We start from the raw sequence: 57493 nt of genomic DNA, 5'->3' as shown, positions 1-57493 counted from the left end.
ATGACGTCGAGAATCTCGGGCTTGGGTGCATGGCAGAAGTGACCCGACAGGTGGAGCCGCACGAGGTCGTCCGGTGCCTCGTCGCGTACGACAATTCTATCGAGCAGTTCGAGCAAGACCGCTGTGTGCTCATGGATGTCCATCACCATGCTCGACTTGACGAGTAGCTGCATCTCGCTGGCGGTGATGCGTGCTCGTCCGGACCGGCGTAAGTCGTAGAAATGGCGAAGCAGACGGCGGTTCTCATTGAAGGCTTTGATGCTTCGGGCCAGATCGGCGTCGGTGAGGCGGGCGCGCACGACGGTCTCGATCTCGGTCTTCAGATCACTGATCCGCCCGTCGACGCGAGGTTTGGTCCAAGCGTCGTCCATCGCGCTGGTGAATTGCGCGAAGTGCACCGGTTTTTCCGGACGGGAGTAGCGGATGGCGTCCACAGCTCCCAGGAGCTGAACGCAATGGTCGGCAACAACGAAACCATCGAAGACATCGAGTTCCCCTATGGATGCCTGATCGGCGACGCTCCGGGTGTATCCGCAGTAGAACTCGGCGAGCATGCTGCGGCCCTCGGTGATCGGGGTCTTGCTCTCTTGGATGATCACCGGGAGTGCGCCAACGGCGTGGACGATCTCCGACGGAAAATTCATGGGGAAGGATCCGATGACGGGGCGGCTATGTGCAGCTTTCCAATTCAGTGCATACGAGACCGGGTCGTCGGCGACAGTTCGTAGCGTCGCCATCGAGGATGCGTGGAGTTCGCTCACTTTTGTCCTTCGACTTCATTGGTGGAACGCACCGCATTGGCGCTTCACTCAATGATACGTTTCAGTACACGTTGTGTCCAAGAATGTATAACTATGTGGGTAAGGCTGTGCTAGAGACGGTCGGTATCGGAGAAAGTCAGTCGAGACGCGCGATGGATAGCCAGTGCGCATGGGCTGCTGGCGTCCATTCGGCACGCAAATTCTGCAGACGCTTGACCACGTCGAGGCCGGTCCAGTTGGGAAGAAGCGCGGCGGGCAGTTGCGGATCCATGTACGGAGTGTGGCGAAGGGCATCGGCAAGCTCTAGGTGAGCAAAAAGAGCTTCCTCGCCGGACAGGGGTCTTTTTCCGTCGAACCGAGCCAACAGTTCGTCGTAGCTGCTGGCGACCATTTCGAGATCCCACGAGCGATGGACCAACTCGTTCTCCGGAATCCCCACGTCAACGGGAGACCCGATGAAGGAAATGGTGTTCGATGACAACCCCAGGGAATCGATCGCCGTCTTTGCTTCGGGCAAGCGGTCGACGTGCGGAGTGACCCAGACGCCTGGGCTCGGGTTGCCGAAGCCCGCCCACCGAAACGCCGCGTACAACTTTTTCCGCATCGCGCGGTGTGATTCCGGAATCGGGGCGATGACGACGAGCCACCTGCCGTCCCATCGGCTCGACCCGGACATGTCGGGGAACACCCGCGTCACACCTTCGACGAAGAGCTGATGAGCCTGCTCGGTGAGACTCCACTTCGTTTGCCGACCGTCGCGCTCCGCGGTGATCAGCCCGGACGCACCCGCCCTCGCGATCGCCTGCCTACTCGCCGGCTCGCCGAATCCGAGGCCGGTGAGGACGTAGAGTAGTGCAGCTGTTCGCACCGGCCGACGATATGGGGCGACGAACTCACCGAGAATCGAGATGAGCGCGGAACGAGCGCTGCCGATCGAACTCGATTTCGTCTCCGCCGGCTTCGGCATGGGGTCGGTCACGGGCGTCATGGTATCTGCGCCGCGTCGATCATTATCGTCAGGAGCGCAGAGTCATGAGAACGCATGCTCTGTATCCGGCAGCGCCGATGCGAGTCCGCGCAGGATTTCGGCTGCTCCGGCGGCCATGTTCGGCACGAAGTGGGCAATGTCGATGATGTCGTCGATCGCAGCGGCGACCTGACCCGTCAGAACCAAACCGTCAGTGACGTCGCCCGTAGTCTGGGCACGCTGCATCGATTCGATTTTCCATCGGGTCAACTCCACGGCGTCGATGACTTCACCCGTCCCGTCTTCCTGGTGATTCAGGAGCTTCAGCGACGCAGCATTCTTCAGCCCTCGACATGGTCCGTAGACGCCGTCGAATGCGACGTCGTCGCCTTCCTTGGCGTCGAGGATGGCTTGGATGTAGGTCGGATGCCAGTCGGAGTTCGCACTGCTGGCTATGAATCGTGTTCCCATCGCGACCCCATCGGCGCCCATTGCCAGCGCCGAAGCCAAGCCTCGCGCATCGCGAACCCCGCCAGTGAGCAGAACCGGAACATCGACCGCTTCGGTCACGTTGGGCAGCAGTACGTACGAGTGCACGGCTTTACTCGGGGCATGTCCGCCCATCTCGAATCCCGCGGCAATTATCACGTCGACGCCGGCTTCGGCGGCTTTGACGGCATGTCGCGTCGATCCCACCTTGTGCTGATGGATGAGGCCGGCGTCCTTGATCATCCCGATGTAGTCACCGGGGAAGCCTGCCGAGGTGGTGAGCACTGTCAGCTGGGCGGCGAGGGACTGATCGACCCGTCGGGCGTCGAGCACCGTGCGAATGTAAATGTCGGTGAAGGGAAGCACGACGCCGTTGTTGTCGACGCCGACCGGGATATTGACTGCGAAGGGTCGGTCCGTCAGTGCAGCACATTCTTCGATGTGTTCGCGGAACGTTCGCGCCCCCGCATCGAGATCGGTGGGCATGCCGGGCATCGAGACAGTACCTAGCCCCCCGGCGTTGGATACGGCGGCCGCAAGCTTGGGAGTGCGGAACGGCCCAAGACCCTCCTGAACGATCGGGTGGTCGATCCCGACGAGCTCGGTGTAGCGGTTTGCGATGGGATTCATGTGTCCTTCCGAGACCGAGTGTGACTGGTGTTGTGACATTCTTGGCGATATCATCGCCGCATTAGTAGATGGTTATCGAAACCAGCGCGCGACGTGCTATTCCGTCCTGACCATTCCGACGCCGGTGTTCGGCGGCTCCTTCACTGGAAACGGACGTTCAACGCGACTGGGCGGGGGAAACCACGGTTTCGACTGCCGACCTCAGCTCGCCCGCGCTGATCTGTTCAGACACTTTGAACTTCTGGATCTTACCGGTCGGCGTCATCGGAAACTGGTCGGTGAAAAACCACAGGGATGGAGCCTTGTGGGCAGAGATGCGCTCACGACACCAGGTTTTCATTTCATCGGGCGCCGGACGCTCGCGGCCTTCGTGGAGTCGGATGACGGCGCCGACTTGCTCGCCCCACTTCTCGTCCGGGATGCCCACTACGATCACGTCGGCGACGTCCGGGTGCTGGAACAGTAGTTCTTCGATCTCCCGTGGGTAGATGTTCACTCCGCCGCGAATGATGACGTCAGTGAGGCGACCGGTAATCCTGATGAATCCGCGTGCGTCCATGGTGCCGAGATCTCCCATGTGCAACCAGCCGTCAGCGTCAATCGTCCTGGCGGTAGCGTCCGGCATATTGAAGTAGCCAAGCATGTTCTGATAACCGCGGCAGCAGATTTCGCCTTGTACCCCGATCGGCACGACTTCACCTGATACGGGGTCAGCGATCTTGACCTCGAGTTCGGGAAGGGGCTGGCCCACCGTGGTTGCTTGATCGACAGGGTCGTCGGTTACGCGCGTCTGGCTGATCACGCCGTGCATTTCGGTCTGTCCGAACAAGATCGTGAACTGACAATCGAGTTGTTCGATGACCTGCTTGATCAGACTTTCGGGTACGGTCGCGGCCCCGGACAGCACCGTGCGTAAGCTGGAAATATCCCGTGTCGCAAGATCGGGGTGTTCGAGCAACGCGATCAGCATCGTCGGAACCATCAACGAGTGTGTACCGCCGTAGGTTTCGATCATCTCGAGCGTCTGCCCCGCGTCGAATCCGGGTAGAACGACGTATGTACCCAGCGACGAGAACGTTCCCAGTTCAGTCACTGCCCCACCGCCGATGTGGTACATCGGCATCGCGTTGATGCAGACTCCGCCCTCCTCCATCCCCGCGCGTTCGAAGACGAACTTCGCCTCGTTGATGATGCCCTTGTGATGCAGCAAAGCTCCCTTCGGGAAGCCTGTTGTTCCAGAGGTGTATTGGATCTGGACGGGGTCGGTCGGAACAACCGCGGGTAGCTCCATGGTCTGGTCGGCGGCGGCGGCGACAAAGAATCGCCAGGTGCTTGTGCTGATGGTCATGCGCAAGGCTGGGACGCGGGGCCGGATCTCGTCGACGATCGAACCGAGATCGGTTCCGCGGTAGGAGTCGCGATAGAACAGTGCTACTGCTCCGGACTGTCGCAGTATGTACTCGAGTTCGTGGGCACGATATGCGGGGTTGGCGGCAACGACGACCATTCCCGCCATCGCGACGGCCTGTTGGAGAATGACCCACTCCGCACTGTTGGGTGACCAGATCCCGATCCGGTCCCCGGGCTCGAACTCGGCAAGCAGGGCACGGGCCACAGCTTCCGTCTCCGACAGCAGCTGGCTGTACGTCCACTCGGTGCGTCGGTCGGCTTCGGGAACGCCGTCGACGAGTGCAACTCGATCCGGCACTGTGCTCGCAGCTTCCCTGAGGAGATCGCCGAGGGTGATGTCGCGTACTCCCGAACTGGGGGAGGACAGCCAGAGAGACATTTCTGGGTGCATGATGCGTGTTCCTGTCTGGACGGGCGAGGACTGCTAGGTGTCATGGCAAGTCGACATACCCCACAGGTGATGGGGAAGTGACCTTGTTGCGTCGATCACACCCATACAAAGTAATACATCGTGAGCGACTCGGTGTCTAGTTCTGTATCAAACGTCGGCGTTCACTGGCGGGTACCCGCGCTTCGCGTGCCGACGTGTCGCAAGGCCGCCTTCGGATAGGCGGGCGATCGACGTAGATAGACCCTTCGGACGGCTAAGCATTGATCCGATGTGGGAGCGGTCGATCGTGTGCGTGAATATACGGCCGCATGACAGCGAGAGGCAATATCTATACATATGCAGTGTGCAAGTATCATCATCTGTAGAACAATCTCGACCGGGAGGTCACTGTGAACTCTTCTCCACTCGTCCGAGCCTATGGCGACTCCGGCGTTCTGCTGGCCGGCGGAACATCGGGTGTCGGTCTCGCGACCGCATGCGCCTTCGTCGACGCGGGAGTTCGTCGGTTGGTGTTGCTCGGCAGGAACGAGGCGCGAGGTCGCGATGCATGCCAGGTGGTCCTCGACAGGTGCGCGGACGTCGAGGTGACCTTCATTGCAACCGACGCGTCGGATGTCGACTGGGTGGAGCGATCGGTCGCCGCTGCTCACCGCGCATTGGGGACCGTGGACGTGCTCGTCAATTCGACTACGACGGCGTACCGGCCCGAGCTGTTGCATCGCACTCCGCCATCTGACATCGCAGGCATTCTCATGGGGCAGGCGCTACCGCCGATGCTGTTGACTCGCACAGTGCTGCCGCTGATGCAAGAGCAGGGAGGGGGCAGCATTATCAACATCGCGTCGGACGCCGCGAAGGTGCCCACCCCTGGCGAGAGCGCTCTCGGCGCGGCGATGGCGGCGATCGTGATGTTCTCGCGAGTCGCTGCGATCGAGGGCAAGCGAAACGGTGTACGGGTGAACGCGGTGACCCCGTCGCTCATCAACGGAACGCCCACCGCGGCTAATGTGCTCAGCGATGGGTTCAGCAAGTCGTTGTTCGAGAAAGCTGCGGCGCAAGCGCATCTGGGGGTTGCCGTGCCAGAAGATCTGGCGTCATTGATCGTATTTCTCGGCGGCCCGGATTCGGCTCGGTTGACGGGCCAAACGATCAGTGTGAACGGTGGGATTTCTGCCATGTGAGCGAATCTGCCAGGGTTCACTCCACGTCCCGGTGGATTCGAATCTCACGCCGCGGGCGAACCGTCGCCTCTGCAACCACTCTCGCCCAAGTCTGCGTCGTGATCTCAGCAATCAACTCCGCTGCACACTCGAGTGTTCGAACTCATGGTGACGATCCCGATCCATAAGCGAGTGCGCCCTGGAGTTTGCGCACGACGGCGTCGAGGGTCAATCGGCTGCCTCAGCCGACACTGATTTGCCTCGAGAAAGCGGCAAGAACATCAGTGAGTCGTCTTGCCACCTTTCTGAGGCGCCCCAGGTCAGCGCTTGAGTCGATCCGTGTGTGTTGGGACTCCGCTTCATTTGGCAGCAGAAGTCCTGGACGGGCCCGTGCCGCGTCAAGCCGATGTTCTCATGTCGAAATCGTTGGTTTTGTCGCTTGGTTGTAGTTGTCGCTCTCACTTATAGCGTTTAAGGTCAGTCCAAAGAGGCTCTCGTGAGGGCACCGGCCCTACCCGCGAGATCCCCTCGCGGCCCGTGCACGCTGGGCGGTGATGCTTGCGGACGCCGACCTAGGTGAGGACTCATGACTGCGCAACTGCCTACGACGCCTCTGTATCTGCGCGTGCTCGAGGGCCTGCTCGCCCACACGGCCGCACAGGCTGGATTTGCGGACGCCTGCGTACTAGTGGAGGACGGTGCTCGTGGCATGTTCGTCCCTCTTTCGCATAGCGGATCGCGGCCCTCCGGACTCCGAGTGCTGCCGGATGACGCGCTCATTCGTCGAGCATTGGCGTCGACCGAGCCGATTCATGCGGCCGGTTGGACCCTGTCAGGCAGCTGTTTGCGGGAACGCGATTCCGGGCGGGTAGTTCTGCTGCGCCTGTCCGCCTCCTCGTCAGCTCCCATCCGGCTTCTTTTCCTCAGCGACCCGCGACGAGAAGGTGACTTCACCCTTCGACATTCCGCCGCGTTGACTTCGTTCCGCTCGCTTGTCGATTCCGCTGCCGCCGCGGTTCTCGATGCCGAGGAGCAGCGCCGTCGAAGGCGGGACCTCGAACATGGCAAACTGCTCGCCGACGAGCGTGGGGCGGTGGTCGAGCGACTCGATGATGCTGTCGCGACTGCCGACACCATGTCTGCGATCGTTCGGGTTTGTGCGGAGTTGACGGGTAAAGCTGTGGTCCTGTTCGACCGGCGGCAGCGAAGAATCGCCGCCGCAGGTCCCAACTTCGCAGGACGAATTTCGATGCCTTCGCTCGAAACAATTCTCCGCTCGTACCCGCCGGACGCGACCGCGGGACCGCGACCAGTCGTTCTCGCTGCTGGACCGACGACCGACCTGGCCCGCCGCAAGATCGTCACCCCAATCGTCGAGCGGGGTGAGCACTTCGGCTGGCTGGTGATCGATGAACATCCCACGCCGCTGCGCCCCACCGATGAATACACCGCCGCTCGTAGTGCCCGCCGTATCGGCGCTCAGTTCCTGATCCAACGGCGCATCGCTCGTGTCGCGTGGAATGCAAAATCTGCACTGACTCGACAACTCGTCCGCGGAACGGGTGCTCAGGAGGACCTCGCGGCGAGCGGTGAGTATCTGGGTGTCAACACCGAGGCTCGTCGGGTACTGGTATTCGTACAGGTGCCGGACGGGGAGACCGAGGATCTCGACCATGCCCTGGTCGAACACCTGGAGCGCTCCCTCGGTGTCGAGGTGCTGTCGACCCGCGGGTCGGAGGGGCTGCTCCTGCTGGTCGAGGCCTCTGACGATGTCGGGTCGGTGGTGGCGGTGTCGCGGGTCAAGACCGCGATCACTCAGGCTGCTGCCGCGGTGTCCCAGCCAACTGGACTGATCGCCGGCGTGTCGTCGGTGTGCGAACCTGCCGCGTTCTCCCGCGCGTACCGTGAGGCCCGCGAAGTCGTCCGGTGTGTAGACCGTTTTACCGAGCCGACGGCGCACCGAATCCTCGCCGTAGACGATTTGGGGCCGGTTCGGGTGTTCCTGGCGAACGGTGACGTTGCGGCGCTGCGACGGTTCGTCGGTGACGTTCTCGGCCCCATTCTTGGAGACGCTCCCGGTTCGGCAGATCTACTGCGTACTCTGCAGTGCTGGTTCGATGCCGGGCGCAGTCCACGTGGTGCGGCAACACATCTCGGTGTGCACGAGAACACCGTGCGACTACGCCTCTCGCGCGTTCACGCCATGACCGGGCTCGACGTCGTCGGCAACGCCGCGGACCAATTGAGCATCCAGACCGCGCTTCTCGTACTTCGCTTTCAAGGCCACCCCGCACTCGTCGTCCCCGGCCGAATGGCGGCTGGCGAGGTGGACCTTCACGCTTCGGCGCGCGGGCTCACCACAGATTCGCAACCCCACACCCGGTCAGACTCTGTAGGGGCGACTGGCGCGGCAATGCCGGCGTAGACGGTTCGGCGCCGACAAGGACGAGTATCGAACTCGTCTCGCAACGCTCGTCTCACCACCAAGGTGCGACGGCGTTCGGTCGGGAGCGAACCGGCCGCACCTGCGATAAGTCGTCCACATCCCGGTTTACCTCTCTTCGTCGCAGGATCAACAGGTACGCCGCCGCGACCATCGACAAGGTGATGTGGCGGTACCACGCCTGGTACCGGCGGACCTGGTAGTTCCCGAGATCGGCCTGGTTCCGGGCGGATTGGAGACACTCCTCGATTGCCTGCCGTCCGTCCGCGACGCGGGCGAGTTCGGAGAGGATGCTGCCGACCGGACCGAAGCACAAGTGGTAGGTGACGTCGGACGGGTTGGTGATCGATCGCCCGGCGAGCAACCAGTTTCCGTATTGTCGTCCCGCCCGGTGTAGATCTACGGCTGCCCAGTCGCGCACACGGGATCCGATGACATCGTCGACGTGACTGAGGCGGTGCCATACCGTGTCCGATAGTGCGTCGATCACCTCGCTGGCGGGTCGGACTTCCAGGTTTGCGGTGCTGACCCGACAGTTGCCCGGGACCTCGACTACGTGGGGGACACCTCGCTCCTCCAGCCAGCTCCGCAGATGCCCCGACCGCCCATAAGGCTCACCGGCCGTGACCCACGCGAAGGGCACGTCAGCATCGAGAGCCCGCCCAATCATCGCCCGCGCTAGATCCGGCGGGCTCTGGTAGCGCACCGAGTCGTTGATGCCGACCGCGCGGCACCGGTCCCGGCGGTCTGTCCATTCACGCGGCAGGTGCAGCTCGCGGTCGATCAGGCCCCCACCCGCTTCGGACGCGTACGCCAAGAAGATCCCGGTTTGTGCGTTCTCGGGCCTCCCGGTGTCCGCCGAGACCCCTGTGGTCACCCCGGCAGAACGGTCTCCTCGCTTCAGGAACCGAGTGTCCCCGACTATCAGCCGTCCCTGCCACACGTCACCGACTGCCCGGACCACCATGTCTCGCACGTCGTCGCGCAGCCCATCCTCGTCCCACGATGCCGCGTTCAGCAATCGCTGCATGCCCTCGGGGCCGGTCTCGCCCGCCGCCTCCGCCAGGGTCCACCCATTCGTGCGTTCCAAGCCGCCCAAGAGTCCGTGGACGTAGGCAGACATCCTGCGGCGAGGCTCGACGCGGGGGAATCGATGTGCGAACTGGGCACAGAAAACGGCGAGTCCCCGCGGGAGGTCTCGCCGAGGTGTTTCGTCGCGGCCGTCAGGCAAGTACGCGAGATCCGGTTCGTTGGTCACGATGTGTCGTTGTAGTGCATTTAGCATAGTTCAGGAACCCCGGTATGCCACAGGTGGTGTGGATCACTCCACGACGGTGAAAGTGGTCTCAGTCTCCGAATAGAACCCTTTTCGCGCTCGGATCTGCGTACTGGCGCACATTTCCGAGTGATTCCCGGAAAATGGCTATATCCCATCAGTCAATGAATGGCAATAGTAGGGCGAAGTGTCAGTGTCGGCTACGACAGGCGGCGTGCGTGCGCTATTCCTGCGGAAGCCGGACACAACGTTGTTCTGCTGTTGTGGACCTTCTTATGGTTCGCGGTGACGTCGTCACTACCGCTGGGGCTCACCTCCCCTCCGCGATCTCACCTCAGAAGGTTCAGATGACCATGGACAACCACCGCCGGCGAAACACGGCCGCGCAGACATCCGATTCCGCTCCCCACAGTCCGGAATCCACCATTTCGCGGAAGATCACGTTCCGGATCGTTCCAATGTTGTTTCTCGGTGCACTACTCAGCTACGTGGACCGCACCAATATCGGCGTTGCCAAGCTCGAGATGCAGGCAGACCTCGGTCTTACTGAAGCGGCCTTCGGTCTCGGTGCCGGTATCTTCTTCATCGCATACGTACTCTTCGAGGTTCCGAGCAACATCGCGCTCCACCGACTCGGCGCCCGGATCTGGATTGCCCGCATCATGGTGACGTGGGGCCTGATCACCGCCTTGATGTCGCTGGTCGACAACCTCTGGATGTTCTACGGAATGCGCTTTCTGCTCGGCGCCGCGGAAGCAGGCCTACTCCCGGGCGTGGTCTACTACCTCACACGATGGGTACCGTCGGCGAACCGTGGACGAATCCTCGGACTGTTCTTCCTTGCCATTCCCGTCGCCTCGGCCATCGGCTCACCCCTCACAAGCACCCTCATGTCACTCCAGCCCTGGGGTCTCACCGGATGGCAGTTCATGTTCATCGCCGAAGGACTGCCCTGCCTGCTCCTCGCTGTCGTCATCCTCAAGTTCCTCCCGAACGAGCCGAGCGATGCACGATGGCTTGATGCCTCTGAGGTGCAGTGGATTACGAACAAAATTCGTCAGGAGAACCCCGACACCACCGGGAACGGAATCGGCCACTCCTCATGGACGGACGGACTGAAGAACTACCGGGTCCTCATGCTCTCGGTCGTGTACTTCTCCATGGTCGTGCCCATCTACCTCATGGGCTTCTTCCTCCCGTCGATCATCAAGGAGATGACCGGTGGCACCATCGGCACGATCGGCATCGGCTACATCGCGGCAGTACCGTACATCTTCACCGGAATCGCCATGGTCCTGATCTCCCGAAGCTCGGACCGAACCCAGGAACGCATGTGGCACTTTGCCGTTCCCACTCTGATCGGCGCGAGCGGATGGGTCGTCGCCGCCGCCACCGTCTCCTCGAATCCGTTCGTCGCCGCTATCGCGATCTGCGTCGGCACCGTCGGCGCGATGGCCACCATTCCGACGTTCTGGACCACCGCGCCGAAGGTCGTCTCCGGCGCGGCCGCCGCTTCCGGAATCGCATTGATCAGCAGCATCGGCAATATCGGCGGATTCGTCTCGCCGTACATGTTCGGAATCATCCGCGATGCGTTCCCCGGCGATGCCGGCAACCGACTCTCCTTCCTCGTCGGCGCGATCGTCCTGGGCGTCGGAGGCATCCTCATGATCACCATCTCGAAAACTCTGCCCTCCACCACGAACACTCTGCCCTCGACCACGTCGAAAGACGCGAAATTCGCACAGCTGCAACATGACTGACATCACTGACCCAGAAAATTCACCGACTCGACCACGCAAGGAAACACTGTGATCAATTACACCGACACCGAGTTCCACCCCCGCGACCTCACCGACCGGACCTGGACTGAAACCACTGTTCTGATTATCTCCGTACCCGAAGCGGGGATTTTCGGCAACGCCTATGTGCTGGCCCGTCCGAACCTGGGCGTCACCCTGTCCTCGGTGATCTTGGGCCAAGGATTCTGCCGGCAACCCTATGAGGTCGACTTCACCGACCCCCAAATGCACCTTCCCTGCCCCGAATCGTTCAGCAACTACTCCCTGGATAACGGCTTGACCGTCTCCTCGGATGGTCCCCGCAACTACCGCATGCAGTACAAGAATGCCCTCGGCGCAGCGAGTTTCGATCTCACCTTCGAAGGATTACACGACCCGTTCGATCCGCACGACCCCGATCAGAATCCACTCTTCGAGCGTGACCTCACCACTTCGGACGACTCCCGCAAGGGCGACGAATGGGAAAACGGTCACTTCGAGGTCAAGGGCCGGATCCGCGGCGAACTGGAACTGCGGGGCAAGAGCTACCAGGTCGAATCGTATGAGGGGATGGACCACAGTTGGGGTCCACGCACCGAAATCGGCACCCGCTCGGTCTCCTGGGTCTCGATCAACTTCGGTGAGGACTTCGCGATGCACATGGCGGTGCCGATGCGGATCGAACGAGGCCAGGTCTTCTACGACAAGATCCGCTTCGGTTACGTCGTCGACCACGGTGAGGTCCACGGCCTGATCGACGGAACGATCCAGGCCGAGCGCGTCGACATGCTCGCCTTCAGCAACCACGTCACAGCCACAGACGTGCGCGGCAAGAAGTACGAGTTCTTCGGTAGCGCGATCGCGGGCCACCCGTGGTACACGTTCAACCCGTCCCACGTCTGTTACCAGTCGTTGTTCCGCTACGAGCGCGGCTCCGCCGTCGGTTACGGCGAGATGGGCGACATCTTCGGCCTGGACTACCTGGCCGAGCGGATGTCCCGCCACGGCCGGTTGAAGTAGGAGCGAACCTCAATGACCAACGCAACCCTTGCCTTGCCCGACCGGGACTGGGCCGACGACCCCACCGACACACAGATCGAACATCTGCGTGCGCTGTACCCGACCGAACCCGAAGTGGATCGGACGCTGACCCGCAAGATGAAGCGGCGGGCACTCGGCCCGTACCGGCGGATGGACCTCGACGAGTTCGTCCGGTGCGTCGAGTCGTTCCTCTCCACTCGCATCGACGGCTCCTTCCGAGTCTCGGACGCGAGATGGTTCACCGGTGGTGTGTCCAAGATCCAGATGGGCTTCACCCTGCACCGCAACGAATCCGGTGAGTGGACGAGTGAGCAGATGGTGGTCCGAATGGACCCCGCCGAAGGGTCGAATGCCACCAGTCGGCTACGCGAGTTCGAACTCGTCGCCGCAGTGCAGGACACAATTCCCGTCCCACAACCGCACTTCATCGACACCGATGGCCAGTACTTTCCCGAACCCGCACTGATTTACTCTTACGTCTGCGGGGTCACCAAACCGTCGGCGACCACCACCGGGAAGATCAGCGGACTGGGGACGAACTTCGGTCCCGGCACCCGCGAATCTCTCGCCGACCAGTTCCTGTCCTACCTGGCGGCACTTCACACCTTCGATCTGTCCGCAGCGACGTTCACCAGCCTGGCCCAACCCCGGGTCGGGACCGACGACGCGGCACGGTGGCTACTCAACCAGGCCAGGCGCACCTGGGAAGAGGACCGGGCGGCCGACCTGCCGCTGATGGACGTGGCCGAGCAATGGATGCGCCACAACCTGCCCGTCCTCGATCACGCCGGCATCGTCCACGGCGACTACCGCAGCGGAAACTTCCTCTACGACGAATCCACCCTCGAGATCACGGCCTGGCTCGACTGGGAACGTGGTCATCTCGGCGACCGGCACCGAGACCTTGCCTGGACCACACAGTCCACCTTCGGCCACCACGACGAGCACGGCCGCTACCTTGTCTGCGGACTGATCCCCGAAGATGACTTCTACCGACGCTACGAACAAGCCACTGGACTTCCGGTGGACCCGGACAGGATCAGATTCTACAAAATTCTCAACGCCTACCAAATCGTCGTATCCACCATGGCCTCGGCACACCGCGTCGCCAAGCTGGGAAAATCTCATCAAGATGTCGTCCTGTGCCGGGTCAAGGGCATGGCCGCGGTCGCCGCGGACGAACTGAACACCCTACTGAGCGAGGTGCTCTGATGGACCACACGCGCAACACTCTCGGAGCCCTGCGCAAATCACTCCTCGACTCGGTCGCACCGGCCGTGGACCCGGCCGATCCGCTTGCCTCCGAGCAACTACCCCTCGTCGCCGACTACCTCGAATTCTTGGGTACGCGGATCTACCGGATCCACGAACGGTCCCGATTCGAACTGGCGGAATATCTTCGAATGGCCGAGGGAGTGCTGACGCACCTCTCCGCAACAGCCACCCCTACCGGCGACCTGGCCAAGCGCCTCGATGTCGCCCGGGCCGCACACGGTGCCGCGTCCACCGGCACCACCGAACTCATCGAGCAGGGCGCCGCACTCGCCGCCGCCGTCAGCACCGTCGCACAGGACGAGACGCTGCCGGACGAGGTTCGCCAGACACTGGGCCGGTGGGTGGTCGAATCCTCACGCGGGCTCCTCGCGTTCCAGCGATCCTGGTACGCACCGTTCGGGTTCGAATCCGACCGGGATCGGCTCCGGAGCATCGATGACTTCCTGGCAGGAAGATCCTGCGCGGACGCGTAATAGGTGACGAACTGAGCCTTCATCCACCGAATGCGGGGCACAGGTACCGCCGTCTGTGGGGAGGCGGTACCTCCTCGCCTGTGGCCCGCCAGGGTAATGCAGGCCCGACCGTCAGTACGTTTACCTCCCGCGGTGGGATACATGTGCAGAACACTCTTGCCGAGAGCCAACGACGGACTTAATATTGGACCAAAGGAGAGAATGGGATGGGTCGACACTCCCTGGCTATGTCTGCAACGGCGCGCGCAAACCGGCGTGGGTGAGAGGGCTTATTCCTTCTGGGTGATCTTCACCCAGAACAAACGAAAATTATTGAACCAAACTCTGCCGTCCAGCAAGGTTGCACCAGATGTCCCTCTCCATGAGGGTCTCCCCGCCGTACCGGCGGTTTCGCCAGAGGAGGACTATGAGCACGATTGATTACTCCAGCCTGTACATCGGCGGAGGATGGTCAGCCCCAAGCTCCGGTGAGACGATCACCGTGCGCTCCCCAGCCGACGGCGCCACCGTCGGGTCCGTCCCGCTGGCCGTCGAAACCGACATCGATGCCGCCGTCGCGGCTGCTCGCTCCGCCTTCGACGATCCGACCGGCTGGGCCGCGTGGGATCGGGTGGACCGCAGCAAGGTCCTGGAACGGTTCGCGGAGGAGCTCGAGTCCCGCAGCCCGGAAACAGCGCGGCGGGTGTCGCTGCAGAACGGCATGCCGATCTGGCTCGCCGAACAGTTCGAGGGCGGGTTCCCGCCCGTACTTTTGCGCTACTACGCCGGCCTGACCACCGCCGAGCCCGCCGAAGAGATGCGCCCCGGAATGTTGGGTGGGTCTGCGATCGTGACCCGCGAACCGGTCGGTGTCGTCGCGGCGATCGTGCCGTGGAACGTTCCCCAAGCCATCTCGTTCCTCAAAATTGCCCCCGCCCTCGCCGCCGGATGCACCGTCGTGCTCAAGCCGGCTGAAGAGACGGTGCTCGACGCGTTCCTCGTCGCGGAGGCCGCGCACGCCGCTGGGTTGCCTGCCGGTGTGCTCAACATCGTTCCGGGCGGACGGGATCTCGGCGCCTACCTTGTCGCGCATCCGGGCGTCGACAAGGTCTCGTTCACCGGTTCGACCGGCGCCGGCCGCGCCATCGCCGAAACGTGCGGCCGCTTGCTGCGCCCGGTCACGCTCGAACTCGGCGGAAAGTCCGCGGCCGTAGTCCTCGACGACGCCGACCTGGCTTCGTCGATCGACAACTTCTTCGGCGTCACATTCCTCAACAACGGCCAGATCTGCTGGCTCAACACCCGTGTCCTCGCACCACGCTCCCGATACGGCGAGATCGTCGACACCATCACCGACCTCGCGCGATCGCTGCCGATCGGGGATCCCCTCGACCCGAAAACCAAGATCGGCCCGCTCGTGTCCGAAAAACAGCGTGACCGAGTCGAGGGCTACATCGCGAAAGGACGCGCAGAGGGAGCCCGACTGACGACCGGCGGGGGGCGGATCGCAGGCCTCGAGCAGGGGTGGTTCGTCGAGCCCACCGTCTTCGCCGACGTCACCAACTCGGCAACGATCGCCCGCGAGGAAATCTTCGGCCCAGTGCTGACGGTCATACCCTATGAGGACGAGGCCGAGGCGATCGAGATCGCCAACGACAGCGACTACGGACTCGGCGGCTCGGTCTGGTCCGCCGACGTCGAACGAGCAACCGCCGTCGCCCGCCGAATCCGCTCGGGCACGATCGGCATCAATCACTACTCGAACGATCCGCACGCCCCATTCGGCGGTGTCAAGGCCAGCGGCCTGGGTCGTGAACTCGGCCCCGAGGGTCTGGACGCGTTCCGCACGTACAAGACCGTCTACCTTCCCCCGGCCAGCTTCTGACTGCACCGCAATCGCCCGCTCGATCGCGCGGCCCGCCCGGTCGCACGTAACACGGGAGCTGAGAGAATTCGATGACACACTCACACGATCACCGGCTCGCCCCTCTGTTCGACCTCGCGGTCCGGAGCGGGAATAGCCAAGCCGCAACCCGCCTGGCAGAGCAGGCCGCCGAGGATTTGCTCACCCTCGAATGGACCCGTCAGGCACTGCTTTCGCGCCTGCGTTCTGGAGGGGACGGTCACGAACTGCGCAGTGCTGCAGAGCTTCTCACCGAAATCGAGGCAATCCGGCGTCGGCAACAGGCGCGACGAATTGCCGACCGTCGGTCCCAATTCGCCGGACTCCGGTCACTGCTCACCCACCTGCGTGGGGCGTCGCGGGCCGAGCGCCCCTACATCGTGACCACTCGGTTGTGCCAGGACCTAGGCTTCCGGAAATCTGTGTACTCCCCAGCCACGAACTCCGGGTGGTCTCCCACCACGATCGCGATTCACCCCGATTTCGGGGACTCGTTCCTCCCCCTACGCCGGGCGGTCGAGTCCCTCACCCTTCCGCCGGGAGCCGCACCACGTGAGGAGGAGGTCATGCGGAGCGGCCGCGAAATTGCCGTCGATTCGGTCGACATCTACCGGGACACCTACCGCCCACTCGTCGAGCTGTCCCGGCCACGCGGTTATCTGGCAGTTCCGGTCGTTTCCGCAGGCCGGGTAACCGCCCTGCTCCACGCGGACCACCACGATGTCGACGTCGACGAGACCGACATGACAACGTTGCGGGCCGCGGCGGCGGTATGCGCGCTGACCGAGGAATATCAGACACTCAGATCAGCAATCGCCACCCGCAACCACCGGGTTGCCGAGGAAATCACGGCGATGCGGATCGCGCTCGCCGAACTCGAGCAGACCCAACTGAGCCTCGCTGAAGCACTCGGCTCCGCACCCGATCGGCCCGACAGCGCGGACGGGCCCGCCCGAGCCCCGCACTGCACTGCCCTGACCACAAGGGAACACGAGATCTTCGAGTTCGTGGCCCACGGCACCCCGTCCGCCGACATCGCCCGAGCACTGTTCGTCTCCGAGGGCACCGTGAAGTCCCATATTCAACGGATCTACCGCAAACTCGCCGTGTCCACCCGTGCCGAGGCGGCAGCGCTCTACAGGAATCTGCACCGCCACGGGCGGGGCGGGTGCTGAGGAAATCCCAATGGCTCCCGATGAGGCTTTGAACGTCGAGATCGACCGAATACTGGCCGAGCTTGCCTCCGGTTCGACGACCGATCCTTGCGCGGCGGGCATCCGACTCGCCGACCTGATCGAACGACGCGACCGGACCCAGTCCGTCGAACTCAGCCAACTGGACACTGCGGCGCGGGGGTTGCACTCGGCCACATCCATCCTGCAGCGCGCCACCACCGTCGACGATGTTGTTCGGGCGGTCTGCCCTGGTGCCGCCGATATCGCCGAGTGCAACAACGTACTGTTCTCCGAACTCGACGGACTACACGCGACACCACTAGGCGCCGCCCCGGGCCCCTCCCTCCCTTCGCCGTTCCAACTCCCCTCGTCGATCATCGGCCGGGGGAATTCCGGTATCCCGGCGGCATTCCCCCATGCGGGATACACGGTGTTCCGGGTCGACATCGACGGCAGTCCGGCCGCCGTGATTCACATCGGGGCAACGCCCGACGAACCGGTCGTCGATGCCCTGATCTCCTACGCGGGACTGGTCGGCACCGCCCTCGAGTGCGCTGCCCTGGACCGGCGGCGGCACCGCCAGCGCGACCTCCTCCATACGCGCTGGGGCCGTGACTATTCACCCCATGAGCCCGCCGCCGCGCCGACTCGGGTTTCGCCCATGCCCGAGGTTGCCCATGCTCTGACCATCCGCGAGGGCGAAATCCTTGCATTGATGCTGACCGGTTCCTCGAACGCCGCGATTGCCACCGATCTGGTCATTTCCGTAGAGACGGTGCGGTCCCATGTGAAGAAGGTGCTGCGTAAGTGCGGCGTCGCCAACCGGGCCGAACTCATCGCTCGCTTCGATACCGACTCGCCGGCTCAGGAAACGGACAACAAATAGCCACCACAAACACCGATAACCGGGTGGGCATTCTGTGCGACATCGTGCCGCAGATGCCATAACCCCGGAGTTCGCCGCTTCCCGGTACGACCAACACGTGGGGTTTCTTACCCGAGTTGCTGCACCGCACGGGAAGGCGGCGGGTCCGGCTGACCACGCCGCCTTGCGCCCCTTTCGTCACTCTCTTGCGCCATGCCACCCGACTCGATGGCTGTCTCAACGGTGACGCCCGTCGAGTTAGAGGGGGCTAGCGCAATCTGCCACCATCGATGTCCCTAGGACGCGAGTATCTCGGTGATATTCGGCACCTCGCCTCGAGGGAATCCCGTCATCCGGCACCACGAGAGCTCTCGCGCAACCTGCCGCGCGGCGGCATCAGTGACCGTGCGGCGCGCCGCAGCCGCGTCGGGTGACCCCGCAGCAGCGAGCACCTGGTAGCTGTGCGCGACAGCCTCTTTCAGGCGGCGTACCTGCGCTCGTATCTGTTCTAGGTCAGCTGGGGGAGTGGCAGTTTCGGCAAGTAGTGTCTGAGATTCGTTACAAACCCCTGGATCCAGATCGGCCAGGACCTCGAGCGTGCACCGGTTGTCTGTATGCTCTGCGAGCTCGTACGGGTACTCGGACGCGTGCACGTCCAGCACCCAGTCCAGGCAGGCAAGCACCAGCCCGGCCTGCTCCGCCGCGAACGAATCGTTCGGATCGAGCGCCGGAAGCACCGTCTTGGCGATTGTGTTTCGGACTGCGCCGATCTGTTGGGCCACAGTGGGAATCATGGGGACCTCCTAGTCTTTGCCGACGATGGTCAGCAATTGGTCGAGATAGAAGGCGCCGAGCCCGCCGAGGAATGTCTGCATCGCATCCAGGTGGGTGAGGCGCTCGGCCGCGTTTCTCGGTCCGGTGCCGATCAGGGCGACCGCGGCCCAGTACATGTTGACGACTGTGTAGTACTCGAGTCGTTCTGCATCCACAGGCAGGCCCGACAGTTTCTCGTATTCCGCGATCATCTCCTCGCGGGTCACCAACGCCGAACAATAAAACTGTCCCGTTTCCGGGTCGTGCTCACCCCACCCCTCCATCATCGCGTAAGCCAAATCATGGTGGCGGTCACCGAGATAGGTGAGTTCCCAGTCCAGCAGAGCGGTGATTTCCCCGGAGTCCTCGTCGAAGAGGAAATTGCCGTTTCGGTAATCTCCGTGCACCACCGAGACGTGATCGACCGCTGGCCGGCGGTCCCACAACCACTGCTGGGTCAGGGCGATCACCGGATGCGCCTCGAAGGCGTCCTCTCGCCATGCGCGGTCGGTGGCTGCCAGGCGCCAATCGATTGCGTCGGTCGTCGCGGGGCGTGGACGCTCGAAGGACGGGAGATCATGGGTGCTCCAGTCGAACCGGTGGAGCTGGGCCAGATGGCTGACGAACTGGGGTCCCAAGATCGGGCGCAACGCCGGACCGTATACGGTGCCAAGTCCAGACGCCGTCTTCAGCGCCGCTTTCGCGCTCGCCGATCCCGGAACATAGCCGCAGATCATCGCCGGGGCGCCGAGCTCCGCCGGGTCGTCAGTCGCCCAGTACGCCTGCGGCACTGGGACGACACCGCCGAGCATCTGCAAGACCTCGAACTCTCGCAACCGTGGGGTCTCGACCATCGACCCGGGTGGATCCATGCGCAACACCATTCGGTCCTGTCTCCGCCGCCCGTTCTGTTCCCAGTCCAGGCCGAAGACGAACTGCTCCTTCGAAGCGCCGCCCGCGAGTCGGGCGATGCCATCGATCCGGAAGTCTCCGTCGATTCGCCGGGAGAGGAACTCGTGCAATCGTACCGACACCGTGTCGACGACGGGCTGTTCGTGGATTACCGTTCCCCGCCGTTCCAGCTTTCGGCGTAGTACGGCGTCGATCGTGGGTTCCACCTGGCCGGTGGAACGGGAAGTATTCGTTGTCGCCACCATGGGTCATGCTCCTGTAGCGTACGTCGACGGCGCGGTAACTGCGCTGGGCTGTAGCAGGACCACCTTCGCCACCTCACCGCGCAGCTGTGCCTGGACTGCGGACTCGATGTCGGCGAATGGGAACGTCCCGATAAGTCGATCGAATGGGAACTCGCCTGCCCGATAGAGATCGAGCAGGTAAGGGATAAAGGTGCGCGGGTCGCTGTCACCCTCAGTGATGCCCCGCACGGTCAATCCGGCCACCATGGCCGGCACGATGGGCAGCGGCAGGGTAGCCGCCATGTCGTGGGGCACCCCTACCAAGCCGATGGTGCCCAGCGGTGCGAGAACGCCGAGCGACTCCTCCACGACGGCCGAGACCCCCGTCGTGTCGAACGCATAGTCCACGCCTGCGCCCTCGACGGCACGGACCTGCTCCACGAGCGGTCCGTCCGTGGGATCGAGCGTGGCGGTGGCACCGAGGTCGGTGGCGAGCGAACGGCGGCGCGGATCGGGATCCGAGACAATGATCGCTGCGCAACCGCGTACCCTCGCCGCCATCACCGCGGCCAGGCCAACCGGTCCGGCACCGAGCACGAGCAGGGACTCGCCCTCCTTGCAATCCAGGCTGTTGAACACGGCGCCGGCACCTGTCTGGATACCGCACCCGAGCGGACCGACGAGCTCCACGGGCACATCCGCGCTCACCTTGACGACATTGCGTTCGGACGCGAGCGCATGTGTCGCGAACGACGATTGGCCGAAAAACGCTGCGGTGAAGGGAGTACCGTCCCGATGAATCGAGCTGGTGCCGTCCGCACGTAGCCCGTCGCCGTAGTTGCGGGCACCGAATTCAAGGCAATAGGCAGGTTGATTATCGCCGCACGGGCTGCACGTTCCGCACGATGCGAACGACAGGGCCACATGGTCACCGGGCACCACCGAGGTCACGTCCGCGCCGACCTCGACAACGACACCGCTGCCCTCATGCCCGAGGACCATCGGATATGCCAGCCCGAAGAAACCGTCACGTGCCGCGAGATCGGTATGACACACACCGATCCCACGAATCTCGACAACAACCTCGCCAGGCCCGGGGTCGGCGAGCTCAACCTGTTGAGAAGTGAACGGGCCGCCGGGTTCGGTGACCACCGCGGCAGTAATGGAACGTGACATGGACAGGGACCTTTCGTGACCTTCAGCAGCGCAGCGCGCCGAAATAGGACGGAGGAGTTGAGCCGGCTCGATCGTCGGGAAGACTCGACTTTTCAGGGACGAGCCCCGGCACGCAGTCGACCGTGCCGAGACATCCGTTCGCCCAGGAATTCCAAACCGAGGACGTCCGTCGCCTCGGCGTAACCGACCCGATTGCCGACCTGGTAGCGAAACAAGCTCTGGCAACTGACATAGGCGGGGCTGAAGCTGTACCACGGAGCGCCACCCACAGCGGTTCCGAAGAACTCGTGTTTCTTGCCCCGGACGTCGACTGCGGTGATGTGGTTGGTGACGGCGATCAGATCGACCCGGGCCGCCTCGACGGTCGCGTGGGTGATTCCGTAAAGTTCGCCGTCCTCGACGATGTAGCCGAACCGCAGCCCCTCGTAGACCACCTCGCCGTTTCGAATGCCTAGGGCCATCCCCAGGTGTAGGCCGAAGTCGGGGCCGAGCGTCACATGGATCCAAGCAGCACCGCTGTGGCCGAGCTCGGCGCGGGGGCCCCAACTGCGATCCATCCCGTCGAAGCAATCGACCTGGTACTCCTTGCCGCGAAGTTCCAGAGTTCCGGTTACGTGCCCGATCATGTCGTAATGGCCGTTCGCCCATACGTCACCGAGTCCGGTGTCGATCGGGCCGTCGGTACCGGCCACAAGAGGGTTTTGCGTGGCATCGTGAACGTCGAAGGGTTCGTGCAGCCCCCGGAACTCGAGGTCGAAGCGGCAGGCGCCGAGTGCGTGCTCGTACGACACTCGGAAATCGCGGGGCGCGTTCGTTGCCTCGAGACTCAGCCCACTCTCGAGGGTGAACTTCGAGAACGTCTTCGGCGCTGGCACATGCATCTGAGGGTCGGTGAAGTCGATCTCATAGGGATGGGTGCAGAATCCGGAGTGAACGACCACCGACGAAATGGTGGCGCCGACATTCGGCCGAGACAACACGTAGGCGTTGCCCAGGATTCCGGCTTCCGGAACAGAGAAGACCAAGACGATGGTCTCAGCCCAGGTATGGGCCGATGGCTCGCTTGTGTGGTAGTCCACGTCCGCAGCGGTGATCACAGCAGCTCCTCGGTTGTTCGGAATGAATTCCTGATGACCGTAGGCAGCGCAGTGTGATCCACGCTACGTGTGCTCCCCGAAATGACCCAGAAGAGCACGCGATTTCTTCCTTGCGGGGGAGTGGGACGAGACGGTTATTCGAGCTCTTGGAACCGTCGGCCGTTCACCGCAGCCGAATACCGCGCATGGTGCCGTGTTAGAGGCCGTCGTTGATTCCAGCTGCTCGTCACCGATGAGGGCGACGTTCACCCGCCACGCAGCAAGGACCTTTACCGTAGTGGGGAACGTAGGCTCTCGAGGAACCTGAGGGTGATAGTCGGGACAGAAATGCCGACACTGCGCCTCGACGACGTGGACTGACCTGTGTGAATTCGGTGCCAACGCGCACGTTCACAGATGTGCGCAGTCCTCGAGAGCAAGAACTTTCGCGCGTACTGCGAACCCGCGATTCCAAGTCCGCGGTGGTGCAACCTTTTCAAGTTACTCACACCGAAAAGATCTATTCGTCCTGCGAAGTCGACCATGGCGAGCTCTTCTTCGGTGACGGCGTCTCCGGTGCTCATTGTCTGAATAAGCCAGTGCGGCCGTGCGTGTGTCGCACGGCTGCACCGACCCGGGGGTTAGCGGACGTCGAGGTAGATGCTTTTGAGTTGTTGGTAGCTGGCGAGGCCTTCGGGTCCGAGTTCGCGGCCGAGGCCGCTGTTTTTGATGCCGCCGAAGGGGGCGGTGGGGTCGTTGGTGTAGCCGTTGATGCCGACGGTTCCGGTGGCGATGTGGCGGGCGAATTGGGCGCCGCGTTCGGGGTCGGCGGTCCAGACGGAGCCGCCGAGTCCGTAGTCGGAGTGGTTGGCGATGGTGATGGCTTCGGATTCGTCGGTGTAGGGGATGACGGAAAGGACGGGTCCGAAGATTTCTTCCTGGGCGATGGTGTGGCCGGTGTCGACGTCGGCGAAGACGGTGGGTTCGACGAACCAGCCGTGGTCGAGTTTGTCGGGTCGGCGGCCGCCGGTGGTGACGCGTCCGCCGTCGGCGCGGCCCTTGTCGATGTAGCTTTCAACGCGGTGGCGTTGTCGGGCGGAGACGAGTGGTCCCATCTGGGTGGTGTCGGAGAGAGGGTCGCCGACCGAGATGACTCTGGCGAGGTCGGTGATGGTGTCGACGATTTCGGTGTAGCGGGAGCGGGGTGCGAGGACGCGGGTGCCGAGCCAGCAGATCTGCCCGTTGTTGAGCAGTGTTGCCGCGTAGAAGGATTCGAGGTTGGCGGCGAGGTCGGCGTCGTCGAGGATGACGGCGGCGGATTTGCCGCCGAGTTCGAGGGTGACCGGGCGGAGCAGTTCGCCGCAGGTGCGGCCGATGGCGCGGCCGGCGGCGGTGGAGCCGGTGAAGGACACCTTGTCGATGCCGGGGTGGGCGACGAGGTAGGCGCCGAGTTCTCGGCCGCCGGGCACGATGTTGAGTACGCCGGCGGGAAGGCCGGCGGCGATGGCGGCCTCGGCCATCAGGAACGCGTCGAGGACGGTCTCGGGGGAGGGTTTGAGGACGACGGTGCATCCGGCGGCGAGGGCGGGGGCGAGTTTGAGAAACGTGATGGCCTGGGGCACGTTCCAGGGGACGATGGCGCCGACGACGCCGATCGGGGAGCGGGTGACGAGGGTGGATCCGCCGAGCATGCCGGGCCGGATCTCGTCTTCCTGTTTCGCGGCCATCTCGCCGTAGTAGCGCAGTAGGAGCGGTGGGAAGCCGCCCTCGAACTGGCGGGCGAGGGTGATGGGCATGCCGTTCTGGCTGCTCACCCGGGTCGCGGTGTCTTCGGCGCGGGATTCGAGTTCGTCGGCGAAGCGGCCGAGGACCTCGGCGCGCTGGGCCGCGGTCCGGGACCCCCAGTCGGTGAGAGCGGTGCGGGCGGCGTCGACGGCGTCGTCGATGTCGGTGTCGGTGCCCTCCGGCACGGAGCCGATCTGCTGCTCGGTGGTCGGGGAGATGACCGAGATGGTCGCGTCGCCGGACGGCCGTGCCCATCCGCCGCGGATGTAGAGATCGGGGTAGTCGATCGTCATCGGGTGTCCTTCGTAAGTGGGGGTTCGGAGTGGGTGGTCAGTGATGCACGAGGACGGGTTTGAGGACCTCGCCGCGGTGCTGGGCGTCGATCGCGTCGTTGATCTTCGCGAAGGGGAAGGTGGTGACGAGTTTGTCGAGGGGGAATTTGCCAGCCTTGTACAGGTCGACCAGTTCGGGGATGAAGTCGTCGGGGACGCTGTCGCCCTCGATGATTCCGGTGATGGTCAGCCCCATGGCGAGGGAGTTGATGATGTTGAGCGGCACCGACGATTCCGGGTCGGCGGGCACACCGATGAGACCGATCTTGCCGTGGAAGGTCATGGCGCCGACGAGGGATGCGATCACGCCGGGGATGCCGGAGGTGTCGATGGCGTAGTCCACCCCAGCGGGGATGATGGCCCGAACCTGCTCGGCGACCGGGCCGGCGGTGGGGTCGATCACGTGGGTGGCGCCGAGTTCGAGGGCGAGCTCACGCCTCGACTGGTGCGGTTCGACGGCGATGATGGTGGCGCAGCCGCGGACGACGGCGCCCATCACGGCGGCCAGACCGACGGATCCGGCGCCGGCGACGAGCACGGCCGATCCGGGTCGGCAGTTCAGTGAGCGCATCACCGCACCTGCGCCGGTTTGGATCCCGCAGCCCAGGGGTGCGAGGAATTCGGCGGGGACGTCGCCCGGGACCTTCACGACGTTGCGTTCGAACGCGATGCTGTGGGTGGCGAAGGAGGATTGGCCGAAGAACAGGCCGGTCAGGGATTCGCCGTCGGTGGTGGTGATCGGTCCGGTGCCGTCGTCGCGGACGCCGTCGTAGGCGAGGTGCATGAACTGGTGGCAGTAGGAGGGTGCCCCGGTGGTGCAGGACGGGCAGGTTCCGCAACTGTTGAAGGTGATGGCGACCCGATCACCGGGGGCGACCTTGGTGACGCCGTCGCCGACTTGCTTGACGATGCCGCATCCTTCGTGTCCGAGGACGGCGGGCAGTGCGGTCGGCAGGGCCCCGTCGCGGGCGGCGAGGTCGGTGTGGCAGATACCGACCGCCTCGATCTCCACGAGTACCTCACCGGCGCGGGGGCCGTCGAGGGTGATCGGTTCCAGGGTGAACTCGGTGCGCGGTTCTCTCGCGACTGCTGCAAGTGCTTCCATCGTCATTACTCCATGTCTTGAAGGCCGGGCAAGTGAAACCGGCCGATATCGAAATGCTCAGAGAACGGCTTCCCGCAAAGAAATAACGGGATCTGCGAGCGCGGCGGGGTCAATCTTGGTGCGGTTGCTGATGAATTTCTTGCCCGCCATGAATTCGGCTGCGGCATTGACGGTCTCGACGGCGACCGGAATGCCGTCGGTGTTCAGATGGAAGAGGGCGAAGGAAGACTCGGAGGGGTTGCCGCGCAGGACAGCCCTCGTGTCGGGGCCGACCATCCCGGCCATCTTCATCTTCAGGTCGAACTGGTCGGACCAGAACCACGGAACCTCGTGCGGAGGAAGCGGCGCTTCCATGATGACCGCCACCGCCTGCTTCGCCTGTTCGACTGCGCTGGGGATGCTTTCGAGGCGCACCATCTTGCCGAGGGTGTCGTGCAGTCGGTAGGTCACGTCCCCGATCGCAAGGACGTGCGGGTCGCTGGTACGTGCCGAGCCGTCCACGACGATACCCGCGAGGCATTCGAGCCCCGATTCCCGGGCCAGCGCGTCGTTCGGGATCGCACCGACACCCACCAGGACCATGTCGCAGGGAATTTCGGTTCCGTCACCCAGCGCGACCCCATTAACCCGCCCGTCCGTGCCTGAGATCTCGCGGACCTCGGCGCCCGTGATGATGCGAGTTCCGCGGTCTCGATGGAATTCGGTGAGTACGCTGGATAATTCGGGACTGGCGACCCGTGCCAGCACCCTGTCTTCCCGTTCGATCACCGTGACCTCGCATCCGCGAGCCCGGGCCGACGCTGCGACCTCGAGCCCTACGTATCCACCGCCGATGATGGCGAGTGCCGATCCGGTGTGCACGGCGTCGCGCAGCAGCGTGGCGTCGGCGAGCGTGCGCAGACTGAGCACTCCTTCGAGATCGCTGCCCGGCAGTGTCAAGGTTCGCGGCGCGGCGCCCGTCGCGAGGACGAGTGTCGTGTACTCGAGGACTGTTCCGGACGCGGTCGTCGCGGTTCGGGCATCGCGATCGATCCCGACCACCGGATCTCCCAGCAGCGTCTCGATGTGGTTGTCGGCGTAGAACGCTTCCGGTTTCAGCCACTGGACGAACTCGTCGTCTGCGTACTTCTTCGACAGTGGTGGGCGGTGATAGGGCGGGTGGGTTTCGTCCCCGCACAGGACGATGCGGCCGTCGAACTTCTGCTGCCGCAGCATGCCGGCGAGTGTGCCGCCGGCATGCCCGGCCCCGACGATCACCACGGTCGGTGTTGGGTGCGACATCAGGCTACCTGGTGAACTGGATCTGGACGGGCATGTTCTTGAGTCCGCCGACGAAGTTGGTCTGGATCATCTTGGTGTCGTCGACCAGCTCGAGCGACTCGATGTGGGGGAGCAACTCCTCGAACATGATCTTGAGTTCCAGCTTCGCCAGGTGCTGGCCGATGCACATGTGCGGGCCGTAGCCGAACGCGATGTGCTTGTTGGGCCGGCGGGTCGGGTCGAAGCGGTCGGGATCCGGGATGACGTCCGCGTCACGGTTGCCCGACTGGTAGAGAAGCATGAATCGGTCGCCCTTCTTGATGTCGCGACCGCGGAGCGTGTAGTCCTGAGTCGCCTGACGCATGAAGTGCTTGACCGGCGATGCCCAGCGCAGCGACTCGTTGACGATGTGTGGGGCGAGCGCCAGGTCCGATTTCGCCTTCGCCAGCAGGTCGGGGTTACGGCCGAGTTCGAGCATGCCGCCGGCGAGGGTGCTCGACGTGGTGTCGTGTCCCGCGGTGGCGATCGCGATGAAGTAGCCGTAAGCCACTTCGTTGGGGTAGTACTCGCCACTCTCGTTGCGCGCCACCGAAATGATCGTCGCGAGGTCGTCACGCGGGTTGGCGCGACGGTCCTCCAGCAACTTCTCGAAGTAGGCGTAGAAGTCCTGAATTGTGGCCACCCACTGCTTCGCGGCGGCGTCCGGGGTGAGCGGTTCGACATCCTCACGGACGGCGTCGGGATCGGCGGTGCCGAAGAATTCCTGCGTCAGCGCCATCATCCGAGGCTCGTCCGATTCGGGTACCCCGAACAGGCTCATGATGACATGGAGGGGGTAGTGGAGTGCGAAGTCCTTGACGAAGTCGATCCGCCCGTCCGTCTCCAGGAGCCTGCCGACCGCGGCCTTGGCGAGGTCGCGGATAACCGTTTCCCACTTCGCGAGGTTGGTCGGCCGGAACCAGTCCAGCGCGATGTCCTTGATCGCGGTGTGCTCCGGAGGGTCGAGGTAGGTGAGGGTCTCCAGGATGCGGAGGCTGCCGTTGTTGATGCTCTTGGTGAACGCGTCGCCGGCCTGGTTCGCCAGGATCGGATTTACGGACCCCTTGTCCTCGCCTCCCGCGCTGGTGAAGATGTCGGGCTGGCGCTCGATCTCCATGATGTCGGCGTGCTTGCTCACCAGCCAGATGGGGTCGTAACCCTCCAACTCGGCGCGGCCGAGAGGATTGTTCTCGCGTAGCCAGCGGTAGGCCTCGAATAGCGCGTCGTTGTCCCGGTGTCCCTCGGGCAATACGATCTGACGGGCGACGGCGTCCGGGATCAGTTCCGTGACCTGTTCTGTGGTGCTCATCAATTCCCCTTCGTGGTGCAGTGAGTTCCGGCGCCGTGTGTCGCGGCGCCCTCGCCGACTGGAGTGACATCAGCCTGTCAGTCATGAGAGTGAGGGGCATCACACCATTGATCGAAAGTTGTCCACCTAATGGGGTATGTGTGCTTGGTCACGCAGTTGGTGGCGGCCTCGTGCGGCGGAACTTCACCCCACCGGAGGGGGGTAATACGTCGAAGTGGTGATGTGCCGGTTCAGTGATCCGCGACACAATTTTGGTACAGAACGCGGCCGAATCCCGGGACGGCAACCCACTCGGCGAGAGGGACCGCGCAGACGTCCACAGAACACCCCGAAGGAGATTGCCATGCCCACCGTCGTATACCAGCTGCCCGACGGCTCGACCTCGTCCGTCGACGTTCCAGCAGGCCAGAGCGTGATGGACGGGTCGGTGCGTAACAACCTTCCCGGCATCGTCGCCGAATGCGGCGGTAGCTGCTCGTGCGCCACCTGTCACGTGTACCTCGATGAAAACTCCTGCGGGTCGTTCGACGAGCCGACATTGGAGGAACAAGACCTGCTCGAGTTCCTCGACGGCGTCCAGCCGTGTTCTCGCCTCGCGTGCCAGCTCGTGCTGACACCGGACGTGGATACCGTCACGGTGACCGTCCCGCCCTCGGACGCCTGACGTCGGAGTCACCGGGTGGTGGACTGATACTTCGCGATCAGCTCGGCGCGGTTGGTGGCGCCGAGTTTGCGGAGGATGTGTTTCACATGCGACTTGACCGTATCGACCGTGATAACCAGTTCGGCGGCGATGGTGGAGTTCGACGCGCCGGTGAGAATCAGCCGCACGACGTCCGCCTCGCGTTCGGTCAGCGGGTCGAGCAGTCGCCGATCGGCGTCGTCCTGCTCGGTCCCGGCCGACGCGAGGTCGGGAGAACCTACGGTCACCGCGTCGAAGTCCGTGTCACCGGTCCACCGCTGGACACCTTCCCGGAGAAGGGCGTCCTGGCGGTCGCGGCGGGATTCGAGCCCGACCCGCTCGAAACACCCACCGAGCACCTCGGCGAACACTTCCAGGGCGTGGCGCCCCGCGCCGTCGAGTGATGTACCGACGTGGAGCAGCGCAGCCGCGATCCCGTCGACGACGACGGGGACGACTGTGAATCCGTTGACGCCCAGCGCCTCTCGAAGCTCGGCGCGAACGTGGGATCCGACCGCGACCGCGTTCGTCTCGAGGGCGTGCTCTTCGGGAGAACCTGCCGGGAGGTCGAACTCGGCGGGCAGAGCGGGCGTCGTGTCGGGGTCGGCGCTGAATGAGGCGAGGGGAACGATCCGGTCGCCGTCGAGTCGCGAGATCACAACCTTGTCCGCGGAGCAGAGTTCGGCGACGCGTTCACACGCTCGCCGCATGAGTTCCGCACTCGAGGCGGCATCGTCGAGTGCGTGCACGGCACGATCGATACTCCTCGCGATGGCATCGATCTCGGCGGCCCGCGTCGAAGCGAGCGTGTTCCTGCGGTCGAGAAGGTCGACGAGACGCCGGCCGAGTTCGACGGCGTGCTCCGAACTCGCCGTGTGCATTTCGGTGAGGATGTCCGAGATGGCGCGATCGAGTTCGTCGTCCGGAGTGTCCTCGCCGGGTTGCGATGCGGATCGGGGAACGTCAGCCACCGTTCACCGTCATGGCATGGGCACCCGTCTTGGCATGGGCACACAGCGCTGCCACCTCGGCTCGCGTCGAGACGCCGAGCTTCTTGAAGATCCGCTGGACATGGGACTTGACGGTGCCGTCGGAGATGCACAGCCGCCGAGAGATGGTCCCGTTTGTCGCGCCCGTCGCCATCAGCGTCAACACCTCACGCTCGCGGGCCGTCAGCGTGTGCGCGCGAGGGATGGCGGGTGCTTGCGCATTGACATCCGTACTCGGCGCGCCTGCGGGGGGTTCGCAGGTAGCCAGTTCCGGCATCGTGACGGGTGCCTGCTCGAGATGCCGCAGTGCGCGAGTCAGGCGTTGGATCTCGGCGTCGACGTGCTCGTTGCGCGCAGAGATCTGTTGCCGCAGGTCGGCGCGTTCCTTCACCGACGCGCAGACACCTGCCAGCGCTCCGACGATATGGACATCGGTGTCAGTCAGGCTGTCGCTCTGGCGGTCCACGTGAATCATTGCCACCGTGCGTGAGTCGACGACGATGGGGACCGCAATGTATCCCGCCGGACGTGACAGGTCGATAAGAGGGCGGTACGTGTGCCGGTAGGTGTCCACGCCGTCTACGGCATACGGCCGACGGCGGCGCACCAGTTCGGCCTCGCGGGGAGCCTCGCGCAGCGAGATCTCCCGGCCGTCGATCGCCGTGACGAGTTCGTGGAAGTCTTCGGTCAGGCTGGGGTTGACCGCTAGCGCAATGGGAGACCAGGTGGAACCGCGAACCACGGAGAACATCGCCTTGCCGTATCCCAGGCTCGTGCACAATTCCTGCGTCACTGTGCGGGCGATGTGGTCGGCGCGGGCATCGATGGCGCGGACCACCTGCTGCAACGCCTCGAACTGCTCGGTATGGACGTGGAGCCGGCGAGCGATGTCGTCCCGGCTCGCAGTGTCGAGTCGTGTCACGAGTTCCGCGAGGCGCACAGCTAGCTCGGCTGACTCGGGGCCTTCCCGCAGTTTCCGGGCCGCGAACGCGCGGATCACTGTCAGATCCGGCTCGCCGTCCGCCAAGCGGACGAGGTTCAGTTCGCTCCCCAGTAGGTCATGCAACTCGGCAACTGCTTGCTGGGCAAGCTCGAACGGACTCGTCGAAATGACCACTCACTACTCCTTGCGCCGCGGCTGCCGCACGGACGGCGACGACGCTGCCGCACGCCCTGTGACACGAAGCACAGTATAGATCGGTGTCACCTGGGCGTTCCGTCACCGTCGCGAGCCTCACCACCAATGTATATGGTCAGTCCAAATTCGTCACCCCCCTTCGGGAAAATCGCATCGGTTCTTGTTTCTCCCGGCAATCGAGTACTAGGGTCGAATGGTACGACCAAAATGGAAGGAACCGCACCATGGGGCAGCCTGTCCGATACGACGTCGACGAGCATGTCGCCGTCCTTACTCTCGACCGGCCCGAGACGCGCAACGCGCTGTCCGACGATCTGCTGGACGAGCTGCTGGCCGCGCTCGAGCGCGCCCGCGGGGACGACGACGTGCGGGTGGTCGTCCTGGCCTCGTCGCACGAAAAGATCTTCTCGGCGGGTGGTGACCTGAAGGCGTTCGCGAGCGACACCCCGACGATCGTCAAATATGCCGGACTGGACCGATTTCCGAGGCTCTACCAACTCATCGGCGGCCTCGGGAAGCCCGTGATCTGCGCGGCCGGTGGCGACGTCCTGGCGGGTGCGTTCGGGCTCGCTCTGGCCTGCGACTTCGTGCTCGCCAAGGAGTCGGTCACATTCGGGTGCCCGGAAATTAACGTCGGCGTCTTCCCGTTCATGATCTCCGCCTTGATCTACCGGAACGTCGGGCGGCTCAAGGCGAACGAGCTGATGATGTGTGGCGAGTCGATCACCGCCGCGGAAGCGCTCGAATTGGGGCTCGTCAACCGGGTTATCCCGGACGGTGAATTCGACACAAAAGTGCAGGAATGGGCGCGCCGGCTTGCGAGCAAGTCGCCGCTCCTCATGCGTCTCGGCAAGGACGCGATCAACAACACCCGCGACATGTCTTTGCCCGCCGCCCTCACGGCGCTGCAATCTCAGCTCGCGCTCGCGTTCACGACCGAGGATATCGTCGAGGGCGTTACTGCGTTTCGCGAAAAGCGTTCTCCTGTATGGACGATGCGATAAGAGCACGAGCGACAATCCGTTGCATTTTCGGTCCGACCATTATATTGTGAGGACCAACAGGGTATTTACGCCCGCTACACATCTGCGCTCAGAGGAAGGCTTCCCATGGCGTTCGCATCGGTCACCGATCGCTACTCGGACGAACAGATCCGAGAGTTCTATGCCACCGGGCAGTGGCACCGTGACACGTTCTTCGACCTGCTCGAGGCTCAGGTCGCCGAGCGGGGCGACCGCATCTTCCTCACCGACGACACCAGCGGAGGCATCACCTTCCGGCAACTGCGCGACAAGGCTCTGTGCCTGGCGGTGGGCCTCCGGCGTCACGGCGTCGCCGCCGGCGACCGTGTGTCGGTGCAGGTTCCGAACTGGATCGAGTTCGCTGTCATTTCAGTCGCGTTGTCTCGACTGGGCGCCATCCTCGTGCCGATCATGCCGATCTACCGCCGCGCCGACGTCGAGTACATCTTGAATAATGCCGGGGTCCGGCTGGCGATCACGCCGCAGCATTTCAAGAAGTTCGACTACGCCGGCATGTACACCGAACTCCTGGATGCCGTCGACTCGCTCGAAGACGTCGCCGTCGTCCGCGGTAACGGCGAGTTGCCGAACGGATCAGTGTCGTTCGAGTCGCTGTCGGTGGATGTGAGCCCGGACGAGGCGACTGCCGAACTCGGTCCCGGTGTCGGACCCGACGAGCCGTTCGTCATCGTCTACAGCAGCGGCACGACGTCCCGGCCCAAGGGTTGCATCCACACGTTCAACACGATGGCCTGTGGGTCGCGACTGCTGGCCAAGGGGTTCGCCTACACGCCCGACGACGTGCAGTTCGGGCCCTCGCCGATCACCCACACCACCGGTCTGGTCACGAGCATCATCCTCCCTCTCATACATGGCGCGGCGTCACATCTCATCGAGGTGTGGGAACCGGTTCGTGGGATAGAGCAGATCAAAGAACGCGGGTGCACCGTCGCTGTGAGCGCCACGACGTTCCTGCAGATGCTCATGGACGCCTACGACCCGGCAGTCCACGACATCGGCAGCATGCGGCTGTGGGTCGCCGCCGGCTCCCCGATTCCGGGGAGCTTCGTCACCAAGGCCGCCGACCAGTTCCCGAATCTGCAGGTGCTCAGCCTGTACGGCCGCTCCGAGAACGTCACCACCACCATGTGCACCGTCGACGACGATCCGCAGCGGTCGATCACCTCGGACGGCCGTCCGCTGCCGATGCAGTCGGTGAAGATCGTCGACGAACTCGGCGACGAGGTTCCGCGCGGGGAGGAGGGCGACATTGCCTACAAGGGCGCCATGCACATGCTCGCCTACTTGCACAACGACGAGGAGACAGCCAAGCTCTTCACGCCGGACGGCCACTCCCGCTCCGGCGACCTCGGCCGGATGGACGAGGACGGCTATGTGCGCGTCACCGGCCGCACCAAGGACATCGTGATCCGCGGCGGCATGAACATCAGCGTCCGTCAGGTCGAAGATCTCCTGGCGGCACATCCCGCGGTGCGCGGTGTCGCGGCGGTCGCGATGCCCGACGAACGGCTCGGCGAGGCCGTATGCCTGTACCTCGTTCCTGCACCGGGATACGGCGACATCACTCTGGAGAAGATCAAGACCTACCTGCTCGAGCAGGGAGTGGCCATCCAGAAGGTTCCGGAGCGGCTGGAGCTCGTCGAGGCGTTGCCGACGACGGCGACGGGCAAGATCCAGAAGCACCTGCTGCGCGCGCAGATCGCGGAGAAGATCGCGGCCGACCGGGAGGCCCGGGCTGTCGTCTGACCGAACGGGAAAGGGGGCGAGGCCGATCGGCTTCGCCCCCTTTCGGCGGTATGAACAGGGTGGGTCAGGTCGCCGCCACAACCACGGTCGCAGACCCGGTGACGACGGGGCCCTTGTCCCCGGACGCAACGAGGTCGAGGGTCGCGACGAACTCCCCGTCCGTCTCGACGATCGCCGCCACCGTGCCGCCCACGGTCAGAGTGTCGCCGAGGAAGACCGGGGCGACGAACCGCACGCCGAAGGAGCGCACGTGCTCGACGCCGAACGTGTCGGACACCCAGCCTGCCAGGATGCCCGCCTGCATCTGACCCATCGCGATGACACCCGGAAACCCCGACGTGGCCACGAACTCGGGATCGTGATGCAGCGGATTGAAATCGCCTCCAGCGCCGGCAAACCGGACGATGTCCGTCTGGGTCACCGGGCCGACCACTCGGGTGTCGGGGGCGTCGCCGACGCGAACCTTGGCCGGTGTTCTCATCGCTGTTCTCCTCGTTCGATCAGGACCTCTTCGAGCCGCACCACGGGCTCGCCATTGGCGTCGACGTACTCGGTCTCCAAGGTCACGAGGCGCATGGTGCCGCCGCGCTTGCCTTCTCGCTGCACATCGTCGACCACGCGGCGGGTGCCGACCACGTGGTCGCCCGCGGTGAGTGGTCGCAGGTACGTCCACGTGACCGAGCCGACCACCACGCGCTCGAGCGCCAAACCCAGTGCGTCGACGAAGGCGCGCTGGTCGCGCTGGTGTCCGGCGACGACCGTGTGTGTGAGGGTGGCGGGCACATCGCCGAATCCAGCGTCGCGCGCCGCGGTCGGATCCGTGTGGACGGGATCGGTGATGAATGTCGCGCGCGTGAACTCGCGAATCTTGCCGCGTTCGACGTCGTACTCGACGCGGTCGACGACGCCAGTGGGGTGTGAATCTGTCATCGAGTCCTCCTTTTTGGACTGACCTATAGTATCATTGAGCCAGAATTTTTCGAGGAGGGTGCAATGGAGCTCGCTGATTCCCCAGACGAGGCCACATTCCGTGCAGAAGTCCGGGAGTGGGCCGAGAAGGCTGTCCCGACGCTGCCATGGCCGGAACCGGTTGATCTGGTCGACAAGGTGCCGTTCTGGCAGCAATGGCAGCGACTGCTCTTCGACGCGGGCTACGGCGGGATGTCGTGGCCGCAGGAATACGGTGGTCAAGCCGCCGACCCGATCCGCAAGGCCATCTTCACCGAAGAAATGGACCGGGTGGGAGCGCCGGAGCGACTCAACACCATCGGTGAGGACTTCGCCGGCCCGACCATCATCGATTTCGGGACGCCTGCCCAGAAGGAACGGTTCCTCCGGCCCATCCTGACCGGCGAGGAAATCTGGTGCCAGCTGTTCTCCGAGCCCGACGCCGGATCGGACCTCGCCTCGCTCCGCACCAAGGCCACGAAGGTGGACGGGGGCTGGAAGGTCAACGGACAGAAGATCTGGACCAGTCGCGCGCACATCGCTGCCCACGCGATCCTGCTGGCCCGCACCGGCGGCGGCCCACGGCACAAGGGCATCACGTTCTTCCTGGTGCCGATGGACAGTGAGGGCATCACGGTGCGGCCGCTCGCGCACATGCTCGGCGAGGCGGAATTCAACGAGGTGTTCCTCGACGACGTGTTCATCCCCGACGACCTCGTGGTCGGGGAGGTGGACGGCGGCTGGAAGGTCGCGATGGGCACCCTCGCCTACGAGCGGGTGGCGATCGCGACTGGCCGCGTCAACACCAAACGCGCCGTCGACGACATCGTCACCGACATCGCGGGAATGACCGACGACGCGGGCCGCCCACTCGGCGAGGATCCGGTGATCCGGCAGAAAGTCGCCGATCTGTACGGCCGAGCCCTCATGCACTACCTCATCGGTCAGCGCGTCATCACACTCGCGGCGAACGACGGCCCACCCGGTCCCGTCACTTCTATCGGCAAGCTGTTCTTCTGCCCCCTCGTCGAGGAACTCGCCGATTTCCGGTTGTCTCTCGAGCCGGCCGGCGGGCAATTCGGCTTGGACGAGGAGTCGCAGCAGGCGGCACGGTGGCTCCGGCTCGCCTATCAGGCCCGCGGCACCGCCATCGCCGGCGGTTCCACCTTCATCCAGCGCAACATCGTCGCCGAGCGCATGCTCGACATGCCGAGGAGCTGACCGTGTCCGACTACACCTGGCACCCCACCGACGACTACGTCGAGAATGCGAATGTCACGCGGCTCGCCCGCGCCCACGGTCTCTCGGGCCTCGCCGAGCTCCGTGCCCGCTCCGTCGTCGATGTGCGGTGGTACTGGGACGCGGTGGTCCGAGATCTGGGTCTGCCGTTCCAGTCGCCGTACCGCGAGGTTCTCGATACCTCCCGCGGGATCGAGCATCCGGACTGGTTCGTCGGCGGCAGGACGAATGTCGTCGACGCGTGTCTGGAGCGTTGGCTGGCCGACCCGGCCGCCGCCGATCGGGTGGCCGTGGCCCACGAAGCCGAGGACGGCACCGTCCGCAGCCTGTCGTACCGCGAGCTCGCAGCGGACGTCGAGCGGGCAGCCGCGGGCCTGCGCGAACTCGGCGTCGGCAAGGGCGACGCCGTCGCCCTGTTCCTGCCGATGATTCCCGAGGCGGTCGTCTCGGTGTACGCGGTCGCGCGACTCGGTGCGGTCCTCGTTCCGCTCTTCTCCGGCTTCGCGCCGAGCGCGATCGCGTCCCGCATCCAGGACGCGGACGCCAAGGTGGTGATCGTCGCGGACGGAACCGTGCGGCGTCGCAAGACCGTCACGATGAAGCCGGCCCTCGACGAAGCGCTGGCCGTCTGCCCGACGGTGCAATCGGTCGTCGTGGTCGAGAATGTCGGTGCGCCTGTAGATTCCACCGAACGCGACATTGCCTGGGCCAAGCTTCTCGGGTACGGCGGTGACCCGGGTCCGGTCGAGGCAATGGACGCAGGCGAGCCGTTCGCGCTGGCCTACACGTCCGGTACGACCGGCAAGCCGAAGGGCGCCGTCCACACCCACGCCGGTTTCCTCGTGAAGACGGCCAGCGAGGTAGCGTACTCGTTCGACCTGAAGCCTGGCGGCGCCTTCTGCTGGATCACCGACATGGGCTGGATCATGGGGCCGCTGTCGATCGTCGGCACCCACGCCAACGGTGGAACTCTCGTTCTCTACGAAGGCTCCCCGGACGTACCGGACACGGACCGGCTGTGGCAGCTCGTGCAGCGGCACCGAGTGACGATGCTGGGCGTCTCTCCGACGCTGATCCGCACCCTGCGCGGGCGTGAGACGGATGTCGCGGCACGGTACGACCTGTCCTCGGTGCACACGATCGGGTCGACCGGTGAGCCGTGGGACCCGGACTCGTACGACTGGCTGGCGAAGGACGTCTTCGGCGGGCGCGTACCGGTCATCAACTTCTCCGGGGGTACGGAGGTCGGCGGGTCATTTCTCGCGCCGTACCCGGTAGAACCGATCCACAGCTGTTCACTGGGCGGGCCCTCGCTGGGTATGGACGTCGACGTCGTCGACGACGCGGGACGCTCGCTGCGCGGCGAACAGGGCGAACTCGTCTGCCGGCAGCCGTGGCCGTCGATGACGCGCGGGGTGTGGAAGGACGAGGAACGCTATCTGGAGGCGTACTGGTCGACGTTCCCCGGTATGTGGCGGCACGGCGACTACGCGCTCGTCGACGACGACGGCCAGTGGTACATCCGGGGCCGTTCGGACGACGTAATGAACGTGGCGGGGAAGCGGCTTGCGCCCGCCGAGGTCGAGGCGGTGCTGACCGCGCATCCGGCAGTGTCCGAGGCGGCTGCGGTCGGTGTCCCGGACCCGAAGAAGGGCGAGGCGGTGTGGGCGTTCTGGGTTCCTCGCGCGGACGCGGTCGGTGACACGGCGGACATTTCAGCCGAGTTGATTGCCAGTGTGGCTGCCGAACTAGGAAAACCGTTCGCGCCCAGTGTGGTACACCGCGTATCGCGGTTGCCGAAGACGCGATCGGCGAAGATTCTGCGCCGCGCGGTGCGCGCCGCCGCGCTGGGTACCGATCCCGGTGACTTGTCAGGTGCGGAGAATCCGGAAGCCGTGGACGAGATCCGTGCCGTGGTCACTGCCAGTTCGGCGAAGTGACCTGCGGCGAGGGCCCCACATCTCACGGTGTGGGGCCCTCGCCGCTACTGGATGACGTTATGCAGCGATGCTCATTCGTCGAGCAGAATCTCGGTGCGCTGCTCGAAGTCCTTGATCGACTCGGCGTACGAGTGGACGTGCCGGCTCATGCGCCGCACGGCAGCATCGGCATCCTTGTCCCGGATGGCTTTGGTGACCGAGCGGTGGGCCCGGACGGTGATCTCGCGAACCTTGTCGTCGATGAAACCTTCGTTCTCCGTTGCGGCATAGATGGCGCGCGAGAGCGAAATCATGAGACCCGACAACAGTTCGTTGTGACTGGCGCTCGCGACGGCCACGTGCCAATCGATGTTCGCCTGAAGGAAGGCATCGAGGCTGTCACCTGCGCCGGCGATGTCGTCGTTGGCGGCGTCGAGTCGCGCGAGGTCCTCGTCGGTGCGGTGACGGGCAGCGAGCTGGGCGCAGAAGGGCTCGATCGCCTCGCGGGTCTCGAGCAGTGCGGCGAGACGGATCTGACGACCGCGGATGAGCAGGGCCACCGTGTCCGCCATGGACTGCTCGCCCGGCCGCTGAACGAAGGCGCCCCCGGCCCGGCCCGCCTTGATGCGCACGAGTCCCTGCACCTCGAGGATGCGGAGGGCCTCGCGGACGGTGGTGCGGCTCATCTTGGTCTGAACGACGAGTTCGCGTTCCGGCGGCAGCGGTGTGCCTTCGACGTAGTCCCCGCTGAGAATGCGCTCACGCAGCTCGTTCGCGAGGACGTCCGACGCCTTCGGTACCGCCATCGGTGTCAACTGGATGGAGGAACGTCCGTTCCGGGTGGTGTTCGGCACGGCTGATGGCATGGCTCCCCGCCCTCTCTGGTCTAACGGTCAGACCTAATATACCATTGGGTTCTCGCTGCGTTCGTCTTGCAGCCTATTCTTCGTCTCATCGAGAGGGCCAGTTGTATGCGCTGGGAACTGTCAGAAGAGCAGGAAATGTTCACCGAAGCCCTCGACGGCTGGCTCGGGCGGTTCGCCGCTCCGGCAAATGTCCGTAAGTGGGGTGAATCGGGTGATCCTGCCGAGTTCGAGCAGAAATTCGTCGAGGAGGGCTGGTTCTCCGCCGGTCTCGCCGAGGACATCGGTGGTCAGGGCGGTGGTCTGCTCGAACTGGCGTTGACCGCCGAGGCGCTGGCCCGGTATGCCGCGCCGTCGAGTGCCTGGACCGCGTCCGTCCTCGCGGCGCCCCTGCTGCCCGCCGACGTCGCTGCCGACGTGCTGGCGGGGAGTGGGTTCGCGGCCGTTGCCGTCGACGCGACCCGACCGTTCGGCGTCGCCGATTCGGTGCGCGCCGACGGGAGTGGCGCGCTGACCGGCCGCGTCGCGACGGTGCTCGGCGCCGAACGCGCGAAACTGTTGGTCGTCCCGGCGACGGGTGCCGACGGAACGGCCGCCCTGTACCTCGTGCGCGTCGACGATCCCGGTGTCACGGTCGAACCGCGGCGGTTCCTCGACCCGTCCCGCGCGGCCGCGGATGTCCGGTTCGACGGCGTCACCGGACAGCGTCTCGACGTCGAGGCGGCCACGGCCCTCGAGGACGCCGGGCTGCGTGCGGCCGTGCTGGTGGCCGCGGATTCTCTCGGGGCGATGGATCGCATGCTGCATCTCGCCGTGGACTACAGCAAGCAACGCCAGCAATTCGGTGTGCCGATCGGGTCGTTCCAGGCCGTGAAGCACGCTGCGGCAAGCATTCTCGTCTCGGTCGAGGCCGGCCGGTCCATTGCCTACTACGCCGCGGCGTCGGTGGATCTCGGTCTCGGTGATCGCGCGATGCATGCCGCGGTAGCGAAGGCGCAGGTGCCGCGAAATGCGGTGCAGGCAGCCGACAGTGCTCTCGTGATGCACGGCGCGATCGGTTACACGTGGGAACACGACCTGCACCTGTACTACAAGCGCGCCAAGCTCGACGAGAAGTTGTTCGGTGGCCCGGACGTGTGGAACGAGCGTCTCGCGCGGGATCTGCCGCTGTTGCCCGCGGTCTGACCCACCGTTGACTTTTTGGTCTGTCCTTTAGTAACTTAAGTCCAAACGGTTTCGACGACGATGGGACGTGCTGTGGACTTTGATCTGACCGAGGATCAGGCAACGATCCGAGGAGCGGTGCGAGAGCTGGCCGGCAAGTTCGACGAGCAGTACTGGGTGGAGAAGGACAGCGAGCACGAGTTCCCCACCGAGTTCTACGACGCGTTCGCCAAGGGTGGCTGGCTCGGCATCACCACGCCCGAGGCGTACGGCGGGCACGGTATGGGTATCACCGAGGCATCGATCCTGCTGGAGGAAGTCGCCGCTTCCGGCGCCGGCATGAACGGCGCGAGTTCGATGCACCTCTCGATCTTCGGGATGCACCCGGTGATCGTGCACGGCTCGGAGGAACTCAAGCAGCGCACCCTTCCGCGGATCGTCGACGGCGACCTGCACGTCTGCTTCGGCGTCACCGAGCCCGGCGCCGGTTTGGACACCACCAAGATCACCACCTTCGCGCGACGCGAGGGTGACAAGTACATCGTCAACGGCCGCAAGGTCTGGATCTCCAAGGCGATGGAGTCGGAGAAAATCCTTCTCCTCACCCGCACAACGAAGTTCGAGGACGCGAAGAAGAAGACGGACGGCCTGACGCTGTTCCTCACCGACCTGGATCGCTCGAAGGTCGACATCCGCCCGATCAAGAAAATGGGGCGCAACGCGGTCACGTCGAACGAATTGTTCATCGACAATCTCGAGATTCCCGTCGAGGATCGGGTGGGCGAGGAGGGCAAGGGCTTCAAGTACATTCTCGACGGCCTCAACCCGGAGCGCATGCTGGTCGCGTCCGAGGCGCTCGGTATCGGCCGGGCCGCTCTTCGCCGGGGCGTCCAGTACGCCAACGAGCGTGAGGTATTCGGTCGCCCCATCGGCATGAATCAGGGTTTGCAGTTCCCGCTCGCGGATTCCCTCGCTCGCCTCGACGCCGCTGAACTCGTCTTGCGTAAGGCGACGTGGCTCTACGACAACGGAAAGCCGTGCGCCCGCGAAGCCAACATGGCCAAATACCTGTGCGCCGACGCCGGTTTCCAGGCCGCCGACCGCGCTCTCCAGACCCATGGCGGCATGGGCTACTCGGAGGAGTACCACGTGGCCAGGTACTTCCGCGAAGCCCGCCTCACCAAAATCGCCCCGCTCAGCCAGGAGATGGTTCTCAACTACCTCGGCGAGCACGTCCTCGGCCTCCCCAGGAGCTACTGATGTTCGAACTCACCGGAAAGTCCGCACTCGTCACCGGTGCGGGTAGTGGAATCGGCGCCTCGGTGGCGCATGCCTACGCGCGAGCAGGTGCGGCGGTGCTCGTCACCGACGTCGACGCCGATGCCGCGGCGGCCGTGGCAGCGGAGATCACCTCGGCAGGCGGTGTCGCGAAGTCCGCGGCCCTCGACGTCCGCAACGGCGATCAGGCGGCGGCTGCGGCGGAGCAGGCCGCTGCGCTGAACGACGGCACCCTGAACATTCTGGTCAACAACGCGGGTGCCATCGCGCCGGCGATGTTCCCGAACCTCGAAGAAGAGGACTTCCGCCGCATCGTCGACATCCACCTCGTCGGCAGCTTCGTCTGCAGCAAGGCCGCCCTGCCGTACCTGCCGTCCGATGGCAGCGGCCGCATCATCAACGTGACTTCCGCCGCCGGACTCCAGGGCACCATCGGGCAGGCCAACTACGGTGCCGCGAAGGCGGGCATCATCGGACTCACGAAGTCGCTGGCGCGTGAACTCGCCAAGAAGCAGATCACGGTCAACGCGATCGCGCCGCTCGCCGCCACCAAGATGACGGCGAACATCCGCAGCAACGAGAAGCTCTCCGCGAAGACACTCGCGCGAATCCCGCTGGGCCGCTGGGCGGAACCGGACGAGATCTCGTCCAGCTTCGTGTTCTTCGCGTCCGACGGCGCGTCGTACATCACGGGCCAGGTACTGCCCGTCGACGGCGGAACGGTGATCTGATGGTCGAGAAGCGCAACCCCTTCCAGCGGTCCGCGCGCGAGGTCGTCATCGCGGAAGCGGCCCGCACTCCCATGGGCAAATCGCACCCCGAGCGCGGCTGGTTCCGCGACACCCACCCCAACGACATGCTCGGTGCGGTCTACACGGACTTGATTCGCCGCAGCGGCCTCGACCCGGCCGTCGTCGAGGACCTCGTGATCGGCTGCACTGCACCGTTCGGCGAGCAGTCCCGAAACATCGGCCGCAACGCCTGGCTGCAGGTCGGCTACCCGCCGGAGGTCCCGGCTGTGGTGCTGGACCGCCGTTGCGGGTCCGCGCAGACCGCGGTCGAGATGGGTGCCGCACTGGTCGGCTCCGGCACCCACGACGTCGTCCTCGCCGGTGGGGTGGAGCACATGGGACACGTGCCCATCACCTCACCCGCGAAGATCTCCGAACTGTACGGCGACCCGTGGCCGGAAGCGCTGCGTGAGCGTTACGACTTCGTGCACCAGGGTGAGAGCGCCGAACTCATCGCGGATCGGTGGGGAATTTCCCGGCAGGATATGGACGAGTTCGCTGTCCGATCACATCGTCTCGCGACCGAGGCCATCGAGGCCGGTCGGTTCGACGCCGAGATGATCCCGCTCGACCTCGCCGGCGAGACCCGTGTCACCGACCAGACCGTCCGTCCCGGAACGACTCTCGACAGCCTCGCGGGCCTGAAGACTGCGTTCCGGAAGGACGGCCGTATCACGGCGGGCAGTTCGTCGCCGATCTCCGATGGGGCTTCCGGTGTGCTGCTCGCCTCCCGGGAGGCGGTCGACACTCACGGACTGCATGCGCGGGCCCGTATCCTCGATCAGACTACCGTCGGGGTCGATCCGATCATCATGCTGACCGGCCCGATCCCGGCGACCCAGAAGTTGCTCGACCGCAACGGGATGAGCATCAACGACATCGATCTCTTCGAGGTCAACGAGGCGTTCAGTTCGGTCGTCCTGGCCTGGGAGCGGGAACTGAAGCCGGACATGGACAAGGTCAACGTCAACGGCGGCGCGATCGCGCTCGGGCACCCCGTCGGTGCGACGGGTGCGCGTCTCATCGCCACGATCGTCGCGGAACTCGAGCGGCGTGACGCCGAAATCGGCTTGGTGACCATGTGCTGCGGCGGCGGTCTGGGAACGGCGACCCTTATTCAGCGGATCGGCTGATGATCGACCTGACGCAGCACATCCGGCCCGGCGACGGGATCTGGTGGAGCCAGACGAGCGCGGAACCCACCCCGCTCGTCCACGCCCTGCTCGACCAGGTGCCGTCGATCGGCCCCGTCCGGGCCTTCGTCGGGCTCACCTGGAATCGGCGGCTGACCAGCGAACTGCCGGACGAGTTGTCCATCGTCTCCTATGGTGGCCTCGGTGAACTGCGCCGCCTTGCCCACCTCGAGGTCGTGCCCTGCCATTACGGGGCCCTGCCGCGGCTGTTCGCCGAACGGCGGCTGCCGTGCGACGTGGGCTTCGTGCAGGTCTCACCGCCGGACTCGGCCGGAAACTGCTCGCTCGGCGTCGGTGTCGACTACATCGCGGATGCCCTCGATCACACGCCGGTCCTCATCGCCGAGATCAATCGGCGCATGCCCGTCACTCTCGGGGCACCGAAAATTCCGCTGTCGCGGTTCGCCGCGGTGGTCGAGTCCGACCGGCCGTTGCTCGAGGCGCCGGACCGCGAGCCCGCGGACGTGGAACTGGCGATAGCACGGAACGTCGCCGATCTCGTGGCGGACGGCGACACGATCCAGATCGGCGTCGGGACGTTGCCGTCCGCCGTCCTCACCGCCCTCGCGGGACACCAGGACCTAGGACTGCATTCCGGCATGATCTCCGATGCGGCACTGCGACTGATCGACCGAGGTGTGCTGACCGGGGCGCGGAAAGAGATCGACCCGGGACTACACGTCGCGGGCGCCGCGCTCGGAACGGCCACCCTCTACGACCGGCTTCCCGGACTTCCGGTGGCGTTCCGTCCGGCGAGCTACACCCATGCGCCGCAGATTCTTTCGCAACTGAAGTCGTTCGTGTCCATCAACTCGGCGATCGAGGTCGACCTCACCGGTCAGGTCGGCGCGGAGCTCCGCAACACGACCTACGCCGGTGCGGTCGGGGGCCAGGTGGACTTCTCGCGGGCCGCGGCGATGACCGGCGGCCGCTCCATCATCGCGATGCGCGCCGATTCGCGAGGGGAGTCGACGATCAAAACGGCCCTCGAGTACGGCGCGGTGACCACCGCCCGCGCGGACGTCGACTTCGTGGTCACCGAATACGGTGCCGCGGCACTGCGCGGATGTTCCCTGGGTGAGCGCGCGCGCCGCATGATTGCCGTGGCAGCACCCGAGCACCGCGAGAGTCTCGAATTCGATCTCGAGGAATACGACCTTGCATCCACAGCGGAGTGAGGGGAAAGGAGTCGACGCCATGACGCGTCCCCAGCGGGTCCAGATCCGGGAGGTCGGACCGCGTGACGGTTTCCAGAACGAACCGGAACGCATCCCGACCGACGACAAGGTGCGGTTGATCAACGCTCTCGGGCGGGCGGGATTCACCCGGATCGAGGTGGCCAGTTTCGTGCGTCCGGACGTCATTCCGCAGCTCGCGGACGGAGTCGAGGTGCTCGAGCGTATCGAGGTCCCCGACGAGACGAAGCTGATGGTGCTCGTGCCCAACAGCAAGGGCCTCGAGAACGCCTTGAAGGTTCGCGACAAGTTTCACGAGGTCGCGATCTTTGTCAGCGCGTCGGACACCCACAACAAGAAGAACGTCAATCGGACTGTCGACGAAACGATGGCGGACAACGACGTCATGGCCAAACGGATCGTCGCCGAGGGCCTCGACTGCGCCGCCGTGATCGCGACGTCGTTCGGCTGCCCGTTCGAGGGCAAGGTCGACCTGACCCGGGTGCTCGACCTCGCCGAACGGTTCGCGGAAGCCGGCGCCACCGAGATCGGCTTCGGCGACACCACGGGCATGTGCAACCCGGCGTACGCCTCGGAATTCTTCGCGGCAGCGCTTGATCGGCTGCCCGGCGTCGAGGTGACCGCCCACTTCCACAACACCCGCGGTCAGGGCCTTGCCAATGCATACGCGGCCCTCGAAGCAGGTTGCGCGAGCTTCGAATCGAGCTTCGGGGAGCTGGGCGGCTGCCCCGTTCCGGCGGGCTCGACCGGCAACATCGCCACCGAGGACCTGGTGAGCATGTTCCACGAAATGGGCGTCGAGACGGGCCTCGACCTTCCTCGCGTCATCGACGCGGCCCGGGAAGCGCAGAGTGTGCTCGGCCGCAAGCTCACCAGTCATTCGATCGTCGCAGGCCCCATCGAGTGGGCATCGAGCCTGCGCTGAAGTCGACCGAACCTCGAACAACGACACACAATCGGAGAAGAACATGAGTAATCGAGTTGCATTCGTGACCGGCGGTGCGCAGGGCATCGGCAAGGGCATTTCCGACGCACTGGGCGCTGCCGGCTTCCGCGTCGCGGTCGCCGACCTCAACCTCGAGGTCGCCGAGGAGACCGCGGCCGGCATCCGCGACGCCGGTGGCCAGGCGATCGCCGTTCCCGTCGACGTCACCGACACCGCGTCGGTGCAGGCGGCGGTGAAGCAGGTCGCCGAGCAGTTCGGCCCGGTCGAGATCGTCGTGAACAATGCCGGCTGGGACGACTTCATGCCGTTCCTGAAGACGGACGAGGCGTTTTGGGACCGGATCCTCGACATCAACTTCAAGGGCCAGCTCCGGGTCATTCAGGCGACTGTCCCGGGCATGGTCGAGCGCGGCTGGGGCCGTGTCATCAACATCGGTTCCGACGCGGGCCGGGTCGGCTCTTCGCTCGAGGCCGTGTACTCGGGCGCCAAGGGTGGCATCATCGCCTTCACCAAGACCCTCGCCCGTGAGGTCGCGACGAAGGGTGTCACCGCGAACACTGTGTGCCCCGGCCCCACCGATACTCCTGCGCTGCGCAAGTTCGCCGACAGCTCCGGCCAGGATGCCGACAAGGTGATCGGAGGCATGACCCGTGCCGTGCCGATGAAGCGTCTCGGCAAGGCGGAAGACATCGGCGCGGCGGTGGCGTACTTCGCCTCCGACGCAGCGGAGTTCGTCACCGGCCAGACGCTGTCCGTCAGCGGTGGCCTGACAATGTCCTGACAGATATACGGATATAGGACGCGAAGGTGCGGCTCGGTTTTCCGGGCCGCACCTTCGGCATTCGCAGGCTCGGCCGATAACGATCGTTAGCGCGTGTGCCTATGATCGCTCTATGACGAACAACGGTGATACAACGGATTTCGTGTCCTGGACTGCAGTCGGTGAGTTCGAGGACATCCGATACGAACACAGTGGTGACGGGATCGCGAAAATCACGATCTGCCGTCCGGAGGTACGCAACGCGTTCCGGCCACAGACGCTGATGGAAATCTCCGAGGCTCTGGTCGACGCCCGCGAAGACTCTTCGGTCGGCGTGATCGTGCTGACGGGGGAGGGGCCTGACGCCTTCTGCTCGGGCGGCGACCAGCGGGTACGCGGCGACACCGGCTACCTCACCGAGCCTGGTAAGGCGGGCAGCGTCGGGCGGTTCCACGTCACCGATCTGCAGATTCAGATCCGGCGCCTGCCGAAGCCGGTGGTGGCCATGGTCGCCGGCTACGCGATCGGCGGCGGGCACATCCTGCACCTGGTCTGTGACCTCACGATCGCGGCGGACAACGCCCGGTTCGGTCAGGTGGGCCCGAAGGTGGGGTCGTTCGACGGTGGCTACGGCGCGGGATTGCTCGCGGAGTTGGTCGGGGTGAAGAAGGCCAAGGAGATCTGGTTTCTGTGCCGGCAGTACGACGCGCAGCAGGCACGCGAGATGGGCCTGGTCAATACCGTTGTCCCCCTCGCCGACCTCGAGCGGGAAACTGTGCAGTGGTGTCGCGAGATGCTCGAGCTCTCGCCGTTCGCGCTCCGGCTCATGAAGGCGAGTTTCAATGCGGCCGAGGACGGAATGGCGGGTATTCAGCAACTCGCCCACGATGCGAATCTGCTCTTCTACTCGACGGAGGAGGCGAAAGAAGGACGCGAGGCGTACAAGGCCAAGCGGCGCCCCGAGTTCGAGAAGTTTCCGCGGCGACCCTGATCTTCCATTTCGGTCCGACAATTAGTATGGTTGGGTCAATACAGGACCGAGAAGGATGGTGTGCATGTCGGAAACCGCAACGCCCGCAGTCGCGTGGAGCGACGTCGAGGCCGGCGTCATGACGATCACGTTGCAACGCAGGCCGGCGAACGCTCTCGGATTGCCGATCATCGACGGTCTGAACGCGGCACTCGACGCAGCGGACACCGACGGCTCCGTGAAGGTGGTCGTCGTCCGCTCGGACATTCCCGGCTTCTTCGCGGCCGGCGCCGACATCAAGCACATGTCGGCCGTCGACGCGGAATCCTTCACGGCGTATGGCGATCGGCTTCGGAGTGCGCTCGACCGGCTCGCATCGGCCGACCGAATTTCGATCGCCGCGGTGGACGGCCTCGCGCTGGGCGGCGGCCTCGAACTCGCGATGGCCTGCACGCTGCGGGTCGGTGGTGCGGACGCCAAGTTCGGATTGCCCGAGGTGAAGCTCGGGCTGATTCCCGGAGCAGGTGGGACGCAGCGCCTTCCGCGTCTGGTCGGTCGCGGCCGTGCCCTCGACATCATGCTGAGCGCCCGCCAGGTGCTCGCTCCCGAGGCGCACGCGATCGGCTTGATCGATCGCCTCGTCGAGGCAGGCGCCGCCACGGAGGCCGCGCTGGCACTCGCCACTGAGTTGTGCACGATGTCGCTGCCCGCGCAGCGCGCCGTCATCCGCACGGTCGACGCATCGTTCGACACGCCACTCGAGGAGGGTTTCGGGTTCGAGGTGGCTCAGGAGCAGGATCTGTTCGAGAACGGAGAGGCGAAGGAAGGCATCACGGCCTTCCTGGAGAAGCGCGCTCCGCGCTTCTCCTGAGCGCCATGTCGCCCGGGAGTGTCGGAAGGGGTCCGATCGCGTTCGCACTGTTCCTCGTCTATGTGATTTGGGGATCGGTCTACCTTGCGATCCGTCTGGTCATCGAGGAAGTGCCGCCCCTGGGCTCGATGGGTGCGCGGTTCCTCCTTGCCGGTGCGCTGATGGCCGCCTTCCTGGCCTGTCGCGGCGGCTGGGGGCGGTTGCGCCTCACGTGGCGCGAGGCGGCGGGAGCCGCTTTCCTGGGAGTGCTCCTGCTCGCGTGTGGGAACGGCCTGACCTCGGTCGGCCAGTTGCACGGCGTGCCCTCCGGCGTGACGGCGCTCCTCATCGCCATGGTGCCGCTGTGGATTTGTCTCTATCGCACGCTGGGCGGTGACCGCCCGCGGGTGCTCGAGTTGGTAGGTGTCGGCGTGGGGCTGATCGGTCTCGCCGTGCTGGTGTTGCCGCACGGTGGTGGTGGGCAGTCCGGGCTTCCCGTCATCGGGGTGGCGGTCATCGTGCTGTCCAGCCTGTCGTGGTCGTTCGGGTCGTGGATCAAGCCGAGGGTCTGGTTGCCGCAAGACGTGTATGTGACTGCGGCGTACCAGCTTCTGGCGGCCGGCGCGGCCATGTCGCTCGCATCGGTGGCGACTGGCGAACGGCTGGACGGAGCGATCGGACCAAGGGCATGGGGAGCGTTCGGCTACCTGGTCGTCTTCGGCTCGATCGTCGGTTTCACGGCGTACGCGTGGCTTTTGCATCACGCTCCTCTGTCGCTGGTGGCCACGCATACCTATGTGAATCCGGTGGTGGCTGTGGCACTCGGGTCCGTTGTTCTCTCCGAACCCGTGACCCCCGCCTTGGTGATCGGGGGAGTGATCGTACTGGTGTCTGTCGTGTTGGTCGTCAGTGCGCATGCCCGGACGCGAGTTCGGGAGGATTCCTCCGCGACCGAATTCAAGGTATTATTATCAGACCAAAAAGCGAGCGGAGGCGGGTAGCCCGATGCGGCTGCGGTGCTGAAAGACCTCCACAGATACCCGACCATCCGGACGCGCCGCGTCCGGCCACGAACTGAGGGCGATCGCTTGGGATCGCCGAACTGGAGAAGGAGTGAACTCGTGACCGAGCCCACGACATGGGAAACGTTCACGCTCGAGCGGCCGGAACCCGGCATCGCCGTCGTGACGTTGAATCGCCCCGAACGCATGAACTCGATGACGAACACCATGTTCGTCGAGCTGGAGAAGGTGGCGCTGCTTCTGGATCAGGAGGACGACCTCCGCGTCGTGATCCTCACTGGCGCCGGCAAGGCGTTCTGTGGTGGCTTCGACCTCGACGATGCCGACGGACTGTCGTCGTTGACACCGATGGGCATGCTCGACCAGCAGGAACTGGCCGCGCGGGCGCTCTCGGCGATCCGCAGCATTCGCGTCCCGGTGATCGCGGCCGTCAACGGTGCGGCCGCCGGTGGAGGGCTGTCGCTTTCGCTTGCCGCCGACATCCGGATCGGCTCACCGGCCGCACGGTTCAACGCGGCCTTCGTACGGATCGGCCTATCCGCCGGTGATCTAGGCGCCTCTTGGCACCTTCCCCGGCTCATCGGTCCGGCGCGGGCAGCGGAATTCGCCTACACGGGCCGCTTCATCGAGGCTGTCGAGGCCGAGTCACTCGGACTGCTCAATGCGGTCGTTCCCGCCGAGTCGCTGCTCGACGAGGCGCTCGCAATGGCGCGCCTCATCCGCGCGAATTCCCCAGCAGGAGTGCAGCTGTCGAAGCGTGCGCTCCACGCCAATATGGAGGTGTCGTCGTACGCGGCGGCACTCGAGCTGGAGAACCGGGGTCAGGCACTGCTCACCCGTGGCGAGGACATGCCCGAGGCACTAGCTGCGTTCAAAGAGAAGCGCAGCCCTAAGTTCACGGGAAGGTGAGCCAGATGACGCAGACCGAAGTGCGGGAGAATGCGGCGGTGCTGAGCAACTACGTGCCGCCGCAGCTGGAGACCCTCACCCTCGAGGTACTCGAGGGCAAGATCGCGGTCCTCACGATCAATCGACCCGACCGAATGAACTCGATGACGGTCAAGATGTTCACTGAGTTCAACACTGCCGCGTACGCGTTGCGCGACACCGATGCGCGGGCGCTGATCATTCGGGGAGCGGGCGAGCAGTCGTTCTGTGCCGGGTTCGATCTGGACGAAATCCACGTCATCACCGAAATGGGTGTGCGTGATTTCCTGAAGTTCCAGGAGACCGCGACCGGTGGGCTGGCGGCTTTGTACCACCTGCCGTTCCCGGTTATCGCGGCGATTCACGGTGCCGCGGCGGGCGGTGGGCTGGCTCTCGCGCTCGCCGCAGACATCCGCCTCGTGGCGCCGACCGCGAAGTTCAACGCGGCGTTCGTCAAGGTCGGATTGTCCGTCGGGGAACTCGGCACGTCGTGGAAGCTCACCCGGCTCGTCGGACCGGGTCGGGCGGCGGAGATCGCGTACACCGCGCGTTTCGTCGGCGCCGAGGAGGCTGCCCGGATCGGGCTGGCAAACCGGGTAGTCCCCAGTGAGGATCTGTTCGACGAGGCCATCGCGGTGGCCGAGGCGATCGCTTCGAATTCGCCTGGCGGCATTCGCATGTCGAAGCGTGCGCTGCAGCGGAACCAGGAAGTGACGTCGTATGCGGCGGCACTGGAATTGGAGAACCGGGGTCAGGCGTTGCTCACCCGCTGCGCAGACATGCCGGAGGCGCTCGCCGCCTTCAAGGAGAAGCGGGCGCCACGCTTCACCGGACAGTAGGAATCGGCAAATGACCACACGGATGGAGGCGAGCGCATGACCTGGGAATGGACCCCCGACACGCTCGGTGCGCTGGAGACGTTCCTGCGCGAGCGCGGGATCACCGAAGGACCGCTCACGACTGCGCGCATCGGCGACGGGCATTCCAACCTGACGTTCCTCGTCTCCGACGGGGTTCGTCAGGTGATCGTCCGACGACCGCCTCCGCCACCCGTCCCGGCGGGCGCCCACGACATGCTGCGGGAGGCGCGCCTTGTCGGCGCCCTCGCCGGCAGTGGCGTGCCGGTGGCGGACGTCCTCGCCGTCGGACAGACCGGTGACGTGCTCGATGTCCCGTTCTACGTGATGGAGTACGTTCCCGGTCCGGTGGTCACTACCGAGACACCGCCGGCGTTGAGCGCCCCCGCGGATCGTCGCCGGATCGGCGAGGCATTGATCGACACTCTCGCCGCACTGCACGCAGTGGACTGGCAGGCGGCCGGTCTGGAGGACATCGGCCGGCCCGACGGGTTCAACGAGCGTCACCTGCGCCGCATGGGCAAACTGGTGGCAGCGGAGGACGGAACACCGCCGCCGGAGTTTGCGGAGATCGACTCCTGGCTCGCCGCTCACGTGCCCGCAGAGTCCGGTGCGGCGATCATCCACAACGACTATCGCATCGGCAACGTCATCCTCGCTCCCGATTCGCCAGGACGCATTGCTGCAGTGCTGGACTGGGAGTTGGCGACGATCGGTGACCCCCTGTTCGACCTCGGATACTTCCTCGCGTCGTATCCCGTCGAGGGGGAGGAACGCACACCGACCGAGGATCTCGCTGTAGCCGTGCTCGAGGAGGGGTATCCCACCCGCGACGAGCTGGCGCAGCGGTACGCGGACGCCACGGGAGCCGACCTGTCGAACCTGCCCTGGTACACCGCGCTGGCCTTGTGGAAGCTGGCGGTGCTGTACGAGTACGGACGTCGTCGAGCGGTCGCCGGAGTCGGCGACCAGTACTACCGCGACGGGGACCTCGTGCGGGCTTTCCTCGACGCCGCCCACCGCGCCGCGGGATTGGCGCCGTCGGTAGTGTGACGACGAGACTGAGGCGGTTGGTACGCGAGTACCGACCGCCTCAGTCGTATCGGATCAGGTGCGATGGCACGTGACCGTCGCTGTGGTGCAGGTCTTTCCGGTTCGATTGCGTCCGACGACGTGAATGACGGCAAAGCTGCGGCCGCGGTAGACCACCCGGGGTGCGAAGGTGATCGGCTCGGTCCCAGGGCTGGGCCGTACGAATGTCATCGCAATCGACGTCGTCTGGAAATCGGCGTGTGGCGCCACCGCGGAGTGGCCGGCGATCTCGGATGCACACAGAAGGACGCCGCCGTGAACGTTTCCGAGCGGATTGCAGAGCGAATCCGACGGGTCTAGTTCCAGGCCGGCGCAAGCGTTGTCTCGGCGGTGGTGGGCGCCGAGGAGTTCGATGATCGAGGATGCGTTCGCTCGAGAGCGGTTGACGTCGTCGGATACGGATCCCGACGGTGAGGCTGCCGCGACGAATCGCAAGCGGGCGCTTCCGAGGGCAACGACCCGCCCGTTCTCGTCTACGATTCGGCCGCTCGCCAGACCGCCGACCGGATCTGTCGTGACGACTTGGCTGTCGGCCTGCAGGATCGATCCGTCGAGCGGTGGATTGCAGGTGAAGTCGATGTGTAATTCCGTTGTGACGGACCAGTGTCCGGCCGGACATCGCGCGGTGATCGGATAGCCTGTCACGTCGTCCATCAGAACACCGAGAGCGCCACGGCAGGGCAGTCCGCGCTGGTCGGACAGCCACGGTCCGGTCGGCATTTCCGACCTGCCGTGGGCGCCGTCGCCGGTCACGGGTGCTACCTGGAACAGCGCTTCGACGCCGGTCGCGATGAACGGAGGGGCGGCGATGTTCTCGACCATCATGTCTCTCCTGAACGGTAGGTGCGAAGTGGAACGAGGGTCACACAGAAGAGGCCTGCCCGCCGGGACCTCGTCGTCACCGGCAGGCAGGCCTCGTATGTGGGGTCAGACTCCGCGCTGCGCCTTTGCTGCTTCGCTGGCGGCCTTGCTCTTCTCCCGGGCGGTGGCCCAGTCCTCGTTGGTCATCGATGTCAGACCGGCGAAAGTGCCGGGGCCGGCGAGCATCTGACCGCCGTCCATCGCGATGGTCTGGCCGGTGAGGTAGTCGCAGGCGTCCGACAGGAGGAAGGTGGTGAGGTTGGCAAGTTCTTCCATCGTGCCCATTCGGCCCATCGGCACCTGGTCGGCCTGCGTTGCACCGACTGCACTCTTGTCGGTGGGGTTGAGCATTTCCCATGCGTAGTCGGTCGGGATCGGTCCGGGGGCGAGTGCGTTGAGGCGGATGCCGTATCGGGCCCACTCGACCGCGAGCGACATCGTCATCGAGTGCACGGCAGCTTTCGCCATCGCGGACGGAACGACGAACGCGGATCCGCTCCACACCCAAGTGGTAAGGGTGGACAAGACGACGCCCTTGTTACCGCCTTCGATCCAGCGGCGGCCCGCGGCGTGGGTGGTATTGAAGGACCCGTTCATCACGGTGGAGGTGACGGCCTCGAAGGCGCGTGCGCTGAGCGATTCGGTGGGGGCGATGAAGTTCGCGGCGGCGTTGTTGATGACGCCGGTCAGTGGTCCGTGAAGCGTCCAGATCTCGTCCATGGCCGCCGATACGAGGTCAGCCTTGCGGACATCGACGGTCTGCCAGTGGACCGAGCCCGGGCGGGAGACGGACGCCTCCGCCGCGGCTTCCTCGAGGACAGCGGGCCGACGGCCCCACAGGTGGACTTCGGCTCCGTGATCGACGAGGTGTCGGGCGACGCCGCGGCCGAGCCCGGTGCCGCCGCCGGTGATCAGCACGCGCTTGCCGGCGAGGGCGTCGGGACGGAAGGGAGAAGTGGTCATGGAATGGTCCTATGGTCGGGAACGAGGGCTACAGGCCCAGGCTCTTGCTGATGATTTCGCGCTGAATCTCGTTGGTACCGCCGTAGATAGGCGGAGCCAGAGACCGGCGAACCTGTTCTTCCATGCCGTATTCGCGGGTATAGCCGTAGCCACCCATCATCTGCATCGCCTCGAGTGCGGTCTTCTTCGCGATTTCGGTACATTTCAGCTTAGCCATCGACCCTTCGCGGTTGAGGTTGTCTTCCTGCCCGGCATCGATCCGTTCGGCCACGTCGTACACGAACGACTTCGCGAAGGCGATCTCCGTGGCGAGATCCGCGATGCGGTGACGGATGGCCTGGAAGCTGCTGATCTTGTGACCGAATTGTTCACGCTCGGTGACGAAGGCGATGACGTCGTCGAGTGAGCGCTGGGCCCCGCCGAGCGCCATCGTCGCGATGATGAGGCGCTCGACGCTGAGTCCCCGCATGAGGTGACGCCACGCCTGGTTAGGTGTACCGACCACCGCGCTCGCGGGCACGGCGACATCGGTGAAGTACAGGTCATTGCAGGTGCGGGCCTCCATGGTCTCAATGCCGTGGATCTCGAGGCCGGGCGAATCGGCAGGCACCATGAAAAGGGTCAAACCCTGGTGCTTGTTCCCGGACGCGTCGGTCCGGGCGAGGAGCAGGATGTGCTCGGCGACGTGTGCCGCGGAGATCCAGGTTTTCTGACCGTTGATGACGTAGTGGTCGTCGACCAGTTCCGCCTTGATCCGGACACCACCGAGGTCGGAACCCGCACCGGGCTCGCTGAGTGCGATCGCCTCGAGCCTTCCGGATGCCATGTTGCCCACGATCGTGCGCTTCTGTTCCTCGGTGCCGTAGCGCAAATAGGTCTGTGCGGCCGTAAGTCCCGTGGAATAGGCGATGATCGGGGCGAGCCCACGCGCGGTTTCCTCGAGGAAGATGCATTCCTCGACCATTCCGGCGCCGCCCCCGCCATACTCTTCCGGCAGCGACACGGCGAGCCAGCCGAGGCCGGCGAACTTCTCGAGCAAGGCGGAGCTGTTGGCCACAGTGCCGCCCTCGGTCAGGGCGTCACGCTGCTGAAGTGTCTTACATTCGGAGTCGCAGAGTTCGCGGACGGCCACCGCGAAATCCTGTTGCTCTTGGGTGAATCGCATGTGGGCGACTGCTCTCTGTGACGAGTCCTGGGGAATGAGTTGCCGGACGGCGGGGCGGAAGACAGCCCCGCCGTCCGGAAGTCAGGGTCAGGCGCCGCGGAACTTGGAGAAGTCGGGCTTGCGCTTTTCGTTGAACGCGCTGATGCCCTCGATGGCCTCGGCGGACTCACCGAACAGCTTGAGCGTCGAGTAGGCCATGTTGCCCTGCGCGATGAAGTGCTCGGTGTCGGCGTTGAGGGACTGCTTGAGCACCTTCAGCGCCGTCGGCGAGAGCTGCAGGATCTCGTCGGCCCAGGCGCGGACCTCTGCCCGCAGCTGGTCACCGGGCACCACCTTGTTGACCAGACCCCAGTCGAGGGCCTGCTCGGCGCTGTAGCGGCGGCAGAGGAACCAAATCTCCCGCGCACGCTTCTCTCCGATCGCTCGGGCCAGGTATCCGGTGCCGAGTCCGGCGTCGAACGATCCCACACGCGGACCGTTCTGCCCGAAGATGGCGTGGTCCGCGGCGATGGACAAGTCGCACAGCAGGTGCAGCACATGGCCGCCGCCGACCGCGACACCGTTGACCGCGGCGATGACGGGTTTGGGGACGTCCCGGATCACCCGGTGCAGCGCCTCGACCTCGAACAGTCCGCTGTCGGACGGGCCGTAGTCACCGGTCTCCATACGCTGCTTCTGGTCGCCACCCGAGCAGAACGCCTTCTCGCCGGCTCCGGTCAGCGCGATCGCCCCGACCTCGGAACTGCCCCACGCCTTCTTGAACGACTTCACCAACTCGTCGACGGTGCGCGCGCGGAACGCGTTGTACCGATCGGGCCGGTTGATCGTGATCCAGGCGAGTCCGTTCTCGACCTCGTACGTCACATCCGTGAAGTCACTCATCGACCTGTTGGTCCTTTCTTGTTGCACGCGGAGCGGAGTCCGTCCGCGAAGTCGCTTTGGTCTTACCTTATGACGAATGTAGCGCTGATAACGAGCGTTTTCAAGAGTGGTGGCGAAAAAGCTCTTTACCTGCGGCGATACGTCGGATCTCTCTTGCAAGAGAGGCCATGCGGCCGGATGTGAATGGTCCACGGCCGGATCGGTGCTGAACCGAGAAGGTGCGTGTCTGCCCGCGACTCTGTGAAAGGGAGCTGCGTAGGGAATAGGGGTCAGGCCCGGGTTCGGATGCCCATCGCACCGCACACGGGGGCGGGCCAGCCGACGTCGGTGCGGCTGAGTTCCCGGTCGACCGCGGCCGCGACGTCGTCGGCGAAGGGCACGACCCGGCGGGTGGTGAGGTCGACGTGGGTCGCGGTGACCTCGAGTGTGCTCGCGAGGCGTTCGGTGGTGTCGTCGACGAGGAACGCCATGGCGTGGACGATCTTGTCGGAACGTTCGACGATGCGCGCGTGGACCGACACCTGGTCGCCGACGTGCACCTCCGCGTAGTACCGGATGTGGTGCTCGGCGGTGAAGAAACCCTGGTCGCACGTGGCGCGATAGTCGTCGGTGATGCCCATTCTGTCGAACACGACCGTGATTGCCTGCGCCTCGAGATCGAAATAGTGGCGAATGTTCATGTGGCCGTTCTCGTCCTCGTAGGCGGACGGGATCGGCAACGGCCCACACTCGCGGGGCAGTGCTAGCACCTGAACGTACGAGGGGATTTCTGCTGGTGACGTCATCGACACATCATAACGATCGTTCACAGTCCGGTGCTAGAATGGCTCGGTGGACCGTAACCGTAAGATTCTCGACACCGCTGCAGAGCTGTTTTACGAGAAGGGATTTCACGGCACAAGTGTCGACGAATTGGGGTCTCGGGCCGGCCTGAGTGGCCCCGCAATCTACCGCCATTTCTCCGGCAAGGACGAGATCTTGGCTACTCTGTTCGGCGAGGCGATGGACGAGCTGATCGGCGCCACCGAGCCGGTACTCGACGACGCGGACCTCGATCTTCAACGGATGATCCGTCATCATGCGCTCTTCGCGGCGAGGCACCGCCACCTCGTCAACGTCAGCCAGCGCGAGGACCGGTCGCTGGTCGATCCGTGGCGAAAGGCGATCAACCGACGGCGCAAGCAGTACGTCCAGGGCTGGGAGACTGCGGTCGCGCGGGCGATCCCCGCCGCGTCACCGGCCGAGGTCTCCGTGGCCACCCAGTCGTGCTTGGGCATGATCTTCTCGATCGCGTACTGGCCCGCCAAGGTGACCCGTACGGCCGGGCTCGCCGACCACATGGTGCGAATGGCGACCGAGGGCCTGGACGCCTTCCGTCAATAGCGCTCTGCTCCCGAGTAGCACTGCCCCTGCACCTTTCGGTCGATGCAGGGGCAGTGGCCGGAGTGAGGTCAGCGCCTCAGCGTGAGGTGGTAGGTGTACGACGACGATCGCGACAGGGCGAACTCGAAGATTCCGTAGCCGGTTTCCCCGTTCCACCCGAACGTGCAGCAACGGTCGGTGAGGGCGGAGTCGAGAGTCTTCGGGCCCACGGTTCCATCGAGGGGGTAGACGTCGAACTCTTCGTGGTCGCGACCACGAACCTTGCCGTGATGGCCACCGTAGCCGCCGCCCGCCATGTAGCCGCCGCCGGCCGAGGCGTCCGAATCGATGCGGTAGGTTGCGCCGCCGGCAGTCGCGACCTCCACCGTGCCACTGGCGAGGTCGTTGCCCGCGGTGAACACCAGGTCGTGCCGGACGTCGGTGATGTCGTCGAGTCGTCCGTCGTCGTGCATGACGGCGCCCTCCAATAGGATTCGTCCGCCTTGGCGGTCCTCGACCAGCAAGAATCCGAACGTGCGGTCCGGGAACTGGGCCTGGTACCAGATATGTAGACCCTGGCCCCCGGACATCGTGCGT

General features: G+C 64.8%; 52 protein-coding genes (2 of these 52 cut by a window edge). 28 read left to right on the top strand and 24 right to left on the bottom strand.

The window, feature by feature from the left end; all coding sequences use genetic code 11:
- The 4 genes from CBI38_RS28385 to CBI38_RS28370 all read right to left on the bottom strand — a co-directional run.
- Window positions 1-737: the 5' portion of a 2-hydroxyacyl-CoA dehydratase subunit D gene (locus CBI38_RS28385; protein ID WP_418328354.1), read on the bottom strand. 412 nt of this gene lie to the left of the window's left edge; only the first 737 of its 1149 coding nucleotides appear in the window; the start codon lies at window positions 735-737; the stop codon falls past the left edge of the window.
- Window positions 738-897: 160 nt separating this feature from the next.
- Window positions 898-1749, bottom strand: a complete 852-nt coding sequence (locus tag CBI38_RS28380) for a PaaX family transcriptional regulator (protein WP_109334206.1) — start codon at window positions 1747-1749, stop codon at window positions 898-900.
- Window positions 1750-1791: 42 nt separating this feature from the next.
- Complete coding sequence (locus CBI38_RS28375) at window positions 1792-2847, bottom strand: NAD(P)H-dependent flavin oxidoreductase (RefSeq protein ID WP_109334204.1); 1056 nt, start codon at window positions 2845-2847, stop codon at window positions 1792-1794.
- A gap of 157 nt (window positions 2848-3004) precedes the next feature.
- Window positions 3005-4648: an AMP-binding protein gene (locus CBI38_RS28370; RefSeq protein WP_109334202.1), complete on the bottom strand. Its 1644-nt coding sequence runs from the start codon at window positions 4646-4648 to the stop codon at window positions 3005-3007.
- Window positions 4649-5037: 389 nt separating this feature from the next.
- Between CBI38_RS28370 and CBI38_RS28365 the strand changes: the two genes are divergently transcribed.
- Complete coding sequence (locus CBI38_RS28365; protein WP_109334200.1) at window positions 5038-5829, top strand: SDR family NAD(P)-dependent oxidoreductase; 792 nt, start codon at window positions 5038-5040, stop codon at window positions 5827-5829.
- A 565-nt stretch (window positions 5830-6394) separates the two neighbouring features.
- Window positions 6395-8233: a PucR family transcriptional regulator gene (locus CBI38_RS28360; protein WP_230989989.1), complete on the top strand. Its 1839-nt coding sequence runs from the start codon at window positions 6395-6397 to the stop codon at window positions 8231-8233.
- Window positions 8234-8285: 52 nt separating this feature from the next.
- On the opposite strand, the gene CBI38_RS28355 is transcribed toward CBI38_RS28360, so the two are convergent.
- Window positions 8286-9482: an IS701 family transposase gene (locus CBI38_RS28355; RefSeq protein WP_230990277.1), complete on the bottom strand. Its 1197-nt coding sequence runs from the start codon at window positions 9480-9482 to the stop codon at window positions 8286-8288.
- A 392-nt stretch (window positions 9483-9874) separates the two neighbouring features.
- On the opposite strand from CBI38_RS28355, the gene CBI38_RS28350 reads away from it, so the two are divergent.
- The 7 genes from CBI38_RS28350 (at window position 9875) to CBI38_RS28320 (ending at window position 18040) form a co-directional block, all read left to right on the top strand.
- Complete coding sequence (locus CBI38_RS28350) at window positions 9875-11290, top strand: MFS transporter (protein ID WP_162603293.1); 1416 nt, start codon at window positions 9875-9877, stop codon at window positions 11288-11290.
- Window positions 11291-11338: 48 nt separating this feature from the next.
- On the top strand, window positions 11339-12328 hold the full coding sequence (locus CBI38_RS28345) for a DUF7064 domain-containing protein (protein ID WP_109334196.1): 990 nt from the start codon (window positions 11339-11341) through the stop codon (window positions 12326-12328).
- A 12-nt stretch (window positions 12329-12340) separates the two neighbouring features.
- The gene (locus CBI38_RS28340) at window positions 12341-13561 is read left to right on the top strand and encodes a phosphotransferase family protein (protein ID WP_109334194.1); all 1221 of its coding nucleotides are present in this window, start codon (window positions 12341-12343) and stop codon (window positions 13559-13561) included.
- Window positions 13561-14097, top strand: a complete 537-nt coding sequence (locus CBI38_RS28335) for a hypothetical protein (protein ID WP_109334193.1) — start codon at window positions 13561-13563, stop codon at window positions 14095-14097. The genes CBI38_RS28340 and CBI38_RS28335 overlap by 1 nt, the downstream gene beginning before the upstream one ends.
- A 406-nt stretch (window positions 14098-14503) precedes the next feature.
- The gene (locus CBI38_RS28330; protein ID WP_109334191.1) at window positions 14504-15961 is read left to right on the top strand and encodes an aldehyde dehydrogenase; all 1458 of its coding nucleotides are present in this window, start codon (window positions 14504-14506) and stop codon (window positions 15959-15961) included.
- A gap of 71 nt (window positions 15962-16032) precedes the next feature.
- Window positions 16033-17154, top strand: a complete 1122-nt coding sequence (locus CBI38_RS28325; RefSeq protein WP_109334189.1) for a helix-turn-helix transcriptional regulator — start codon at window positions 16033-16035, stop codon at window positions 17152-17154.
- Between the two features lie 10 nt (window positions 17155-17164).
- Window positions 17165-18040 carry a helix-turn-helix transcriptional regulator gene (locus tag CBI38_RS28320; protein WP_109334187.1) on the top strand — a complete coding sequence of 292 codons (876 nt, stop codon included), beginning with the start codon at window positions 17165-17167 and terminating at the stop codon, window positions 18038-18040.
- A gap of 275 nt (window positions 18041-18315) precedes the next feature.
- Here CBI38_RS28320 and CBI38_RS28315 read toward each other — a convergent pair whose 3' ends face one another.
- The 8 genes from CBI38_RS28315 to CBI38_RS28280 form a co-directional block, all read right to left on the bottom strand.
- A complete protein-coding gene (locus tag CBI38_RS28315; protein WP_109334185.1) occupies window positions 18316-18813 on the bottom strand; it encodes a hypothetical protein in 498 nt (165 codons plus the stop codon).
- A 9-nt stretch (window positions 18814-18822) separates the two neighbouring features.
- The gene (locus tag CBI38_RS28310) at window positions 18823-19989 is read right to left on the bottom strand and encodes a phosphotransferase family protein (RefSeq protein ID WP_109334183.1); all 1167 of its coding nucleotides are present in this window, start codon (window positions 19987-19989) and stop codon (window positions 18823-18825) included.
- Between the two features lie 3 nt (window positions 19990-19992).
- Entirely contained in the window at window positions 19993-21144 is a 1152-nt protein-coding gene (locus CBI38_RS28305) for an NAD(P)-dependent alcohol dehydrogenase (protein WP_109334182.1), read from the bottom strand.
- A gap of 92 nt (window positions 21145-21236) precedes the next feature.
- The gene (locus CBI38_RS28300) at window positions 21237-22241 is read right to left on the bottom strand and encodes a DUF7064 domain-containing protein (protein WP_109334180.1); all 1005 of its coding nucleotides are present in this window, start codon (window positions 22239-22241) and stop codon (window positions 21237-21239) included.
- A 620-nt stretch (window positions 22242-22861) separates the two neighbouring features.
- Window positions 22862-24298, bottom strand: coding sequence for an aldehyde dehydrogenase (locus CBI38_RS28295; RefSeq protein WP_109334178.1), 1437 nt, complete (start codon window positions 24296-24298; stop codon window positions 22862-22864).
- Window positions 24299-24335: 37 nt separating this feature from the next.
- The gene (locus tag CBI38_RS28290; RefSeq protein ID WP_109335425.1) at window positions 24336-25442 is read right to left on the bottom strand and encodes an NAD(P)-dependent alcohol dehydrogenase; all 1107 of its coding nucleotides are present in this window, start codon (window positions 25440-25442) and stop codon (window positions 24336-24338) included.
- A 57-nt stretch (window positions 25443-25499) separates the two neighbouring features.
- On the bottom strand, window positions 25500-26723 hold the full coding sequence (locus CBI38_RS28285; RefSeq protein WP_109334176.1) for an NAD(P)/FAD-dependent oxidoreductase: 1224 nt from the start codon (window positions 26721-26723) through the stop codon (window positions 25500-25502).
- Window positions 26724-26727: 4 nt separating this feature from the next.
- The gene (locus CBI38_RS28280) at window positions 26728-28050 is read right to left on the bottom strand and encodes a cytochrome P450 (protein ID WP_109334175.1); all 1323 of its coding nucleotides are present in this window, start codon (window positions 28048-28050) and stop codon (window positions 26728-26730) included.
- A 343-nt stretch (window positions 28051-28393) separates the two neighbouring features.
- On the opposite strand from CBI38_RS28280, the gene CBI38_RS28275 reads away from it, so the two are divergent.
- Window positions 28394-28714 (top strand): 2Fe-2S iron-sulfur cluster-binding protein, encoded by a 321-nt coding sequence (locus tag CBI38_RS28275; protein ID WP_109334173.1) that lies wholly within the window; start codon window positions 28394-28396, stop codon window positions 28712-28714.
- An 8-nt stretch (window positions 28715-28722) separates the two neighbouring features.
- Here the strand turns inward: CBI38_RS28275 and CBI38_RS28270 are convergent, their stop codons facing one another.
- Window positions 28723-29703: a response regulator transcription factor gene (locus CBI38_RS28270; protein WP_418328292.1), complete on the bottom strand. Its 981-nt coding sequence runs from the start codon at window positions 29701-29703 to the stop codon at window positions 28723-28725.
- Entirely contained in the window at window positions 29696-30838 is a 1143-nt protein-coding gene (locus CBI38_RS28265) for a LuxR C-terminal-related transcriptional regulator (RefSeq protein WP_109334171.1), read from the bottom strand. Before CBI38_RS28265 ends, CBI38_RS28270 begins: the two co-directional genes overlap by 8 nt.
- Before the next feature lie 245 nt (window positions 30839-31083).
- On the opposite strand from CBI38_RS28265, the gene CBI38_RS28260 reads away from it, so the two are divergent.
- Window positions 31084-31863, top strand: a complete 780-nt coding sequence (locus CBI38_RS28260; protein WP_109334169.1) for an enoyl-CoA hydratase/isomerase family protein — start codon at window positions 31084-31086, stop codon at window positions 31861-31863.
- A 105-nt stretch (window positions 31864-31968) separates the two neighbouring features.
- Window positions 31969-33648: an AMP-binding protein gene (locus CBI38_RS28255; protein WP_109334167.1), complete on the top strand. Its 1680-nt coding sequence runs from the start codon at window positions 31969-31971 to the stop codon at window positions 33646-33648.
- Between the two features lie 64 nt (window positions 33649-33712).
- Here CBI38_RS28255 and CBI38_RS28250 read toward each other — a convergent pair whose 3' ends face one another.
- Together CBI38_RS28250 and CBI38_RS28245 are read right to left on the bottom strand one after the other, a co-directional pair.
- Complete coding sequence (locus CBI38_RS28250) at window positions 33713-34129, bottom strand: MaoC family dehydratase (RefSeq protein WP_109334165.1); 417 nt, start codon at window positions 34127-34129, stop codon at window positions 33713-33715.
- Window positions 34126-34578 carry an FAS1-like dehydratase domain-containing protein gene (locus CBI38_RS28245; protein WP_109334163.1) on the bottom strand — a complete coding sequence of 151 codons (453 nt, stop codon included), beginning with the start codon at window positions 34576-34578 and terminating at the stop codon, window positions 34126-34128. The genes CBI38_RS28250 and CBI38_RS28245 overlap by 4 nt, the downstream gene beginning before the upstream one ends.
- A gap of 63 nt (window positions 34579-34641) precedes the next feature.
- Between CBI38_RS28245 and CBI38_RS28240 the strand changes: the two genes are divergently transcribed.
- Together CBI38_RS28240 and CBI38_RS28235 are read left to right on the top strand one after the other, a co-directional pair.
- Window positions 34642-35817: an acyl-CoA dehydrogenase family protein gene (locus CBI38_RS28240; RefSeq protein ID WP_109334161.1), complete on the top strand. Its 1176-nt coding sequence runs from the start codon at window positions 34642-34644 to the stop codon at window positions 35815-35817.
- Window positions 35818-35819: 2 nt separating this feature from the next.
- A complete protein-coding gene (locus CBI38_RS28235; protein WP_109334159.1) occupies window positions 35820-37775 on the top strand; it encodes an AMP-binding protein in 1956 nt (651 codons plus the stop codon).
- A 71-nt stretch (window positions 37776-37846) separates the two neighbouring features.
- On the opposite strand, the gene CBI38_RS28230 is transcribed toward CBI38_RS28235, so the two are convergent.
- On the bottom strand, window positions 37847-38608 hold the full coding sequence (locus CBI38_RS28230; protein WP_109334157.1) for a FadR/GntR family transcriptional regulator: 762 nt from the start codon (window positions 38606-38608) through the stop codon (window positions 37847-37849).
- Window positions 38609-38725: 117 nt separating this feature from the next.
- On the opposite strand from CBI38_RS28230, the gene CBI38_RS28225 reads away from it, so the two are divergent.
- The 13 genes from CBI38_RS28225 (at window position 38726) to CBI38_RS28165 (ending at window position 51624) form a co-directional block, all read left to right on the top strand.
- Window positions 38726-39802, top strand: a complete 1077-nt coding sequence (locus CBI38_RS28225; protein ID WP_109334155.1) for an acyl-CoA dehydrogenase family protein — start codon at window positions 38726-38728, stop codon at window positions 39800-39802.
- Between the two features lie 72 nt (window positions 39803-39874).
- Complete coding sequence (locus CBI38_RS28220) at window positions 39875-41041, top strand: acyl-CoA dehydrogenase family protein (protein WP_109334153.1); 1167 nt, start codon at window positions 39875-39877, stop codon at window positions 41039-41041.
- Window positions 41041-41790, top strand: a complete 750-nt coding sequence (locus tag CBI38_RS28215) for an SDR family NAD(P)-dependent oxidoreductase (RefSeq protein WP_109334151.1) — start codon at window positions 41041-41043, stop codon at window positions 41788-41790. The genes CBI38_RS28220 and CBI38_RS28215 overlap by 1 nt, the downstream gene beginning before the upstream one ends.
- Window positions 41790-42983, top strand: coding sequence for a thiolase family protein (locus tag CBI38_RS28210; RefSeq protein WP_109334150.1), 1194 nt, complete (start codon window positions 41790-41792; stop codon window positions 42981-42983). Before CBI38_RS28215 ends, CBI38_RS28210 begins: the two co-directional genes overlap by 1 nt.
- A complete protein-coding gene (locus CBI38_RS28205; RefSeq protein WP_109334148.1) occupies window positions 42983-44221 on the top strand; it encodes an acetyl-CoA hydrolase/transferase family protein in 1239 nt (412 codons plus the stop codon). Before CBI38_RS28210 ends, CBI38_RS28205 begins: the two co-directional genes overlap by 1 nt.
- A 19-nt stretch (window positions 44222-44240) precedes the next feature.
- Complete coding sequence (locus tag CBI38_RS28200) at window positions 44241-45164, top strand: hydroxymethylglutaryl-CoA lyase (protein WP_109334146.1); 924 nt, start codon at window positions 44241-44243, stop codon at window positions 45162-45164.
- Between the two features lie 43 nt (window positions 45165-45207).
- On the top strand, window positions 45208-45966 hold the full coding sequence (locus tag CBI38_RS28195) for an SDR family NAD(P)-dependent oxidoreductase (protein ID WP_109334144.1): 759 nt from the start codon (window positions 45208-45210) through the stop codon (window positions 45964-45966).
- A 112-nt stretch (window positions 45967-46078) separates the two neighbouring features.
- A complete protein-coding gene (menB, locus tag CBI38_RS28190; protein WP_109334142.1) occupies window positions 46079-46936 on the top strand; it encodes a 1,4-dihydroxy-2-naphthoyl-CoA synthase in 858 nt (285 codons plus the stop codon).
- Window positions 46937-47000: 64 nt separating this feature from the next.
- Window positions 47001-47786, top strand: coding sequence for an enoyl-CoA hydratase-related protein (locus CBI38_RS28185; RefSeq protein ID WP_109334140.1), 786 nt, complete (start codon window positions 47001-47003; stop codon window positions 47784-47786).
- 5 nt (window positions 47787-47791) lie between these two features.
- Window positions 47792-48766 carry an EamA family transporter gene (locus tag CBI38_RS28180; RefSeq protein WP_109334138.1) on the top strand — a complete coding sequence of 325 codons (975 nt, stop codon included), beginning with the start codon at window positions 47792-47794 and terminating at the stop codon, window positions 48764-48766.
- A gap of 120 nt (window positions 48767-48886) precedes the next feature.
- Complete coding sequence (locus tag CBI38_RS28175; RefSeq protein WP_109334136.1) at window positions 48887-49696, top strand: enoyl-CoA hydratase/isomerase family protein; 810 nt, start codon at window positions 48887-48889, stop codon at window positions 49694-49696.
- Window positions 49697-49701: 5 nt separating this feature from the next.
- Window positions 49702-50553: an enoyl-CoA hydratase/isomerase family protein gene (locus tag CBI38_RS28170; RefSeq protein ID WP_109334134.1), complete on the top strand. Its 852-nt coding sequence runs from the start codon at window positions 49702-49704 to the stop codon at window positions 50551-50553.
- A 36-nt stretch (window positions 50554-50589) separates the two neighbouring features.
- Window positions 50590-51624, top strand: coding sequence for a phosphotransferase family protein (locus CBI38_RS28165; protein WP_109334133.1), 1035 nt, complete (start codon window positions 50590-50592; stop codon window positions 51622-51624).
- Between the two features lie 54 nt (window positions 51625-51678).
- Here the strand turns inward: CBI38_RS28165 and CBI38_RS28160 are convergent, their stop codons facing one another.
- From CBI38_RS28160 to CBI38_RS28140, 5 genes are all read right to left on the bottom strand, one after another.
- Window positions 51679-52488 (bottom strand): PaaI family thioesterase, encoded by an 810-nt coding sequence (locus CBI38_RS28160; RefSeq protein WP_109334131.1) that lies wholly within the window; start codon window positions 52486-52488, stop codon window positions 51679-51681.
- Between the two features lie 102 nt (window positions 52489-52590).
- A complete protein-coding gene (locus CBI38_RS28155; RefSeq protein ID WP_109334129.1) occupies window positions 52591-53487 on the bottom strand; it encodes an SDR family oxidoreductase in 897 nt (298 codons plus the stop codon).
- A gap of 28 nt (window positions 53488-53515) precedes the next feature.
- Window positions 53516-54652: an acyl-CoA dehydrogenase family protein gene (locus CBI38_RS28150; RefSeq protein ID WP_109334127.1), complete on the bottom strand. Its 1137-nt coding sequence runs from the start codon at window positions 54650-54652 to the stop codon at window positions 53516-53518.
- Between the two features lie 87 nt (window positions 54653-54739).
- The gene (locus CBI38_RS28145; RefSeq protein WP_109334125.1) at window positions 54740-55534 is read right to left on the bottom strand and encodes an enoyl-CoA hydratase-related protein; all 795 of its coding nucleotides are present in this window, start codon (window positions 55532-55534) and stop codon (window positions 54740-54742) included.
- Between the two features lie 269 nt (window positions 55535-55803).
- Entirely contained in the window at window positions 55804-56319 is a 516-nt protein-coding gene (locus tag CBI38_RS28140) for a thioesterase family protein (RefSeq protein WP_109335423.1), read from the bottom strand.
- A 46-nt stretch (window positions 56320-56365) separates the two neighbouring features.
- Between CBI38_RS28140 and CBI38_RS28135 the strand changes: the two genes are divergently transcribed.
- Window positions 56366-56917 carry a TetR/AcrR family transcriptional regulator gene (locus CBI38_RS28135; protein ID WP_109334123.1) on the top strand — a complete coding sequence of 184 codons (552 nt, stop codon included), beginning with the start codon at window positions 56366-56368 and terminating at the stop codon, window positions 56915-56917.
- A gap of 68 nt (window positions 56918-56985) precedes the next feature.
- On the opposite strand, the gene CBI38_RS28130 is transcribed toward CBI38_RS28135, so the two are convergent.
- Window positions 56986-57493: the end of an Rv3169 family protein gene (locus CBI38_RS28130; RefSeq protein ID WP_109334121.1), read on the bottom strand. It continues 509 nt past the right edge of the window; the window shows 508 of its 1017 coding nt (coding positions 510-1017); its start codon lies beyond the right edge, outside the window — the gene reads right to left on this strand; it ends in the stop codon at window positions 56986-56988.

The organism is Rhodococcus oxybenzonivorans (assembly GCF_003130705.1).
Classification (GTDB): domain Bacteria; phylum Actinomycetota; class Actinomycetes; order Mycobacteriales; family Mycobacteriaceae; genus Rhodococcus_F; species Rhodococcus_F oxybenzonivorans.
This window is presented reverse-complemented; position numbering and strand designations above follow the sequence as displayed.

Coding starts and splice junctions, on each gene's coding strand:
- CBI38_RS28250 (WP_109334165.1), bottom strand. CDS start 34,129: ATGAGAACACCGGCCAAGGTTCGCGTCGGCGACGCCCCCGACACCCGA.
- CBI38_RS28285 (WP_109334176.1), bottom strand. CDS start 26,723: ATGTCGCACCCAACACCGACCGTGGTGATCGTCGGGGCCGGGCATGCC.
- CBI38_RS28275 (WP_109334173.1), top strand. CDS start 28,394: ATGCCCACCGTCGTATACCAGCTGCCCGACGGCTCGACCTCGTCCGTC.
- CBI38_RS28185 (WP_109334140.1), top strand. CDS start 47,001: ATGTCGGAAACCGCAACGCCCGCAGTCGCGTGGAGCGACGTCGAGGCC.
- CBI38_RS28240 (WP_109334161.1), top strand. CDS start 34,642: ATGGAGCTCGCTGATTCCCCAGACGAGGCCACATTCCGTGCAGAAGTC.
- CBI38_RS28290 (WP_109335425.1), bottom strand. CDS start 25,442: ATGGAAGCACTTGCAGCAGTCGCGAGAGAACCGCGCACCGAGTTCACC.
- CBI38_RS28170 (WP_109334134.1), top strand. CDS start 49,702: ATGACGCAGACCGAAGTGCGGGAGAATGCGGCGGTGCTGAGCAACTAC.
- CBI38_RS28255 (WP_109334167.1), top strand. CDS start 31,969: ATGGCGTTCGCATCGGTCACCGATCGCTACTCGGACGAACAGATCCGA.
- CBI38_RS28335 (WP_109334193.1), top strand. CDS start 13,561: ATGGACCACACGCGCAACACTCTCGGAGCCCTGCGCAAATCACTCCTC.
- CBI38_RS28245 (WP_109334163.1), bottom strand. CDS start 34,578: ATGACAGATTCACACCCCACTGGCGTCGTCGACCGCGTCGAGTACGAC.
- CBI38_RS28340 (WP_109334194.1), top strand. CDS start 12,341: ATGACCAACGCAACCCTTGCCTTGCCCGACCGGGACTGGGCCGACGAC.
- CBI38_RS28320 (WP_109334187.1), top strand. CDS start 17,165: ATGGCTCCCGATGAGGCTTTGAACGTCGAGATCGACCGAATACTGGCC.
- CBI38_RS28180 (WP_109334138.1), top strand. CDS start 47,792: ATGTCGCCCGGGAGTGTCGGAAGGGGTCCGATCGCGTTCGCACTGTTC.
- CBI38_RS28210 (WP_109334150.1), top strand. CDS start 41,790: ATGGTCGAGAAGCGCAACCCCTTCCAGCGGTCCGCGCGCGAGGTCGTC.
- CBI38_RS28260 (WP_109334169.1), top strand. CDS start 31,084: ATGGGGCAGCCTGTCCGATACGACGTCGACGAGCATGTCGCCGTCCTT.
- CBI38_RS28150 (WP_109334127.1), bottom strand. CDS start 54,652: ATGCGATTCACCCAAGAGCAACAGGATTTCGCGGTGGCCGTCCGCGAA.
- CBI38_RS28155 (WP_109334129.1), bottom strand. CDS start 53,487: ATGACCACTTCTCCCTTCCGTCCCGACGCCCTCGCCGGCAAGCGCGTG.
- CBI38_RS28160 (WP_109334131.1), bottom strand. CDS start 52,488: ATGATGGTCGAGAACATCGCCGCCCCTCCGTTCATCGCGACCGGCGTC.
- CBI38_RS28215 (WP_109334151.1), top strand. CDS start 41,041: ATGTTCGAACTCACCGGAAAGTCCGCACTCGTCACCGGTGCGGGTAGT.
- CBI38_RS28200 (WP_109334146.1), top strand. CDS start 44,241: ATGACGCGTCCCCAGCGGGTCCAGATCCGGGAGGTCGGACCGCGTGAC.
- CBI38_RS28315 (WP_109334185.1), bottom strand. CDS start 18,813: ATGATTCCCACTGTGGCCCAACAGATCGGCGCAGTCCGAAACACAATC.
- menB (WP_109334142.1), top strand. CDS start 46,079: ATGACGAACAACGGTGATACAACGGATTTCGTGTCCTGGACTGCAGTC.
- CBI38_RS28225 (WP_109334155.1), top strand. CDS start 38,726: ATGCGCTGGGAACTGTCAGAAGAGCAGGAAATGTTCACCGAAGCCCTC.
- CBI38_RS28140 (WP_109335423.1), bottom strand. CDS start 56,319: ATGACGTCACCAGCAGAAATCCCCTCGTACGTTCAGGTGCTAGCACTG.
- CBI38_RS28370 (WP_109334202.1), bottom strand. CDS start 4,648: ATGCACCCAGAAATGTCTCTCTGGCTGTCCTCCCCCAGTTCGGGAGTA.
- CBI38_RS28195 (WP_109334144.1), top strand. CDS start 45,208: ATGAGTAATCGAGTTGCATTCGTGACCGGCGGTGCGCAGGGCATCGGC.
- CBI38_RS28305 (WP_109334182.1), bottom strand. CDS start 21,144: ATGTCACGTTCCATTACTGCCGCGGTGGTCACCGAACCCGGCGGCCCG.
- CBI38_RS28330 (WP_109334191.1), top strand. CDS start 14,504: ATGAGCACGATTGATTACTCCAGCCTGTACATCGGCGGAGGATGGTCA.
- CBI38_RS28280 (WP_109334175.1), bottom strand. CDS start 28,050: ATGAGCACCACAGAACAGGTCACGGAACTGATCCCGGACGCCGTCGCC.
- CBI38_RS28360 (WP_230989989.1), top strand. CDS start 6,395: ATGACTGCGCAACTGCCTACGACGCCTCTGTATCTGCGCGTGCTCGAG.
- CBI38_RS28205 (WP_109334148.1), top strand. CDS start 42,983: ATGATCGACCTGACGCAGCACATCCGGCCCGGCGACGGGATCTGGTGG.
- CBI38_RS28310 (WP_109334183.1), bottom strand. CDS start 19,989: ATGGTGGCGACAACGAATACTTCCCGTTCCACCGGCCAGGTGGAACCC.
- CBI38_RS28325 (WP_109334189.1), top strand. CDS start 16,033: ATGACACACTCACACGATCACCGGCTCGCCCCTCTGTTCGACCTCGCG.
- CBI38_RS28295 (WP_109334178.1), bottom strand. CDS start 24,298: ATGACGATCGACTACCCCGATCTCTACATCCGCGGCGGATGGGCACGG.
- CBI38_RS28145 (WP_109334125.1), bottom strand. CDS start 55,534: ATGAGTGACTTCACGGATGTGACGTACGAGGTCGAGAACGGACTCGCC.
- CBI38_RS28350 (WP_162603293.1), top strand. CDS start 9,875: ATGACCATGGACAACCACCGCCGGCGAAACACGGCCGCGCAGACATCC.
- CBI38_RS28380 (WP_109334206.1), bottom strand. CDS start 1,749: ATGACGCCCGTGACCGACCCCATGCCGAAGCCGGCGGAGACGAAATCG.
- CBI38_RS28165 (WP_109334133.1), top strand. CDS start 50,590: ATGACCTGGGAATGGACCCCCGACACGCTCGGTGCGCTGGAGACGTTC.
- CBI38_RS28375 (WP_109334204.1), bottom strand. CDS start 2,847: ATGAATCCCATCGCAAACCGCTACACCGAGCTCGTCGGGATCGACCAC.